Consider the following 57,671-nt stretch of genomic DNA (forward strand, 5'->3'; position numbering starts at 1 on the left):
ACCAGGGAGAATGAAATGAACGAGCGCGCGCGTGCAGGCCGCTTGGCCAAGCGTATTGCCGAGATCGTCGCCACGGCGATCGAGCACGAGATCAAGGATCCCCAGCTCGAATTCGTCACCGTCACCGATGCACGGCTGACCGCGGACCTGCGCGATGCAACCGTGTTCTACACCGTGCGCGGTCGCACCCTCGACGAAGAGCCCGACCATGAGGCCGCCGCCGCATCGCTTGAGCGCGCGAAGGGCCGCCTGCGGAGCATCGTCGGTCGTCAGACAGGAGTGAAGTTCACCCCAACCCTCGCGTTCCAAGCCGACACGGTCCCCGATGCGGCGCGGCAAATGGAAGATCTTCTCGCCAAGGCACGCCAGCAGGACGAAGAGGTTCGGCGCACGGCAGAGGGCGCGAAACCGGCCGGAGACGAAAACCCGTACAAGCTCGACGAAGACGAGCAGTAGTCGAAGTCGGCGTGCACCACGACGAAAGAACCGAGGAACACACGCGCCCGGCGTCATTCGGGAAGACCCTATTTGGTCTTGCCCTGCCGGTATTGCCGGTGCTCGCGGCGGAACCGATCTACCTTCTGGTTGACGGCGTGGTCGTTGGACGCGTCGGGTCGACCGAACTCGCGGCGCTCGGCATCGGTTCGCTACTGCTCACCCTTCTGGGCACACAAATGAACTTCCTGTCCTACGGGACGACGGCGCGTGCCGCACGTTACTTCGGCGCCGGCCGAACCGACCTCGCGGTACGCGAAGGAATACAGGCCTCCTGGATCGCCGGGGGAGTCGGGCTCGCGGTGGTTGCCGTCCTCCTCGTGCTTCTCGGCCCGATCACCGGGGCACTCACCCCGGATCCACACGTGGCGCAGTTGGCGCGGAATTGGCTGCATATCGCGGCCTGGGGCATTCCGCTCATTCTCCTCACCGCGGCCGGAAACGGCTGGTTGCGCGGAGTGCAACGCACCCGGGAGCCTCTGGCCTTCGTAGTTGGCGGTATCGCGGTGTCCACGGCCCTGTGCTTCGCCCTTGTCCTCGGTCTCGGGCCCTTCCCCGAACTTGGGCTCCAAGGCTCGGCTATCGCCAACATCGTCGGGCAGGCATGCGCTGCATTCGGCATGCTCGCAGCGCTCTTCGCACAGAAGCATCGTTACGGTCTTCCTATTCGTCCGCTGCCCGACGTCATCGTTACACAACTACGTCTCGGCGGAGATCTCATCGTCCGGACCGCAGCGTTCCAGGTCACGTTCTTCGCTGCGACCAAAACCGCCGGTGAGGCGGGAAATGCCACTCTCGGTGCCCACCACCTCGGCGGCCAGGTGTGGAACCTCATCTCCCTCGTGCTCGACTCGGTAGCGATCGCGGCTCAAGCCGTCATCGGACAGGCCCTTGGAGCTTCCGACAGCGAGCGGGTTCGCCGATTCACCAAGCTCACCGTCACATGGTCCTTGGGGCTCGGAGTCGCGCTCGCGATCGTCATCGCGGCGCTGCACGGACCGATCGTGTCGATGTTGACCTCCGACCCGGATGTAGCCGAACGGTTCCGCGTTGCAGTTTTCGCGGCGGCGCTCCTGTGCATTCCGGCCTCCGTGGTGTTCGGGCTCGACGGGGTTCTACTCGGCGCCGCCGATGCAGCCTTCCTACGCAAGCTCACCGTGGTCACCGCGCTGGGGTGCTACCTCCCGGTGCTAGTCGCGACCCACTACTTTGGATGGGGGCTGGAAGGGATCTGGGCCGGTCTCGGCGCATTTATCCTCGGCCGGCTCGTCGGCGTCGCACTTCGGGCTCGTTCCGAAACGTGGATGCGGATGGGAACGCCGCAGGGAGGGAGCATATGAGCTCGAACTCGAAAGACAACAGCGCGGATCCCGTCGTCAATCCGGCCGATCCCGAATCGGTCGCCGCCGCAGCAGATTACCTGTTGTCCGGTCGTGCTCACGCTTTTTCTGCGCCGGACGCCGGCGCCGCAAAGACGCCTGAGGCAGGCACCGATGTCGACCCCGGCCACGCCACGGTGCGGGCCATCGCCGACCTGCATGCCGCGAGTCGCGGAAATCGCTCGGTTGTCGCCGGCCTTCAACCGTCGCACCCCGGAGACTGGCTCATCGTCGCCGGCGACGTCGCCGAACGTCTCGCGGATATCGCCGACGTCCTCGCCACGCTCGCCGAGCGATTCGCGCGCGTCATCTGGGTGCCCGGCAACCACGAACTGTGGGGAGGACGCATCGGCCTCGACGGTCTTGCCGCGCCCACGCGCTACGCCGTCATGGTCGAGATCTGCCGGCAGCTGGGCATCGATACTCCCGAGGACCCGTATCCGCTCTGGGAAGGTGCCGGCGGCCCTGTACGCATCGTCCCTTTGTTCCTGCTCTACGACTACTCGTGGCGCCCGGACCCCCACGCGAGCATGTCCGAGGCGCTCGCCGCGGCGAGGGAGCGGCGGGTGGTCGCCACCGACGAGTACCTCATCGACCCGGCACCGTTCCCTTCGGTGTCGGCGTGGTGCTCCGAGCGGCTCGCGGAAGCGACGCGGACGCTCTCCAGGCTCGATCCGAGCGTTCCTACGGTACTGATCAATCACTGGCCACTGCACCGCGAACCGACCCGCATGCTTTTTCTGCAGGACTTCGCGATGTGGTGCGGTACCGAACACACCAGCCAATGGCCGCTCCGCTACAACGCGCAGACCTGCGTCTACGGGCATTTGCACATTCCACGCAGCCACATCGTCGACGGCGTCCGCTTCGAGGAGGTCTCGCTCGGGTACCCGCGCGAATGGCAACGGCGTGGCTTCCCCGAACCGTTGGCCCGCCAGATCGTTCCGGTACCGCAGGCCCCGCCGGTGCGGTGGCTGGATGACGGCGAAGGGCCTCATATCGCCGGACCGGGGGAGACCGGGCATCCGTTCCGGGAGGACATTACCGCCGATCAATGGGCAGAGGTGGCCGGAAAATGAAAAAGCCACGAGGTACCACGGGCGATGTGCTGCGCTCGGTGTTCCCCGACGGCGTGCGCGTGTCGTCCTGGGACGAGCTTCTCGCTGCGGGCCGGGACGAGGACGCCGCGATCGACAACCTGTGGCCGGCCGAGGCCGAGGCGAGCGCGACGTACGCGCCTCGGCGTCGTGCCGAATACGCGTCGGTGCGCGACTGTGCGCGCGAAGCACTGCGAGGAGAGGGGATTGCGCCGGCCGCGATCGTCAAGGGTCAACGAGGTGCCCCGGTGTTCCCGCCGAACGTGGTGGGCGCGATTACCCACACCGATGGCCTCCGGGCAGCCGCAATCGCCAGACAGGAACGGTTCCGCAGCCTCGGCGTGGACGCCGAACCCCACGAGGGGCTTCCGCCCGGAGTTCTCGACGCCGTTTCTCTTCCGTCCGAAAGGGACTGGGTTCGCGCCGTGCTCGCCGGAGAACCGGAGCTACGCGTGGACAAACTACTCTTCAGCGCGAAGGAGGCCACATACAAGGCGTGGTTCCCGCTCACAAGGCGATGGCTTGGTTTCGAGGACGCCGAGTTGACCTTCTCCACGGAGGATGTAGCTCACACCGCTGCGGGCATAAGCGCTCGAGGTACGTTTTCGTCTCGGATTCTCATTGCGCCCGACGTCATCGACGGAGGTGCCCCACTACATGCGTTGAGCGGCCGTTGGGTCATCGATACCGGATTCGTGGTGGCTGCTATAGCTGTAGAGCAGAGCGCGCCCGATAGGCTGTGAGCATGGCCGGAAAAGCGAAAGTCCAACGACCAGCACCGCCGCCGGGGATCGTCGTCGTCGACAAGCCCACCGGTCTCACCAGCCACGATGTGGTCGCGAGGTGCCGCCGGTTCTTCGGAACCCGAAAGGTCGGGCACGCCGGGACGCTTGACCCGGATGCGACCGGGGTGCTCGTCGTGGGTATCGAGCGTGCGACCAAATTGCTCGGACACCTCGCATTGACGAGCAAGTCCTATGACGCCACGATCAGGCTCGGCGCAGCCACGAGCACCGACGATGCCGAAGGAGAGGTCATCTCCGGAGCGTCTGCCGCCGGACTCGGCGAGCCCGAACTCGGTGCCGCTATCGCTGCTTTGACCGGGGAGATCATGCAACGCCCGTCGGCGGTCTCGGCGATCAAGATCGCGGGAAAACGCGCGCACGAACGCGTCCGCGAGGGGGAGAGCGTAGAGATCCCGGCTCGCCCCGTTACCGTCCACCGATTCGATGTCCTGGCGATCCGCGCAGCCGGGGATTACCTCGACGTCGACGTCAGCGTCGACTGTTCGTCGGGGACCTATATCCGTGCCCTCGCGCGGGACCTCGGCGAGGCGTTGGGGGTCGGTGGGCACCTCACCGCGCTGCGCCGGACACGGGTCGGCAATTTCGACCTGTCCGTCGCGCGCACCCTCGACGAGCTCGAGGAAGCCCCGACGCTGTCGGTACCGCTCCACGACGCCGTGCTGGCGAGCTTTCCGCATCGCGATATCTCAGCAGACGAGGCCGCGGGACTCGCGCACGGCAAATGGCTCGAGACCGTGGGCAATGCGGGAACCGTGGCCGCCGTAGACCCGGAGGGCACGCCGATTGCGTTGCTGGTCGAATCCGGCAGGCGGGCGGCCTCTGTATTCCTCGTCGACCCACAGTAGGTGCGATCGTGGCGGGTGCGCGTAACCTAGACTCCGTGCAATTGTGGCGAGAGTTCACCGATATCGACACCGAATCCGGTGTCGGCTCGCATGGCGCGAGCGTGGCCATTGGCGTGTTCGATGGCGTCCATAAGGGACACCAGAAGCTTCTGGCACACGCAGTCGGCGATGCGAAACGGCACGGCACCATGGCCGTGATGGTCACCTTCGACCCGCACCCGGTCGAGGTGATCATGCCCGGCAAGAGCCCCGAGACGCTCACCCCGTTGGTGCGTCGCGCCGAATTGGCCGCCGAGTACGGAATCGACGCCGTGTTCGCGATTCCCTTCGACAAGGAGATCGCCAGCTGGACGCCTGCCGAATTCTTCGACCGGTTGCTGGTCGAGCGTCTCCACGCGCGAAGTGTGGTCGTCGGAACGAATTTCACCTTCGGATATAAGGCTGCCGGCACCGCGGAGACCTTGAAGTCGCTGTGCGAGGCACGCGGCATCGAGTGCCATATCGAAGAGCTGGTCAGTGACGGCGAGGGAATTGTGTCCTCGACGGCGATCCGTCACGCCCTCGCCGAGGGGGACGCCCGGCGTGCAGGGCAGATGCTCGGCCGCCCGCACCGCGTCACAGGTGAAGTGATCCACGGAGAGGGACGCGGAGGCAAGGAACTCGGATATCCGACCGCAAACCTCAGCGCCGACATGCACGAATGCGTCCCAGTCGACGGTGTCTACGCCGGATGGTTCACCGTTCTCGATGACGGCGACCTCGAGGGATCCATGAAGGCAGGCACGCGCTATCCAGCTGCGATTTCAGTGGGCACCAACCCGACGTTCGACGACGAAGCCCGCACTGTCGAGGCGTTCGTCCTCGACGAGTCCAGCGATTTATACGGTCGCCACGCCGCGGTTGACTTCGTCGGGCATGTCCGCGGGATGGAGAAGTTCAACGGCATCGACGAGCTGCTCGAGGCCATGGACCGCGACGTGAAGATCGTCCGCGCGATGCTCGACGGCTGCGATGAGACGACCGGCATCTCGCGCGAGGGCCAGGGCTGATCGGTACCTCCGACGTCATACGATTAACGCCCGCGCCGAGGCGACGGGTAGAGTGATCACTCGGTCTTGCTGTGGTTCGCGGCGGCAGGACCCACTTACGTTCGCGAACTGGAACAACGGAGAACATCATGGCTTTGTCCACTGAAGAGAAGAAGAGCATCCTCGCCGAGTACGGCATCCACGAGTCCGATACGGGCTCGCCGGAGGCTCAGGTTGCGCTGCTTACCGCGCGCATTTCCTCGCTCACCGAGCACCTCAAGGACCACAAGCACGACCACCACTCCCGTCGTGGCCTGCTGCTCCTCGTCGGTCGTCGCCGTCGCCTGCTCAACTACGCGGCGAAGTCGGACATCCAGCGCTACCGTAAGCTCATCGAGCGCCTCGGCCTCCGCCGCTAGGACGCCGGGAGCGCCTCTGCGCTGACCAGCATACTTTTCTGTGCCCCTGTCGAATAGGCAGGGGCACAGTGCATTTCGATTTCCTTTCCGACCGAAGATGAACCTCGCTCCAACCGCCGAAGTGAAAGCGCTAGAAGTGCGGTAGATCACAGGCTAATGTTTGCGATGTAGGGCCCCTCTTCGTGTTTATGCAGGTGAAAGGATCGACACCATGGCCGCTGCCATGTCTCACCGCCTGTGGGCGGAATTTATCGGAACGTTCTGGCTCGTCCTCGGTGGCTGTGGTACCGCAGTCCTCGCGGCAAAGGTGGTACAGGACGGATCTATCAACATGGGCGTCGGCTTCGTCGGCGTCGCGCTAGCATTCGGCCTCACGGTTGTCACGGGCGCGTACGCCCTCGGACATATCTCCGGCGGCCACTTCAACCCGGCGGTGACATTCGGCTGCGCGGTGGCAAGGCGCGTCGAATGGTCGGCAGTCCTGCCCTACTGGATCGTCCAGATCGTCGGAGCATCCGTCGCCGGTGGCGTTCTTTTCGTCATTGCCTCGGGCAAGGACGGGTTCTCAGCGTCCGAATCGGGCTTTGCGAGCAACGGCTATGGCGAATTCTCCCCGGACGGCTACTCGTTGCTCGCGGTGATAGTCACGGAAACCGTACTCACCGCGGTGTTCGTCTGGGTCATCCTCGGGGTCACCTCGAAGAAGGCACCGAATGGATTCGGGCCGTTGGCTATCGGTCTCTCCCTCACACTGATCCACCTCATCGCCATCCCCGTGTCGAATACCTCGGTGAATCCGGCCCGTTCGCTCGGCGTCGCATGGTTCGCCGGCGGGGATCACCTCGCGCAGGTATGGGTGTTCATTCTCGCTCCGCTCGTCGGTGCCGCCATCGCCGGGATCAGCTACGCGGTGCTTACCGGCGACGAGGACGAGACGCCTGCCGAAGAGGAGGCTCGCGTCGGAGCGGAGGGCTAGAGGCTTCTTCGATTCAGCGTGTTGCAGGGGCGGGGACCTCAGTCGATGGGGTTCCGCCCCTGCGGCGCGCCGGGCTTGCGCCGCTGGTCGAACGGCAGCGATGGGTGATAGCCTGGCATTTGTCCGCGCAGGATATGGGCGCAGAGCGACCAAGGGGCTCGGTCCTCGGTAGTGGCAGCCGAACATTCGCGTAGAACGCGCAGGACTTTCCCACTCTTTCGGCTGCTTCGATCGAAGGCCGCCCACCTTACTCTGCACCCTGGCTGCTGCGTAGACGTGTGTTTGCACCATCTACAGTCAGGAAAGTTTTTCATGTCTTCACATAAGGCAACGGAAGTCGAAGAAGGAGTCTTCGAGTCCGTAGCTGTCATCAACAACGGCGCGTTCGGCACCCGCGAGGTGCGGTTCGAGACGGGCCTCCTCGCCCGCCAGGCCGCCGGTTCCGTCGCGGCGTACCTCGACGAGGAGACCATGCTTCTGTCGGCAACCGCCGCCGGCAAGCACCCGCGAGAGGGTTTCGACTTCTTCCCCCTCACGGTTGACGTCGAGGAGCGCATGTATGCGGCCGGCCGCATCCCCGGTTCCTTCTTCCGTCGCGAGGGCCGCCCCTCGACCGATGCCATCCTCACCGCACGCCTCATCGACCGGCCGCTGCGTCCGAGCTTCGTCTCGGGTCTGCGCAACGAGATCCAGGTCGTCATCACGGTGATGAGCCAGAACCCGTCCGACCTGTATGACGTCGTCGCGATCAACGCGGCGTCTGCGTCGACGCAGCTGTCCGGTCTGCCGTTCAGCGGACCGATCGGTGGCGTGCGCGTCTCCCTCATCCCGACCGCGGAGAACCCGAAGGGCCAGTGGGTCGCATTCCCGACCGTCGAGCAGACCGAGGCCTCCGTCTTCGACATGATCGTCGCCGGGCGCGTGGTCTCCGGTTCCGGAGCCGACGCCGACGTCGCGATCATGATGGTCGAGGCCGGCGCCTCGAACACGGTGGTCGACAAGGTCAACTCCGGCCTGCAGGCTCCGACCGAAGAGGTCGTCGCCGAGGGGCTGGAGGCCGCCAAGCCCTTCATCGCAGAGCTCTGCGGCGCGCAGGCCGCGCTCGCGGACGTGGCAAAGAAGGAAGCGCGCGAATTCCCGCTATTCCCCGAATACGCCGACGACGCCTTTGCCGCCGTGGAGAAGGCCGCCGGCAAGCGCATCGGCGAGGTCATGTCCATCGCCGACAAGCAGGAACGCGACATCGCGATCGCCTCGCTGCAGGAAGAAGTCCTCGACTCGCTCGCGGGCGACTTCTCCGATCGCGAGAAGGAACTCGGCAACGCGTTCCGCTCGCTCACGAAGAAGACCGTGCGTAGCCGGATCCTCACCGAGCACTTCCGCATCGACGGCCGCGGCACCACCGACATCCGCGCGCTGAGCGTCGGTGTCGACATCGTCCCGCGTGCTCACGGCTCGGCGCTGTTCGAGCGCGGCGAGACCCAGATCATGGGCGTCACCACCCTCGACATGGTGAAGATGGCCCAGCAGATCGACTCGCTCGGTCCCGTCACGTCCAAGCGATACATGCACCACTACAACTTCCCGCCGTACTCCACCGGTGAGACGGGCCGAGTCGGTTCGCCCAAGCGCCGCGAGATCGGCCACGGTGCGCTCGCGGAGCGCGCCGTCGAACCGGTTCTGCCATCGGTCGAGGAGTTCCCGTACGCGATCCGACAGGTGTCCGAGGCGCTCGGCTCCAACGGTTCGACCTCGATGGGATCGGTGTGTGCCTCGACACTGTCGCTGCTCAACGCCGGTGTTCCCCTCAAGGCGCCGGTCGCCGGCATCGCCATGGGCCTCGTGTCCGACGAGGTCGACGGTGAGACTCGCTACGTCGCGCTCACCGACATCCTCGGCGCCGAGGACGCGTTCGGCGACATGGACTTCAAGGTCGCCGGTACCGCCCAGTTCGTCACCGCCCTGCAGCTCGACACCAAGCTCGCCGGCATTCCGTCCGGCGTACTCGCCGCGGCGCTCAAGCAAGCCCGCGATGCACGCCTGACCATCCTCGAGGTCATGTCCGACGCGATCGACGAGCCTGACGAGATGAGCCCGTACGCCCCGCGCGTGCAGTCCATCAAGATCCCGCTCGACAAGATCGGCGAGGTGATCGGACCCAAGGGCAAGAACATCAACACCATCACCGAGGAGACCGGCGCGAACATCTCCATCGAGGACGATGGCACGGTGTTCATCGGCGCCACCGATGGCGAGTCGGCGCAAGCCGCAATCGATCGAATCAACTCGATCGCGAATCCGCAGCTGCCGCAGGTTGGCGAGCGATTCCTCGGAACGATGGTCAAGGCGGCCCCGTTCGGCGCGTTCATCTCGTTGCTGCCGGGCCGTGATGGCCTCCTCCACATCTCGAAGATCGGCGGCAACAAGCGCATCGCCAAGGTCGAGGATGTGCTCAACGTCGGCGACAAGATCGAGGTCGAGATTGCCGAGATCGACAACCGCGGCAAGATCAGCCTGATCCCCGTGGAGAACGAGGCCGCCGAGGAGCAGGCCGAGTCGTAGGCATTAACCTCGGGCAGGTGAACACTGCCAAGAAGGTCACCGAAGGGCCCCGGATCTCCGAGCTGTCGTCGGGCGTACGCGTCGTCAGCGAGGAAATGCCGGGGCTTTCCGGTATCACCTGCGGGGTATGGCTCGGAATGGGCTCGACCGATGAGCGCCCTGGGACCGGCGGCCACAGCAGCGAGCACGGGGGAATGCACTTCCTCGAGCACGTGCTGTTCAAAGGCACCACACGTTTCGACGCCTTCGAGATCGCCTCACGCACGGATGCCGCCGGCGCGGAGATCAACGCGTTCACTGCCAAAGAACACACCTGCTTCCACATGCAGGTTCCCACCGGGCACGAGTGGGAGGCCCTCGATGTTCTCGCTTCGGTGGTGGTCGAGGGGACGTGCACCGACGAGGCCGTGGACGTGGAGCGAGGCGTCATCGCCGACGAGATCGCCGGTCGCGATGACGACCCGGAGGACCTCGCCGGCGAGATCGGCTACTCGATGGCGTTGCCCGGCCATCCGCTCGGCCGCTCCATCCTCGGGGATTCTCGCGAACTCGACGCGCTCACCCCGGCAGCTCTGCGCCGCCTGCACTCGCGCGCAATGGACGCGGAAAACATTGTCATAGCCGCGGTCGGCCCAGTTGATCACGACGAACTGTGCGCCCGCCTCGAGGACTCGCCGTTCGCGGATCTTACGTCCGGCCGCGCGGAAGAGCGCTACGCAGAGCGCGCATTCGGCTCGCCACGCCTGCACGCCGCCCGTGGAGCGCTTGCCGCGATTCGCGTCGAAGGACAGCAGACCCACGTCGGACTCACGGTGCTCACCCCGGCGCGAGACGACCCCCGCCGCCCGGCGGTTCACGTCGCCGCGGCGGTGCTCGGTGCGGGCGTGTCGTCCCGGATGTTTCAGGGCATCCGCGAGAAATACGGCGTCGGATACAACGTCTTCGCCGGGGTCGACCAGTTCGGGCCGGCCGGGATCCTGCAGATTGGTGCAAGCGCTCCGGCGAACAGGGCACAGCACTTGATGACGGCGGTCGCAGAGGAACTCCGCGCGTTCGACGTCATGCCTCCGGACGAGGCGGAACTGCGACGAGCAACGGGCTACCTGCGCGGTGCGATCCTCCTCGGTTACGACGACCCGATGGTGCGCATGGGAAGGTTGGGCAGACACCTTCTCGAACGCGGGCGACTCACCACGGTCGAAGTGTCGATCGAGCGGTTGCGCCAGGTGAGCGCCGCCGACGTCGCCGAGGCCTGGGAACTGGTCACCGCGCGGGGCTGGCACACCGTCGTCGCCGGGCCCGGACGCGAGCGCGGGTTACGCAAGGTCGCGTCGCCACTGGCACGGCACATAAATGACGCCGGACGCGCTCGGTAGAGTGAAGCGAAGAGGAATTCGGCACCAACAACGTAGGGGAGTGACGATGAGCGAAACACTCAAGGTCGGAGTGCTCGGCGCGAAGGGACGCGTGGGGTCGACGATCTGCGACGGCGTGGAAGCGGCCGAGGACATGGAGCTCGTCGCGCGGATCGATGACGGCGATTCGCTGGAGAACCTGGTCTCCGCCGGTGCCGAGATCGTCGTCGACTTCACGCACCCGGACGTCGTTCTGGGCAATCTCGAATTCCTGGTTGGGCACGATATCCACGCGGTCGTCGGAACTACCGGGTTCACCGAGGAACGCCTCGAGAAGGTGCGCGGGTTCCTGTCCAAGCACCCGGGCACCGGCGTGCTTGTTGCGCCGAACTTCGCCATCGGTGCGATCCTTATGATGCGCTTCGCCCAGCAGGCCGCGAAGTACTACCCGTCTACCGAGATCATCGAGCTCCACCACCCGCGGAAGGCAGACGCACCCTCGGGAACTGCGCGGCTCACGGCCGAACTCGTCGGGCAGGCGCGCAAGGACGCCGGTCTCGGTGAGCAGCCCGACGCCACGTCGACGGAACTCGACGGCGCGCGCGGTGCCGAGGTCGACGGCGTGCCGGTGCATTCGATCCGCCTCACCGGACTCGTCGCCCACCAGGAAGTCTTGTTCGGCACAGAGGGGGAGACGCTCACGATCCGCCACGACTCCATGGATCGGACCTCGTTCGTGCCCGGCGTGCTGCTCGGTGTCCGGAGCATCAAGGCGCACCCGGGGCTCACGGTGGGCCTCGACAACTTCATGGACTTCTAGAAGGAATCGCTCGCTGTGCTGAAGTACGTCAAGCCCGCCTTGATGGTGTTGGTGATTCTCGGTCTGTTGCTCGCGTTCGGCCTGCTCATCGCCCAGGGAATCGCCGGGCTTCGCAGCTCGGAGGTAACCGAGAAGGGCTTCGGTATCGGGCTCATCGTCCTCGCGCTCCTGGGCGCGTGGAGCATCTGGGTGCTGGTGCGCAACGGTTTCGAGTTGCAGAACATCTCGGCTCGCGCCCGCGCCGAGGGCTTCGAGTTGGACACCTCCGGTCTGGAGCGGCGCCCATCGGGCCGCATCATGCCCGGCTCGGCGGACGCTCTGTTCGCCGAGGTGTCGAAGGAATACGAGGCGGACCCGGACAATTGGCGCGTGCAGTACCGACTTGCGCGCGCATACGACCACGCCGGGGACCGCGCCAGAGGGCGTGAATACATGAAAAAGGCGGTCGCGGGAGAGGCCGCGGAGAGAAAGGCATCGCGTGGCTAGCTATACGCTTCTGCTCGTCCATCACACCCCTTCGCCCGGAGTCGAGTCGTTGCGGGAATCCATGATCGAGGCGCTCGGGCAAGAGGGGCTTGAAGACATTTCGGTCACGTGCGTTCCCGCGCTCGGCGCCACGGCATCCCACGTACTCGAGGCCGATGCCATCTGTCTGCTCACCCCGGCGAACATCGGATACATGTCCGGAGCTCTCAAACACTTCTTCGACCAGATTTATTACCCGTGCCTGGACGCGACCAAGTCCGTGCCTTACGGGGTCGTCGTCCACGGTAACGACGACACCACCGGAGCGGTGAAATCGATCGAGAAGATCGCCGGGGCGTTGCAATGGAAGCAGGCACAGCCCGCGGTCGAGATAATCGGCGACGTCGGAGCGTCCGAAAGGGAACAGGCGGGGGAGGCTGCAGCGGGAGTCGCCGCGTCGCTCTTGCTCTAGCCGCCATCGCGCGCACTTCCCGAAGGGCCGGATGCCAATGGCGATAGCCCCGAACCACAACCATCGACTAGGAGACACACCAAGGATGAGCGAGCTACTGAGCCGGCAGGTGAAGGTGGTTGCCCACACCGAGTTCTTCCCACCGGAGGACCTCGGGTGGGACGCCGATGCCACGGGCGGCGAAGCGCTCGCCGAGTTCGCAGGTCGCGCCTGCTACCAGTCCTGGGACAAGCCCAATCCGCGCACGGCGACCAACGCGGCGTATCTGCGACACATTCTCGAGGTGGGCCACACCAGCGTCTTCGAGCACGCGAGCGTGTCGTTCTATATCACCGGCATCTCCCGGTCCTGCACCCACGAGCTGATCCGGCACCGCCATTTCTCCTATTCGCAGCTCTCTCAACGATTTGTGCCCGAGCACGATTCGAAGGTCGTGCCTCCGCCTGCCATCGAGGACGATCCGGAGCTGCTCGCCATTTTCGAGAGGGTCGCGGATTCGTCCCGCGAGGCGTACGCCGAATTGTTGACGGCGCTGGAGGCGAAATTCGCCGACGTCCCCAACCCGATGTTGCGCCGCAAGCAGGCGCGACAGGCGGCGCGCTCGGTCCTGCCGAACGCGACCGAGACTCGCATCGTGGTGTCTGGCAACTACAGGTCGTGGCGGCACTTCATCGGCATGCGCGCCACCGAACACGCGGACACGGAGATCCGCGGTCTCGCCATCGACTGCCTGCGCAAGCTCCAGGACCTCGCACCGAACGTGTTCGCAGACTTCGAGATCTCCCAAATGGACGATGGCTCCGAGATCGCCATCAGCCCGTACGTGGTCGAGGGGTAAGAGGTGCCGCCAACAGCCACGTCGATAGCGGTCGATCGCCCGTTGCAGAGTAGTATTGGCAACCATGGCTGAAAGCGTGAGGACCGAAATGCGTCGCGGCAGTGGAACACAATCCACCCGCGGCGCCGCTTTCGGCACGGTACTCACAGCCATGGTCACGCCCTTCGCTCGCGATGGCAGGGTCAGCTTGTCCGGAGCGAAGCAGGTTGCGGAGCATCTTGTTGCTTCCGGGTGCGATGGCATCGTCGTCTCAGGCACCACCGGGGAATCTCCCACCACGACGGACGACGAGAAGATCGCCGTCCTCGATGCGGTGCTCGAGGCGGTCGGCGACCGCGCGTACGTCATCGCCGGCGCGGGGACCTATGACACGGCGCATTCGGTGCATCTGGCGAAAAGAAGCGCGTACTCCGGTGCGCACGGACTGCTCGTCGTCACACCGTATTACTCCAAGCCCTCACAGGCGGGGATTGCTGCGCACTTTTCGGCGATCGCCGACGCGACCGACCGACCGCTGATGCTCTACGATATTCCGCCGCGCTCGGTTATCCCGATCAGCGCGGAAACGCTGATCCAACTCGATGCGCATCCGAATATCGTCGCGGTCAAGGACGCCAAGGGCGATTTCCACGATGCGATGCGAGTGATGAACTCGACGACGCTGCAGTACTATTCCGGCGACGACGTGCTCAATCTGCAATGGCTCGCCGCCGGCGCCGTGGGGCTGGTGTCCGTCGTCGGACACGTCGCCGCGAGCAGGCTGCGCGAGCTCTACAACGCCGTGCGGGCTAACGATCTCGCCCAGGCGCAACACATTAATAATTCGCTGCTTCCACTTTTCGACGCCCAGGCTCACCTCGGCGGCGTCTCGATGTCGAAAGCAGCCCTTGAACTTCTCGGAATCCCGGCAGGTGTGCCGCGGCTTCCACAATTGCCACCGACCGAGCAGCAGCGTGAGTACCTCACGCAATGGCTGCAGAGAGCAGGAGTAACTACATGACGGAATCCCAGAATCGCAGCCGGGGACGCAGCCGCGTGAAGCGCAATGCAGGACCCCCGAGCGAGAATCGGGAACCGCAGAACACCAACGCCGACGGCGCGCAGAATAATGCGCCCAAGAACGCGCCGACCTTCACCGAGCCCCAGGAGCCCGCCACATCCACCAAGGATTCGGGCAACCAAGGTTCGGACAAGTCGGACAAGAGCGGCGATAAGGGTGTTCGCGGCAACAACTCGAATAATTCAGGAAACGGCAACAACGGCAACAACGGGGGATCGGGCCGCAATGGCGGCAACCGCAACTCCGGTCGCGGAGGTAAGAACAACTCCGGCCGTGGCGGCAACCGCAACTCCGGTGGCCGTGGCCGCGGCGGCAACAACAATGACACCGCCACCGCGCAGCACGGAGGGATGAAGTCGATGCAGGGTGGCGACATGACCGCTACCCTGCCGCGGCCCTCGAAGCCGAAAAAGGGCGCCCTACGCATCGTCGCGCTCGGCGGCATCTCGGAGATCGGCCGCAATATGACGGTCTTCGAGTACAACCGCAAGCTACTCATCGTCGACTGCGGCGTTCTGTTCCCGAGCTCCGACGAGCCCGGCGTCGATCTGATCCTCCCGGACTTTTCGATGCTCGAGGACCGCCTCGACGACATCGAGGCGCTCGTGCTCACGCACGGCCACGAGGACCACATCGGCGCGATCCCGTTCCTTCTCAAGCTGCGCCCGGACATCCCGGTCATCGGTTCGCGCTTCACGCTTGCGCTCGTCGAGGCCAAGTGCCGCGAGCACAGGATCCGACCCAACGTCGAGGTCGTCAACGAGTCCTCGAAGACGAACCGTGGCGCTTTCAACGTCGAGTACTTCGCCGTCAACCACTCGATCCCCGATGCGCTCGGCATCGTGATCCAGGTCGGCGGAAACCGCATCATCCACACCGGCGACATCAAGCTCGACCAGCTTCCGATGGACAAGCGCCCGACCGACCTTCCCGCGATGGCCAGGTACGGCGACAAGGGAGTCGACCTGCTGCTGATGGACTCCACCAACGCGACAACGCCCGGTGTGTCCGAGTCGGAGTCCGGCATCACCAAGTCGATGGAGCGCGTCATCCGCGGCGCACGCAAGCAGGTCGTCGTGGCCTGCTTCGCCTCGAACGTCTACCGCGTCCAGCAGATCATCGACGCCGCTGCGCTGGCGGGCCGCAAGGTCGCGCTCAACGGTCGATCCATGGTCCGCAACATGGAGATCGCGATGGACCTGGGCTTCCTGAACGCCCCGGACAATGTGGTCGTCGACATGGACCATGCCGCGAAGCTTCCACCGGAGAAGCTTGTCGTCGTCACGACCGGAACTCAGGGTGAGGCAATGGCTGGTCTGTCCCGCATGGCCCGCCGCGAGCATCGCCAGGTCAATCTCAACAGCGGAGACACGGTTGTGTTCTCCTCGTCGCTCGTCCCGGGCAACGAGGAAGCGGTCTTCGGCGTGATGAACCGTCTGTCGCAGATGGGCGTCGAGGTCATCACGAGCCGCGAGGCCAACGTCCACGTCTCCGGCCACGGTTACGCCGGTGAGCTGCTGTTCATCTACAACGCGGTGCGTCCGCGCAACGTCATGCCCGTCCACGGCGAGTGGCGGCACCTGCGTGCGAACAAGGATCTCGCGATCAAGACGGGCGTGCCCGAGGCGAACACGGTTCTCGCGCAGAACGGCGTCGTCGTCGAACTGCTCGACCGCAAGGTGTCCGTGGTTGGCCAGATCCCCGTCGGCAACCTCTACGTCGACGGACTGACGACCGGTGATATCGGCGACACGGTACTCGCCGACCGTACTGTCCTCGGCGAAGGCGGTTTCATCGCCGCAACCGTGGTCGTCGATCCGCGCAATGGCCGCCCCGTCTCTCGCCCGCAGCTCGTGGGTAAGGGTTTCACCGATGACCCGGGTGCCCTGTCGCCGGCAGTCGAGCTCGTTGAGAGCGCCCTGCTCGACCTCGCTGGCGAGGGTGAGAATGACCCGTACCGAATGGCGCAGGTCGTTCGTCGTGTGATCGGCAAGTGGGTTTCCGACAAGTGGCGCCGCAAGCCGATGATCGTCCCCACTGTGATCACCTCGGCAGTGCCCGCGGAATAGCGATGCCGCCGCGCCCGCTGCGCGGCACGATCGTTCCGATGACGGCGGAGGAAGCGTCCCCTTTGCGGGGCTGCTGCCTCCGCCGTCATATATTTCGAGTTCCCCAGTCCGCGCGCCGACCCGACCTGGGTGATACTGGACACATGGCAACAGCAAGCGAACCCGGCCCATTTTCGTCCCTCCACAAGAAGATGCAGCTCAAGCCGGGAACTCAACTTTGGGTCTGGCCGGAGGCGGCAACGGCGCCTGAGCTCGCCGACACCCAGGACCTCGTCCGCGCAGGCCTCGACGAGGCAAACGCTGCGGTCCTCTTCGTCGAGGGCTCCGCGGACGTCGAGAAGATCATGGCCGACTACCGGCCGCGGCTCTCGGAACTCAAGGTTGTGTGGCTCGTATACGCAAAGGGCAATAAAGCCCCTGTGAACAGGGATACGCTGTGGACTCGATTGCTCGGACATTCGTGGCGGGCCGTGTCCAATGTGTCCTATTCGGACTCGCTTTCGGCCATCCGAATCCGGCCGTTGAAGACTGGTGAAGAGGTGCGTCAGCCATAAATCGGGCGGTACGGCCGTGCCTACTGTTACTGATGTGACTAGAGAGTTTAGAATGGGCGCATGGCACTTGGAACCCACACGTCCCCGACACGTACGCCGAGACGCGCTAGCTCCGGGTCCACGCAGACCTATAAGAATTCCGGACGCTCGGCCAGGAGCGGCCGGGGTTCAGTCGTGAGTGCACCCCGCGGCTCGAGGGCTGCCCAGCCGGAACGGACCGGCGGTGCCTTCGGGGCCGTCGGTCGAGGATTGACGACGATGTGGCGCGGAACCGCCAAGGGCGTGGGATCGGGAATGAGGGCCGTGGGGACACGCGCGCGCAACTCGATCGAGGAAACCCCGCGCGCAGATCTGACCACGCACCGCCGTGACGGCGTGGCGCTTGTCCTGTTCGCCGTCGCCATCATCGTCGCGGGTGCCGTGTGGTTCTCTGCCGCGCGGCCGGTCGGGGAGTGGGTGGAAATCGCCGCCCGCACCATCATCGGCTCCGCGGCCATTCTTCTTCCCGTCGCACTCGCCGTGTGGGGCGCCCTGCTCATGGTCCGTGAGCCGCACCCGCAGACGCATGCGCGGTGGCTCGTCGCCGTCGTGGTGATTACGACCGGTGTGCTCGGCGTGTGGCACATCGCCGCCGGTTCTCCATCGGATGCCGGTTCCGTGCAGCACGCGGGCGGCGTCCTCGGCCGCGTCGTGGGTGGCGGCCTTGCAGCAGGGCTCACCGGCTTCGTCGCCGGACTGCTGCTCGTATTGCTCGTGGCCTTCGGCGTGTTGATCCTCGTCGGTCGTCCCGCTCGGGAGATCCCGGGCCTGGTCCGTTCCTACTTCAGCGGCGACCGACAAGACGAAGACGAAGACGAAGACGATGTCGAATTCGATACGCCGGGTGCCGAGTTGGATACCAAGACGCACGCGGCGCCTTCGCCGAGTCTTCGCGGCCGCTACCCCGCCAATGCGCCCGGAGGGGCGTCCGGGCTCGCGGACGATTCCGAGACGACGATTTTCGCCGACGGTGCCGACGAGGATTTCGACGTCGAACCAGACCAGGCTCGAGTCCCGGCCTCTCGTCGCCGAGGCGCCGGTGCGCTCGGTGGTATCAAGCAGTTCTTCGGTTTGGGGATGACGGCGAGGAACGACTCCGCCGACGACGACGCGCTCGACGAGTTTTTCGACGAGACGCCGGGGGAGTTGGAGCAGACCTCGGCTGGACGCGATTACCCCGGCCGCGACAACCGGACGCGCACTCTGCCGGCGGCGGACGACCCGCGACTGCGTAGCGACCCATGGACCGACTCGCGAGCGCAGGCAGCTGAAGCCCGTCAGGGGCGGCAGCGTCCCTCGACAAGTATCGGGACTTCGGCCGCATCGGATACGGCCGGAGCCGCCGGTGCCACCGCCGCAGCGGCGGGCGCCGCAGCGGCTGCCGGGGCAGCGGGGGCCGGGGCAGCGGGGGCCGCCGGCGCATCCGCAGCGCCGACCGAAGGTGTTGCCGCTCGCGAAACGTCGCCAGCCCGCCGTCAGGCCTCGGCTCCGCAGGAGTCCGCGCCTGATCGCAAGCCCGCACGAGCCGAGCGCGTCTCGCCGTCATCGACTCCGGCGAAGCCCGCGCCTCGTCCGGCTCCGCGCCCCGCGACCATGAATTCGGGGGAGACCTACGAGCTACCGTCGCTGGACCTGCTCGAGCTCGGTGACCCGCCGAAACAGCGAAGTGCCGTCAACGATCGCATGATCGAGGCGATCGGATCAGTCTTCCGCGAGTTCAACGTCGATGCCGTGGTCACCGGGTTCACCCGTGGCCCGACGGTTACGCGTTACGAGGTCGAGCTCGGCCCGGGTGTCAAGGTCGAGAAGATCACGAACCTGGCGCGAACCATTTCGTATGCAGCGGCCACAGACAACGTCCGTCTCCTCACCCCGATTCCCGGAAAATCTGCGGTGGGTATCGAGGTGCCGAACTCCGACCGCGAAATGGTGCGTCTGGCCGACGTATTGCTGGCACCCGAGACGCAGAAGTCCACCAATTCGATGCTCATCGGGCTCGGTAAGGACATCGAGGGCGAATTCGTGTCCGCAGAACTGAACAAGATGCCGCACCTACTCGTCGCCGGTTCAACGGGCTCGGGTAAGTCGAGCTTCGTCAACTCGATGTTGGTGTCGCTGCTCGCCCGTGCGACCCCGGAAGAGGTGCGCCTCATCCTCATCGACCCGAAGATGGTCGAGCTCACCCCCTACGAGGGCATCCCGCACCTGATCACGCCGATCATTACCTCCCCGAAGAAGGCGGCTACGGCACTCACCTGGCTCGTGGAGGAGATGGAGCAGCGTTACCAGGACATGAAGGCTGCCCGCGTCCGCCATATCAACGACTTCAACAAGAAGGTTCGATCCGGTGAGATTTCCGCTCCGGCGGGTTCGCAGCGCGTGTACGAGCCGTACCCCTTCATCGTCGCGGTCGTCGACGAGCTCGCGGACCTCATGATGACCGCGCCGAAGGAGATCGAGGACGCGATCGTCCGGATCACGCAGAAGGCGCGCGCCGCGGGCATCCACCTCGTGCTCGCCACGCAGCGTCCCTCGGTGGACGTGGTTACCGGTCTGATCAAGACGAACGTGCCGTCACGTCTGGCATTCGCGACGTCCTCGCTCACGGACTCGCGAGTCATTCTCGACCAGCCGGGCGCCGAGAAACTCATTGGTATGGGTGACGCGCTGTTCATCCCGATGGGCGCGCCCCGACCATTGCGCATGCAGGGTGCTTTCGTCTCGGACGAGGAGATCCAGGCGGTCGTCGACGCCGCCAAGGACCAGGCCGAACCCGACTACAACGAGGCGGTCACCGAAGAGAAGGGCGGCAACAAGAAGGAGATCGACGGTGATATCGGTGACGATCTCGACGATCTCCTCGCGGCCGTGGAACTCGTGGTGTCCTCTCAGTTCGGTTCGACCTCGATGCTGCAGCGCAAGCTTCGCGTCGGTTTTGCGAAGGCTGGCCGACTCATGGATCTCATGGAGTCGCGCGATATCGTAGGCCCGTCCGAGGGGTCGAAGGCTCGGCAGGTGCTCGTCAAGCCCGAGGATCTCGCCGGCGTGCTCGGGGCAATCCGTGGTGACGACCCGCTGCCCTCCGGCGACGAGGACGACTACGACGACGGCGGGGTTCCCGAAGAGATCTAGTTTTCGCCGGCTTGCAGGGCGTTTCAGGACAGCTACCGGTCGTGAATGTCCGGCGAGAGCGGAACTTACCTTAGGGTAGTAGTTGTGAAATCAGCGTCCTCGACTCCTGACGTGCCCGTGGTGAATCTCGCCAACGTGCTCACGGTCCTCCGCATCCTGCTCATCCCGTTGTTCGTGTGGGTGCTGTTCCGCCACGGCGGAGAGGACACCGCATGGCGCATCGGTGCGTGGGTAGTATTCGCCGTTGCCATGGCAACCGACTGGTTCGACGGATGGTATGCGCGGTCCAGGGGACTGGTCACCGACTTCGGTAAACTCGCCGATCCCATAGCGGACAAGGCCATGATGGCCGCCGCGATGATCGGCCTTTCCCTCCTCGGCGAGCTGTTCTGGTGGATCACGATCGTCATTCTGGTCCGAGAGATCGGCATCACCATCTGGCGGCTCGTCGGGGTGGACTACGTCGTCGCCGCCAGCCCCGGCGGCAAGCTCAAGACCGCGGCACAGACGCTCGGTGTGGGCTTGCTGATCCTGCCGCTCCCGTACTGGGTGTGGCCGTTCGAGTGGCTCGTCATGGCGGTCGCTGTGGTCCTCACGGTCTATACGGGAGTCGACTATCTCGTCAAGGCTCGTCAGGCTGCGAAGCAGCAGGGAAACCCGGCGTAAGCTGTATTTGGACTCGCAACACCCAGGTATGACGTCGGAGGCACGTAATGGCCCAGGACTACACCGAGCTCCCTCTGTCCCATGATCCGACAACGAGCGTGCTGTTCGACACGGCCTCCGGTCTCGTCGCCGGTGCTACGGACGCGGGGCTCACGATTGCGACCGCCGAATCTCTGACGGCCGGGCAACTCGCCGCGACAATAGCGGACATTCCTGGCGCGAGCGCGGTTCTTCGCGGTGGCCTCGTGGTCTATGCGACCGATCTCAAAAGGACTCTTGCCGGCGTACCCGAGGACGTACTTTCCGAATTCGGCCCGGTGTCACCGGAGACTGCGGCCGCACTTGCCAGGGGCGCGTCCGATAGATGTGGAGCGGATATCGGAATCGGCCTCACCGGGGTAGCGGGTCCCGATTCGCAAGATGGAGTGGCCCCCGGCACGGTATTCCTCGGCTTGTCTCGCGGTATGTCGGTCACCGTGCATAAGCTGGAGATCAACGGAGACAGGGCACGAATTCGCGCCGCTGCCACGCTCGCCGGGCTTGATCTGGCGCGGTCGGCGCTATAGCGGTCCGTTGCGCGGTTTCGGGGAGCGTAGTTCTCTGGAACATTTCGCGGTCGGATCGCGTTGGAGTAGGTGATGCAGGAAATGACCATAAGCGTCGATACAGTCGGCCATTCGTTCTCAAGGGCTGCAGATGTACGCCCTCGGCTTTTTCGTGAAGCCCTCGGATCGGTCTTACGCGCCGTTCGCACTGAGTCCGGTCGTACACTCCGGGACGTTGCCGATGATGCACGTGTGAGCCCCGGCTATCTCTCCGAACTCGAACGCGGCCGCAAGGAGGCCTCGAGCGAGTTGCTCGCCGCGATCTCGGGCGCACTCGATATTTCGTTGGGGGAGCTTCTCATCCGGATTGTCGCGGAACTTGCCCCCGATCATCTCGGACAGGAAGCGGCCCTCGCCGGGCAACCGGGCTAAGCGACACCCTTTTCAATAGAAGTTTTTGGGCGGCACACCTTGCTGTCCGCACGCCTGTTTTCGGTAACGTAGAGTGCGACGTGATGCAGGCGGGACCGAGGCGGAAGCCACCGCCGCCCAAATGCTCATAGACCAGAAATAAGGACTGACTCCGATGGCTAACCCGTTCAGCAAGGCGTGGAACTACCTCATGGCGTTGTTCGATTCCAAGATTGAAGAACACGCTGACCCGAAGGTCCAGATCCAACAGGCCATTTCGGATGCTCAGCAACAGCATCAGCAGCTTTCTCAGCAGGCGGCTGCAGTCATTTCGAATCAGCGCCAGTTGGAGATGAAGCTCAAGCGTCAGCTTGAGGACATCGAGAAGATCCAGGGCAGTACACGTCAGGCGCTTCAGATGGCCGACCAGGCTCGTGCCAATGGGGACGAAGCCAAGGCCACGGAGTACGAGAACGCTGCCGAGGCGTTCGCGGCCCAGCTGGTCACGGCGGAGCAGAATGTCGAGGACATCAAGGTGCTCCACGACCAGTCTCTGCAGGCGGCCGCGCAGGCCAAGCGCGCGGTCGAACAGAATGCCATGCGGCTGCAGCAGAAGGTGGCCGAGCGTACGAAGCTCCTCAGCCAGCTCGAACAGGCCAAGATGCAGGAGCAGGTTAGCGCTTCCCTGCGTTCGATGACCGACATGGAAGACAACTCGTCGACGCCGAACCTTGACCAGGTACGCGACAAGATCGAAAAGCGTTACGCAGACGCGCTTGGTAGCGCGGAGCTCGCAGAGAATTCGGTCCAGGGCCGCATGGCCGAGGTGCAGCAGGCGTCGGTGCAGATGGCCGGACACTCCCGACTCGAGCAGATTCGTGCTTCGATGAAGTCGGACGCACCCGGACAGCCAACGGCCGCGCCCGCTGCGGCCAACCCCGCTGCAGCGAACCCAGCCCAAACCGGCAATAACCCGGCTCAGGGCCAGGCTCAGCCGGAATAACGCTTTCCGAGGTTTCAGTACGTTCATATGGCAATGACGCTGAGCGACTTCAATTCGCTGACGCACGAGGTGTTCGGCTCATCGCGAGCCGACCATCTGGTACGTACACACGTCCTCACCGAACTGGGTGGGCGAACCGCCGAACAGGCGATAGATGATGGTTTCGAACCCAAAGAGGTGTGGTTGACTCTCTCCGCCGAATTCGATGTGCCGGAGATCTACCGCTGAGAAATTAGCGACGTGACCGCGGGTTCGAACACGCCGAACATAGTTCTTTGAATCGAACATACATTTGGCTATCGTGGCCTTAGAACACACGGGACAAAGAAGCGTCCCCATTTTGTCGGGGTCGGTTCGTAGAGTGTGGGCACGATAGGAAATCGCACACTATTCAGCGTGGAGGACGAACAATGGCTGCAAAGTCTCAAGCAAAGCCGGCAAGCCGCGAGCAGGCTTTGGACATGGCGCTCGCACAAATCGACAAGGCGTTCGGCAAGGGCTCGGTCATGCGCCTGGGCGACGACAATCGTCCCCCGGTGGACGCAATCCCGACAGGCGCCCTGTCGTTGGACGTCGCTCTCGGCGTCGGCGGTCTACCTCGCGGTCGCGTCGTGGAAATCTACGGCCCCGAATCCTCGGGTAAAACGACTGTAGCGCTACATGCTGTTGCGAACGCACAGGCCGGCGGCGGTATCGCGGCCTTTATCGACGCCGAGCACGCTCTCGATCCCGAGTACGCGAGCAAACTCGGTGTCGATACGGAAAACTTGATCGTTTCCCAGCCCGACACTGGTGAACAAGCGCTCGAGATCGCGGACATGCTTGTTCGCTCGGGCTCTATCGACATGATCGTTATCGACTCCGTTGCAGCCCTCGTCCCTCGAGCAGAGATCGAGGGTGAGATGGGCGATAGCCATGTCGGTCTTCAGGCGCGCCTCATGAGCCAGGCTCTCCGGAAGATGACCGGTGCTCTTCACTCGACCGGAACCACCGCCATCTTCATTAACCAGCTGCGCGAGAAGATCGGTGTTATGTTCGGATCCCCCGAGACGACCACCGGCGGTAAGGCTCTCAAGTTCTACGCCTCCGTTCGTCTCGACGTCCGTCGCATCGAAACGCTCAAGGATGGTGCCGACGCGGTCGGAAACCGGACGCGAGTCAAGGTAGTAAAGAACAAGGTCGCGCCGCCCTTCAAGCAGGCTGAGTTCGACATTCTCTACGGCCAGGGGATTAGCCGGGAGGGCTCGCTTATCGACATGGGCGTCGAGCACGGGATCGTGAAGAAGTCCGGTTCCTGGTTCACGTACGACGGTGACCAGCTCGGCCAGGGCAAGGAAAACGTCCGTCGATACCTGAAGGACAACCCGTCCGTACGCGACGAGGTTCAGGAAAAGATCCTTGCCAAGCTCGGTTTCGGCGTGGAACCGGGGGAGGAGTCTCAGGCTCCGGCTGTGGAAGACGAAGACGCTCCGGTCGACGTGGTTCCGGTGGATTTCTAAGTAGATGACCGCGTCGTCTTCGGTACCGAAAAGCCTCGAGGAGCTCCAGGCTGCCATCGCGGCGATTGAGTCGCCCGCGCCGGAGCCGGAGCTACCTCCGCTTTCGGATGAAGGAAGTAAGGCCACCAAGGCTGCGTTGCGTCTGCTGAAGTTCCGTGCGCGAAGTAGGCATGAACTGCATGGCAGGCTCGTTGAAAAGGAATTTTCGGAGGCCGCCGTCGCGGAGGCAATGGAACGTATCGACGCGTGGCAACTTCTGGATGACGCAGACTTCGCGCGCCAATGGGTGGAGCAGCGTTCGGTCGGCAAAGGCGCGACTAGAACGCTGCTTCGTCGAGAACTCGAAGCAAAAGGTGTGGAATCTGCTCAGATTAGCCAGGCCCTGGAAGACGTTTCCGATGAGGATGAGCGAGCGCGTGCGCACGAGCTCGTCGCACATCGGATCGAACGGCGTGAGAATTCTGACTTGTCCACAATGGAGCAGCGCACGAAGGTTAAGCGGCGATTGGTGGAATTCTTACAGCGGCGTGGCTATTCATCGGGAGTAGCCCTGTCAGTGGTCAACAACGAGATCGCGAACGCCCGTCAATTTCTCTAGGCCCCGGTTCACGCGTAACGTTACACGGTAATACGACCACGATGAACAGGAGTGTCGGCGCAGGTGAGCGAGGTTCTTTTCGATAAACGCAGCCGCGAGGCGGAAGGGGACACCGCGGAGTCAAGTGCGGAGCCGCTTCGCTATCAGATTCGAACGTTTGGTTGCCAGATGAACGTTCATGATTCCGAGCGGCTGTCCGGAGTCTTGGACGAAGCCGGATACGTACCTTTCGAAGGCGAAGCCGACGAGGATGCTGGAGTATTGCCGGACCTTGTTGTGTTCAATACCTGCGCGGTGCGTGAAAATGCCGACAACCGTCTCTATGGCACGTTGGGCAACATGCGGCCGTGGAAGGACGCCAACCCCCGCCTTCAGATCGCTGTCGGCGGATGCCTGGCACAGAAAGATAAGGACGTCGTCGTCGATCGCGCGCCGTGGGTCGACGTTGTTTTCGGTACCCACAATCTGGGCCACTTGCCGTCGTTACTCGATCGCTCTCGGCACAACGACGAAGCAGCCGTGGAGATCGCGGAATCCTTACAGCACTTTCCGTCGAACCTCCCGGCGAAGCGTGATTCCTCGTACGCCGGATGGGTATCAGTGTCCGTCGGCTGCAACAACACCTGTACTTTCTGTATCGTCCCCTCTCTTCGTGGAAAGGAAGTCGACCGCAGGCCGGGCGAGGTCCTTGCCGAGGTGGAAGCGCTAGTGGCCGAGGGCGTACTGGAAGTCACTCTGCTCGGACAGAATGTCAACGCCTACGGCCGATCGTTCATCCACCCAGATGAGCCGGCAGACAAGGGCGCCTTTGCGGAACTCCTCCGTGCGTGTGGCTCGATCGACGGGCTTGAGCGGGTCCGATTCACGTCCCCGCATCCCGCAGAGTTCACCGACGATGTCATCGCCGCAATGGCAGATACTCCGAACGTGTGCCCGCAACTTCACATGCCTCTTCAGTCGGGATCGGACAAGGTTCTGCGTTCGATGCGGCGTTCCTATCGCCAGAAGAAGTTTCTCGGCATCATTGAGAAGGTCCGAGAGTCGATTCCGAACGCAGCCATCACTACGGACATCATCGTCGGTTTCCCTGGGGAAACCGAGGAAGACTTTCAGCAAACACTTAAGGTTGTCGAAAAGAGCCGGTTCACCAGTGCGTTTACTTTCCAGTACTCGCCTCGTCCGGGCACTCCCGCTGCCGAGATGGAAGACCAGGTTCCCAAGGCCGTCGTACAAGACCGTTACGACCGGCTACTGGAGCTTCAGGAACGTATCACCCTCGAAGAAAACCGGAAGGTCGTTGGGCGCCGCGTCGAGCTACTCATCGTTGATGACTCTGGACGAAAGAATTTCGCTACCTCACGGATGAGCGGTCGGGCGCGCGATGGAAGGCTTGTCCATTTCGACCCCAAACCAGCTTACGCAGCGGCAATCGATCGTTCACTCCGCCCGGGTGACATCATTGAAGTCGACGTGACGGCGGCGGCGCCACACCATCTTCTTGCGGACTCCGGGGTCATCACGCATCGCCGAACGAAGGCTGGAGACCACTACGAAGCCGGAATCGTGCCGACGACCGAACCGGTGGGGGTCGGGCTCGGTCTGCCCACCATCCGATCCGGCGCGGAATAAAGATCGCGTTTTTGGTCAGGACTATCAGCACAGTCAGCAGAAAGTGACGGCAAGAACCTTGAGCTACGAAGACAATCGGCAGGACCCGATCCAACAGGTTCGAACCACTCTGGAAGAGGCGAAATCGGAGTCCCGTGAAGCCGATGCGTTCTGGGCTGGACGCGTGGAGGTGGGACGTCCGTTTCTCGTTGCACTCGTACTTATCGTCCTACTCGCCGGTGTGCAACTTCTTCCGCACAGCGAGGGCGTCAGTGGACTCGACGTACTGTTCTGGACCCAGGCAGCACAGGATCAGGAATTGTCGCTGCCCTCTCGCGTATTCGTCACCTTATTTTCGGTCGGCGTCATCGTTTTCGGGGCCGTCACTATCTTCACTCAACGCTGGTGGGCCGCAGGAATTGCCTGGTGTACCTCGTGTGTGTCCGCGGTGTACGGCGTACTGGCCATTTGGCTGCGGCAAGATGGACGAGGACCAAACCCCGATTTTCAGAATTTCGGCGGGCCGGGGATCGGCTTGTACCTGTCGGAGATTCTCGTCGTCTGCTTGGCGGTGACATTCTCGATACTTCTTTGGTCGAAATCCGAGAAGCAACGGGAGGCCGAAGAGCTCGTCCGCGAGGAAAGCCGAAAGCTCAAAGAAGCAGCTGAACGTCAACGAGACGACCGCCGCACCGATGGTGATGGCGGCATCCAAGATCTGTAAATCGATGTTCGCGCCCGCTATCGCCTAGCTTTGGCGCACGAAGAAACTAATTCGGCCCCGCTGTCCGTGCATGGAGGCGGGGCCGGATTATTTCTTTGGAACGATCTAGGCTTCTAGCGGTCTTCGACAGCGGTCTCGGCTGCCTGCGCCCACTCCCGCCATTGCTCTGCCTGTGAGCGAAACTTCTCGGCGTCCTTTTTCTTGCCGGCGGCTTCGGCTTTCGCCGCCTGATCCTCGAACGCCGTTACTCGATCCCAGAACTGCCCAGCACGCGCCTTGACCTCCGGGTCATTTCGTCGCCATTGTGTCTGTTCCTCGGCATCGACGCGTTTTTCAAGGTCGCGAATTCGCGACTCGAACTCGGAAATCCGATTACGAGGGACCTTGCCGGCAGCCTCCCATCGCTCCTGAAGTTCGCGTAGCGCTCGCTTGGCGGAATCAAGTCCTTGGCCGGGATCGATTTTCGAGTCGTACTCGGCCAGCAGAGCCTCTTTAGCTTTCGCGTTCGACTCGAATTCGGCATCTCGCTCCGCAGCGGCCGCATGCCTGGCATCGAAGAAAGTGTCTTGCGCCTTCTTGAAGCGGGCCCATAGCTGATTATCGGCATCCCGCGGAGCCCTGCCGGCGGCCTTCCACTCATCCATCAGTTGCCGGAAGGCGCGAGCGGTGTCGTTCCAATCGGTGTTGTTGGCCATTTTTTCTGCTCGCACGACAAGATCTTGCTTGACGTTGCGTGCGGTGGCCCGGTTCCTATCAAGCTCGGCAAAATGAGAACCCCGTCGGCGGTTGAACGCTTCCCGAGCTTTCGAAAAGCGCTTCCACAGCTCGTCGTCGGTCTTGCGATCGATCCCGCGAATCGTTTTCCATTCGTCGAGAATCGCCTTGAGACGGTCACCCGCAACCTTCCATTGCGTGGAAGACTCGCCGATTTGCTCAGCCTCCGCGGCAAGCTCCTCCTTCCGAGCGATCGCGTTCTCACGGTGAGCGGCCTTGTCTTTTCGCGCTTGTTCCTCGACCTGAGACGAGAACTCGATGATCGCGTGGAGACGTGTTTCGAGTCCCTCCAGGTCGCCGACGACTTTGGCCTCAGGGATGGTCTCCACAAGTGCCTTCGCCGCGGACCGCGTCTTTCGTGCATCGGATGGATGTGTCTCAAGTCGCTGCTCGAGTAACACCACCTCGGTGGCGAGATCGTCGAAGCGCATTCCGAAATGCTGGAGAGCCTCGTCGGCGTTGCCGGCTTGCCAAGAGCCAACCTGGCGCTCGCCGGCGCTCGTGCGCAGCCAGACGCCTCCGTCCTCATCGACGTGTCCCCATTTCCTCGGGTCGCTCTTCGGGGCGGAGGGGGCGGGAACGTGCCCGGGTGAATTTTTCGACGCCACAACTGCAGGAGAAGGAACCCCGGGCTTCGGCGCGGCGGGCTTTGGCCGTACGTCGGCCGTAACCCTCGAAGCCTCCGAACCCTTGTCGACGTCAGACATTGCTCTCCTCGTTCCACCGCGCGAAGCGGATCTCCGACCGCAGTATGCGGCTTAGCCACCAAAATACGTGCGACCACAATCTCACGACTTTCCAGCCAATATTGCCTTGTACGACGGTGTGTTCGCAGGAGTTTGCCTAGAAGTGGGCATCGCCCAAGATCAGCATTCCGTATCCAGTCGTTCGGATACCCTTCTCAACGCGGCTAAGACCGCCCTTCAGGGCATTCCCGTGCGCGGCTAGTAATCTTGAGATGTGGCATCAAAATTCGTCCTCCTACCGGCTGCACCGGTTCTAGTACCCGAACTGTCGGGTGCGGCGTGGGCGGACGTTTCTACACTTGTCGACGCCGGTGTGCGCATTCTTCGGAACGCCGTCGCAGGATCTACGCGGGGCGTAATCGTCGTGGCCCAGGGCCCAGGCACCCATGAAATTGAGTACGGCAACCACGATCTTCGTCGATGGGGCGCGCCAACGGTCGCTGTTGGGCCCTCCGGCCCCGATCAACAGCTGGACGGCCCTTCTCCGATACCCGGTGCCGTCCTTATGGCCTGGTGGTGGATCGCACGAGCAGGCCTCGACATGGATGTGAAGACCATAACTGTCAACGGCACCGCGGGTGAGCACGCGAACTCGGTCCGTTCGGTGCAGCGGACGATCGATGCACATGACGGCGTGGTGGTATTCATGGCCGACGGGCCGGCCGCTCTTGCACCGAAGGCACCAATTCCTCTCGACGAATCTGCGGTGGAGCTGGATCGGGAGCTTTCGGCCTTCGTCGAGGGAGCAAGCAGACTTCCGGAACTGGGCGAGACAGCGGCATCTTCGATCGGTTGGTTCTCGCAGCCCATATGGACGCTTTTATCCGGCTACGTGGAGGGATTCTCGCCGCGCGCGGCGTCTCATTCCGCGCCCTTTGGGGTCGGCTATCATGCTGCAGGGTGGACGATCCCGAGTGCGAAGCAAAACGCTGCTCTGCATACAACCGGCGCAAAAGGGGCGACTTCCGACGAACACGCGCCCAGGCCAGTCGTCATCGTTGGACCCACAGGAACGGGGAAGTCGGACCTGGCGCTGAACCTTGCCGAGGAACTCGGCGGTCAGATCGTGAATCTCGACGCGATGCAGCTCTACAAAGGTATGGATATCGGCACGGCGAAAGTGCCGCAGGCAGACCGTCGAGGGATCCCGCACCACATGTTGGACGTCCTCGACGTCACCGAGACCGCGTCGGTAGCCGACTACCAGCGAGAGGCTCGTGACGTCGTTGAACGCGTCCGATCAGGCGCACAGACGCCCATAGTCGTCGGCGGTTCGATGATGTACTACCAGTCGCTCATCGACGAATGGAATTTCCCGGAGACTGATCCGGTCGTTCGGGGACGCTACGAGTCAAGACTCGATGAGATCGGTGTACAGGCGCTACATGCCGAGCTTGCCGAAAAGGATCCCGAAGCCGCTAAGACCATCCTCGACACCGATCCTCGGCGCACCGTCCGCGCGCTCGAGGTAATCGAACTCACCGGGAAGCCGTTCGCTGCATCGCGCCCGAAAATCGGGAAGCCACGTTGGGACGCGGAGATCATCGCACTCGACATGGCGACAGGCGAACTCGATGCGCGGTTGGAGCAGCGCACGAGAAAGATGTTCGATCAGGGGCTCATCGAAGAAGTCCGTTACCTGGCTCGAAACGGGCTCAGAAATGGAGTCACGGCTCAACGAGCAATCGGCTATTCGCAAGTGTTGGAGCTCTTGGACGAGTTCGAAAACAGCGAACCAACTGCGGGCGCCATAGAGGAAGCCCTCCATCGAACGTTTATCGGCACGCGCCGCTACGTTCGGCGCCAGCGCTCATGGTTCAGGCGGGACACACGGATCCGCTGGTTGGACGCCAATCGGGATGCGACGGAGCTTCTTGTGGACCAAGCTCTTCGAACAGTGAGGAAACCCTCGTGAGTACTCGGGAAACGGTGCAGTCGGTTACTCGCGCCGTTGCGATCATCGAAGCAGTTGTGTCCGAAGGCGGGATCGTCTCACTCAAGACCATCGCCGAAAAGACCGGGCTCGCCGCGGCGACCGTCCACAGGTTGGCCTCGACACTTGTAGAGACAGGACTTCTCCGTCAAGCGCCGGGGCGCGAGTACGTCCTTGCCCCGACACTCATGTGGGCCGGCGGCGCAGCGCAGTTGGTGACCAAGCGCTGGGCTGTTCCCGTCTTGCAGCAGGTTGTAGACGCAACGGGGGAAACAGCCAATCTTGCCGCCCGGGAAGGGGACAAGATCGTCTATCTCGCACAGGTGCCGAGTCCGTACTCGATGCGGATGTTTACCGAAGTCGGAAGACGAGTCGATCCCCATTGCACCGCCGTCGGTAAAGCCCTGTTGGCGAACCGGGAAGATGCCGAAGTGCGCAAACTATTGGAGCGAACCGGGATGCGGCGCTACACCTCTTCAACGATTACCTCGCCTGATGAATTCATCGCTGAACTCGATACTGTTCGAAAGAATGGGTTTGCCGGTGATGAATCCGAGCAGGAAGAAGGCGTTCGATGCGTGGCGGTGTCTCACGGCTCCGGTCGCTCGGCGATCGCAATATCGGTATCAGGCCCGGAAGCCCGCTTTACGTATGACAAGCGAGAGGGTGCCGCCCAGACGATCGCTTCGGCTATTGCGGCGAGCCCATTCCTGCCGCCGGATTAACGGGAATGTTCAGGACTGCCTAGCACGAGGAAGCGCCCCGGAGGATCGCCACATAGGACGATCACTCGCGGGGCGCTTTGGCGCTATCAGGCTCTAGCCGAGCGCAGCGGTGTTGTTCGCACCGTGCTTCGCCTTGAACTCGCGGCGACGCGCGTGCAAGATCGGCTCGGTGTAGCCGGAGGGCTGCTCTCCGCCCTTGAGGATCAGGTCACGCGCGGCATTGAAGGCCACGGAGTCCTCGAAGTTCGGGGCCATGGGGAAGTAGTTCGGGTCCCCCTCGTTCTGGCCATCGACCAGCTGAGCCATGCGCTTGAGCTCTTCGAGGAGGAACTCCTCTGTGATCACGCCGTGGCGAAGCCAGTTCGCGAGCATCTGGCTCGAGATTCGAAGCGTTGCACGGTCCTCCATGAGATTGACGTCATGGATGTCCGGCACCTTCGAGCAGCCGATGCCCTGGTCGATCCAACGAACGACGTAACCGAGGATCGATTGGCAGGAGTTGTCGACTTCCTGCTTCTTCTCTTCCTCGGTCCAATCGGTCGACGGAGCGAGAGGGAGCTCGAGAATATCCTCGGGCTTAACCCTGCGTCCTGCGGAACTCAACTGCTCCTGAACCTCGAGGACATTCACGCGGTGGTAGTGCGTGGCGTGCAGCGAGGCGCCGGTGGGTGAGGGGACCCAGGCAGTGTTGGCGCCGGCCTTCGGCTGACCGATCTTCTGCTCGAGCATCTCGGCCATGAGCTCGGTCTTCGCCCACATGCCCTTGCCGATCTGAGCGCGACCGCGGAGGCCGGCGGCGAGGCCCTCATCCACGTTGTAGTTCTCGTACGCGGACATCCACGCGGCTGAGCGCATGTCGCCCTTGCGGACCATCGGTCCGGCCTCCATCGAGGTGTGGATCTCGTCGCCAGTGCGGTCGAGGAAGCCGGTGTTGATGAACACGCAGCGGGTATCCGCAGCGGCGATGGCGCGCGAGAGGTTGGCCGAGGTGCGTCGCTCCTCGTCCATGACACCCATCTTGATGGTGTTCTCCGGCAGACCGAGAAGCTTTTCGACACGGCTGAAGATCTCCGAGGTGAACGCGACCTCGTCGGGGCCGTGCTGCTTCGGCTTCACGATGTAGATCGAGCCCGAACGGGAGTTGCGGTGCGCATTACTCTCCGCGATGCCGTGCAGTCCGCAGAGCGAGGTGACGATGGCATCCATGATGCCCTCGGGGAGCTCATTGCCTTCGGAGTCGAGGATGGCCGGGTTGGTCATGAGGTGCCCGACGTTGCGCACGAGCAGCATTGAACGCCCATGAAGGGTGAGCTCTCCGCCGTCAGGCTTGGTGTAGGTCCGGTCGTCGTTGAGAACGCGCGTGATGGTCTTGCCGCCCTTTTCGAGCTTGTGGGCGAGGTCTCCGCGCATCAGGCCGAGCCAGTTGCGGTAACCGTGGACCTTGTCCTCGCCGTCGACTGCGGCGATGGAGTCCTCGAAGTCCATGATCGTCGACACGGCGGACTCGACGACAACATCGGATATGCCGGCCGAATCCGATTCGCCGGATGGGGTGGAAGCATCGAAGACGATGTCGATGTGGAGGCCGTTGTTGACCAAAAGCACGTTGGAAGGTGCGGAGGCGTCGCCGAGGTAGCCGGCGAGTTTCTCCGGATCAGCCAGGCCTGTGGTGGAATCATCGGCAAGGGTGACCTGCAGCGCGCCATCGACGATCGCGAACGCCTTCGCGCCGACATAGCTGCCGGACGCGAGCGGGACGACGTCGTCGAGGAATTCACGAACCCAAGCGATGACCTTGTCGCCTCGGACCTTGTTGTAGCCCTTACCCTTCTCTGCGCCGCCGTCCTCGGGGATAGCGTCGGTTCCGTACAGGGCGTCGTACAGCGAGCCCCAGCGTGCGTTCGCGGCGTTCAGAGCGAAGCGGGCGTTGAGGATCGGCACGACGAGCTGAGGTCCGGCGATCGTCGCCAATTCCGCATCGACGTTCTCGGTGGTGACTTTGGCGTTGTCGTCCTGAGGAAGCAGGTAGCCGATCTCACGTAGGTAATCGAGGTACTTATCCTGGTCGACGGCCCCCGGGTATTCGCGGTGCCAATTGTCGAGCTTGGTCTGGAATTCCTCGCGTACGTCGAGCAGCTCGCGGTTGCGCGGAGCGAGGTCGGTGAAAATCTCGGATACGCCCTGCCAAAACGAGTCGGCGTCAAGGCCTGTTCCCGTGATGGCCTCGTTGTTGATGAAGTCGTAGAGGACCTTGTCGATCTGGATATTGCCGACGGTAATGCGCTCAGTCATGTGCGCTGACCTCCCTGTTAATAGTGGGTTGGATCGCGTTGTTCCTACCGCCGAGTTTAATTGGCTCGTTCTTTGGCATGGTAGGTCAGGTTCCGCATTGCGGAATTACTTTGGCCAGGCATTATCATCTCGATTATGACGAGTTTCGACCTGACAGCGACACCACCGGCAGGCGCGACGGAGCCCGCGCGCGAGATCCGCTTCCTCAAAGGACACGGGACGGAGAACGATTTCGTAGTCGTTCTCGACGAGTCGGCGTCGCTGCGGCTCTCCGAGGGGTCGATTCGCGCGATCACGAACCGCCGGTCGGGTATCGGAGGCGACGGTATCCTGCGCATCGCGCGTGCCGGCGACCTGCACTCGGTCGGTGAACTCGACGCCATTCCCGATGACGTCGACGGTGGCGATTGGTTCATGGACTACCGCAACGCCGACGGCAGCATTGCCGAAATGTGCGGAAACGGTGTCCGCGTCTTCGCGCACGCTTTGGTGGCCACCGGATTAGCCGATGCCGGTGAGATCCGCGTTGGAACGCGTGCCGGGCTGCGTCCCGCCACGGTCATCGACGCGACCGCGGAGTCGGCAACGGTGTCGGTGTCCATGGGAGTTCCCGAGGTGATCGGAGTTTCGACGGTTTCTTTCGAGGGGCACACGTTCGCAGGTCTGGCGGTGGACGTCGGTAACCCGCATGTTGCTGCGATAGTCCCACGAATGACGGCGGAGTCTCTTTCCGCCTTGCCAATCGACGTCCCACCGAGCTTCGACGAAGAGTTCTTCCCGAATGGCGTCAATGTGGAGATCTCCACCCCGTTGGTCGACGGCGAGGTGACGATGCGTGTGCACGAACGAGGAGCAGGAGAGACCCGATCATGTGGAACGGGCATCGTCGCCACCGCAATTGCGGCGCTCGCCGACGCTGAACAGAACGACGGCACGGTGCTCGTCAACGTCCCGGGCGGCCGGGTACAGGTCGAAATCCTCGACGGGCACGCGCAGATGACGGGGCCCTCGCGTCTAGTCGCCCTGGGAACTCTCGGTGAACATTTGTTGAAGGCGGATGACGTGCGAGAATAGAACTCGTATGACGAACCCTTCACATTCTGATCATGACCCATCCACGGGCGAACTCCAGCTTGAGGAACGCTCTTCGCTTCGACGCGTTGTCGGGCTGTCTACCGAACTTCAGGACATCAACGACGCGGAATATCGCCAGCTGCGCCTCGAGCGCGTCGTCCTTGTTGGCGTGTGGACCGAAGGGTCGTCCGCGGAAGCTGACTCCGCCATGGCGGAACTCGGCGCGCTCGCCGAGACTGCCGGATCGATGGTTCTCGATGCGGTGATCCAACGTAGAGACAAGCCGGACGCGGCGACGTATATCGGATCCGGAAAAGTGAAAGAACTCCGCGAGATTGTGGATTCCACTGGCGCCGATACCGTGATCTGCGATGGTGAACTTACGCCGGGACAGCTGATCGCCCTCGAAAAGGCTGTCAACGTGAAGGTGATCGATCGAACGGCGTTGATCCTGGATATCTTCGCCCAACACGCAACGTCTCGTGAAGGTAAGGCGCAGGTCTCACTCGCACAGATGGACTACATGCTTCCGAGGCTGCGTGGTTGGGGTGAGGCGCTCTCACGACAGGCAGGCGGCCGTGCAGGTTCCAACGGCGGCGTTGGGCTTCGCGGTCCTGGTGAGACCAAAATCGAAACCGATCGCCGTCGAATCCGCGAGCGCATGGCCAAGTTGCGCCGCGAAATCCGCGGAATGAAACAAGCCCGACTCACCAAGCGACACCGCCGGAGGACCACACCTGTGCCCTCCATCGCTGTTGCCGGATACACGAACGCGGGGAAATCCAGTCTCGTGAACGCGATCACCGGCGCCGGGGTATTGGTGGAAGACGCGCTCTTCGCGACCTTGGATCCCACGACGCGGCGAGCTGAACTTCCCGACGGTCGGGCCGTGGTGTTGACCGACACGGTCGGGTTCGTCCGACACCTTCCGACTCAGTTGGTGGAGGCATTCCGTTCCACCCTTGAAGAAGTCGTCGATTCGGAGCTACTCGTGCACGTCGTCGATGGCTCACACCCATTCCCGATGGCCCAGATCGATGCCGTCCGGGCGGTAATTCGCGACGTCGTAGCCGAACAGAATGCGGAACAACCTACCGAACTGCTCGTCATAAACAAGATCGATGCCGCCGACCCATTGGTCTTGGCCGAGCTGCGCGCCGTGTTCAAGGATGCCGCTTTCGTATCCGCGACAACGGGCGAGGGGATTGAGGAACTCCGCCACACCCTTGCCGAGTACATTGCGGAAACAGACGTCACGGTGACGTTGGAGATTCCCTACTCGCGGGGCGAGGTTGTCTCGCGCGTGCACTCCGAAGGAGCGGTTGTCCGGGAGGAATATTCGGACGAGGCGACAGTTGTCACCGTCCGTCTCCCGGAATCGGTGGCAGGCGAGTTGGACGAGTTTCGCCGTTAGATTCGGCGGAACACCATGATTACCTTGCCGAGAATCGTCGCGTAGTTACCCGGAATCGGCCTGAAAGCCTCGTTGGATGGCACCAGCCACACACCGCCGGATGATTTGTCCAGGGTTTTGACGGTGGCCTCGCCATCGATCATCGCGGCGACGATGTCTCCGTTCTCTGCAACCTGCTGCCTCCTGACGACGACGTAATCCCCGTCGAGGATGCCCGCGTCCCGCATCGATTCACCGACGACTTTGAGAATAAACGTTTCGCCCGAACCGACGAGCTCCTCGGGCAGGGGGAAGACCGCTTCGATCTCTTGCTCCGCAAGGATCGGCCCACCCGCAGCGATCCGACCCACGACCGGCACGAAAGCGGGCTGTGATGCACCACGCGGCAATTGTGCTCGACGCGACGGCTGGCGCGTCGAGCTGGGCGAGCGCACGTCGACCGCGCGTGGCTTGTGCGCATCTCGAATGAGATAGCCCTTCTTTTCGAGCGCGCGCAGCTGGTAAGCGACCGAAGAGGTTGACTGCAGGCCGACCGAGTCGCCGATCTCTCGAATGCTCGGCGGGTAGCCGTGCTCCTCGATCGCGTCATTGATGACGGTCATGATCATTCGCTGCCGATCGGTCAGCGATTCCTTACTGGTGCGTGCCATGCCGGGTTCCTCACTGGGTAGCTCGAGCGGGCCACTTTCGAACATTGGGCCGGTGTGCGTGTAGCTTCATTCGATAGCATACCGTTCGAATTGAAATTCCGGCATACACTTGTTCGATCCGCGTGTTGCGCGTAAACGTCGGTCGGGAATGCAGGTCAAAGATCTACGCGCGCCAATCGGGGGTAGTTTCTGCCCCTACTGCACACTCCGACAGCCGAAATTGTCGGACCCGTTTCGTAGAACTAAGACACGAACAAAAGCGGTACGTATTTTCGATACACCGCATCAGACGAAGTGTGGTCCGAAAGGAATGAGAAATGACTACTCACATGGAACGGCTGAGTGTCCCCGAAAAGGCAACCTCCGAACGCGAGATCATTCAGGAGTCGGGCTTCGGCGCCGAACGCTTCGAGCAGGTTAACGGGAATCGCCCTCGGATTGGTAAGCAGCGCGTCGCGACGCTTCGCGACTATGGCCAAAGGAGCCGGGAGGTCGGCAAGGAGGAGAGGTTCGAACGACTTAGTGCAGGTCGCGATGAAGTTCGCCGGTTCGATACCTTATCGCCCGTGGAGACGCGTCTGGCTTCTCAGCGGGATCCCCTCTCCAGCGTCAGCTTCGATCGTCGCACCCGAGGCGCCTGCATGCCTACGAGCGCACGCGGCATCGACAAAGTCCAGCGTGGAACCTTTGAGAACGCCGCGCCGGCGCAACGGTCGATCGAGCGCATGCAGACTATTACGGCTGCGGCACTGGGGATCATCGTTGGCTTCATCCTCTTCCTTTTTCTCCTGTACGCGGGTTAGTCAAAGCTTCCGCCCAAGTGATGGAGGAGTGGGGCGGTTGCCGCGTAAAGCGAATAGAGAGGATCGAAGTTACTCGAGTAATCTCGACCCAACATCTAGTGGTGAGTATCGAACTAGGGGACCCGCGCGTACCATAGGTTGTAGCCGAGACGGCAACAAGCGTCGTCGTGGAGCTACGAGGAGTCCCGAGATGTTTTGCCCCATGTGTCACAAGGCCGATTCGCGAGTCATCGACTCACGAACCGCCGACGAAGGCCTTGCGATTCGGCGGCGACGAGAGTGCACGTCCTGCGGCCATCGATACACCACGATGGAAGCCCCTGTACTCATGGTGAGCAAACGAAGCGGCGTCACAGAACCGTTCAGTCGGGACAAAGTTATCCGCGGAGTCCGTCGTGCATGTCAGGGACGAGACATCACTTCCGACGATCTACATATGCTGGCGCATAGGGTCGAACTTGCCGTTCGTGCCCAGGGCGTATCGGAGGTGCCAGCGCACGAGGTGGGCCTGGCCATTCTGGAGCCGCTGCGTGATCTCGACGAGGTCGGATACCTGCGGTTCGCTTCCGTCTACAAGTCGTTCGATTCGGCCGATGACTTCGAAAAAGAGATTTCACTCCTGCGCCAGAACCGTCCCGTGTGAGCCATTCGGCCTGCTCCCGACTTGCTCGTGACGTCAAGGCCTTCCGGAGCTAGGTGAAAGAAGCGCACGGATGGTCTGCCTGATCTTCTTCTCTGATATCGACCCCGCTGTACCAAGTTGCTGCGTATAAACGCTTACCCGATATTCAGCAAGCAACCAGCGCAGTTCCCTTGACTGTCGGGCGCCACCCTTTCGCCGCGTTAAGGCGCTGCACGCCTCTTCGACCTCATCTTCGATGCCGACTACGCGGGCCCGAAGGCTATCGTATTTCGGCGGATTGTCGACCGCTAGCTTGATCCGTGCCGCGATGGACGTCATGTGGCGCTCGAGGTGCTCCAGCCGGCCACGGGCATGGCGAGCCAGGAATCCACGGCCGACGAGAAAGTCGATCTCGGCACGCAGCTCGTCGGCCAACTCATTATCTCGCATTGACATGAGGGAACGCTGTACGTCGAGAAGGATCACCAGCGCAGGCAATACCTGTGCAATCATGCGGGCCACACCACCCGGAACTTCGGCCTTCGCGGAGTCCCGCACTTTAGCGAAACCCGAGGCAGTCAGCGGCGCGCCTCCACTGGAAGACAGGACCCTGCCGATCATGACGACGACGGCGTCTGCGACTAGCGCATCCATCCCGCCGTACGGGTATTGCGTCAGCGCCAACCGTTGTGCCGGGGGACGGCCCTTGAGCAACTGTGATGTCGACACCAACCCTGGGCGAAGCATTTCGATAACAGCCCGAGACATCGCTGCCGAACGCTTTTGCGGCGTTGCACACACCGTCTTGTGGATCCCGTCCGATTCGACGACCAGCGCCGGGTACGCGACGGCCCGGACCCCACCGATGTCCCGAGACACCTCTTCGGGAAGGTCGCCGATGGTCTCGGCCGTCCACTCGCGGAACGGCCCGTCGTCGTCAACAAGCGAATTGATGAGTTGATCCTGCGAGCGGGCCGAGAGTTCCTGCTGCAACTCGGTGAGAGAATAGCCGGAGGACACAAGGGAGCCGTCGGCGCCGATAACTTCGAAACGCATCCGGAGATGGTTGGGTAGCGCTTCCGGGTGGAACTCCGAGGCGGGAATCGTAGTCCCCACTCGGGCCGAAAGCGCCTCGCTGACCGATACAGCGAGCGGAGCCTTTCGGGGCGTGATGTCGTCAACGAGGAGATCGGCGAACGAGGCCGCCGGAGTGGCGAGGCGGCGGTACATCTTCGGCAATGTGCGAATGAGCTCGGTGTATAGCTCGGCGCGAAGCCCCGGAACGAGCCATTCGAACCCCGCGGGTCGCACACGAGCGAGCTGTGCGAGCGAGATCTTCACGACGACACCGTCGGCCTCGGAGCGGGGATCATATGTGTACTCGAGATCGAAGGTGAGGTCACCCTGCTTCCACTGCGGCGGGAAATCGGCTTCCGAGGGCACTGCCCCCTCGCCACGGACATCGCTGTCCGAAAGCGTGAGGGCGGCTTTCTCGGCTTTGCTCGCGGACTTGATCCACGAGTCGAAATGCCGGCCCGACACGACGGATTCGGGAATACGTTCGAGATACCAGCTGACAAGCTGCTCGTCGTCGATGACGACGTCGGCGCGACGCGCACGCGTCTGCAGCTCACGGGCACGTTCCACGAGTTCCCTGTTCGCATGAACTTCGACCGACCTGCTGGTCCAATCCCCATCGACGAGCCCGTGCCTGACGAAAAGTTCCCGCGCCAGCTGCGGATCTACTCGCGAAAGCAGAATCCGGCGACCCTCCACGACCGGCAGGCCCAGCAGTGTGACCTTTTCGTATGCCATCGCAGACCCTTGTTTCGAGGACCAGTGAGGCTCGGAATAGTTTCGCTTCACCATGTGCTCGGCCAACGGCTCGACCCACATCGGATCGATGCGGGCAACATCCCGGGCGAACAGGCGGGAGGTCTCCACGAGCTCGGAGGCCATGATCCATTTCGGCGGCTTCTTCGCTACCGCCGACGAAGGGTGGATGAGGAATGTGATGCCTCGAGGTCCGGCAAACTCCCTGGTGTCCTCCTTCCTCGCACCGATCGACGACAACAGCCCGGCAAGAAGAGACCGATGGACGTCGTCATCGGAAGCGGTGAGCGAGCCGGCATGCCAGCCGTGCTCGCGGCACACCGTGGTGAGTTGGCGATTGAGATCCTGCCACTCCCGGATCCGGAGCCAGTGCAAATACTCGGCCTTGCACATTTTCCGAAATGCGCTTCCGGATAGTTCGGCCCTCTGCTCGGCAACATAACGCCAGACGTTGAGATATCCGAGGAAGTCGGAGGTCTTGTCCCTGAAGCGACTATGCATCGCCGCCGCTTTGTCGCGTTCTTCGGCAGGCCGCTCGCGCACGTCCCCGACGGTCAGCGCCGAGACGATAACGATGACCTCTGCGAGTGCGCCATTGTCGCGACCAGCCAGCAGCATCCGTGCCAGGCGAGGATCGAGCGGAAGTGCGGCGATTTCCCGGCCCCGCTTGGTGAGCGTCGGCGCACCATTGGTGGACGTGCGCAGCGCGCCGAGTTCGTCAAGAAGCGACAGTCCGTCCTTTATTGCCTTGGAATCGGGCGGGTCGACGAAGGGGAACGAAGCAACCTCGCCGAGCCCGAGATCAGCCATCTGCAAGATGACCGAAGCGAGGTTTGTGCGCAGAATCTCCGGGTCTGTGAACTCGGGTCTGGAATCGAAATCTTCTTCCGAGTAGAGCCGGATGCATATGCCCTCGGTCACGCGGCCGGAACGGCCCTTACGCTGATTCGCCGAGGCTTGCGACACGGGCTCGATCGGCAGGCGCTGCACCTTCGTGCGCGTCGAGTATCGAGAAATGCGTGCTAATCCCGTGTCGATCACATAATGGATCCCCGGGACGGTAACCGAGGTTTCGGCGATATTCGTGGCCAGTACCACGCGGCGCTTCGAATGCTTGCGAAAAGCCTTGTTCTGCTCGGCCGCGCTGAGGCGAGAGAATAAAGGGAATACCTCGAGATCGCGGAATCGCCGCCCCTTGATGGCTTCTTCTGCGTCTCGAATCTCCTGTTCACCCGAGAGGAACACGAGGATGTCGCCCGATCCCTCGGTGAGGAGCTCTGCCACCGCTGCACATAGTCCGTCCATCGGGTCGACCTCGACCGTGCGGTCGTCGAGTTCCTGGACTAGAGGTCGGTAGCGGACCTCGACCGGGAATGTGCGCCCGGAGACCTCGATAATCGGCGCCGGGGCATCGTCTGTGCCGGCGAAATGTTCGGCGAAACGCTCGGGATCGATGGTGGCGGACGTGATGATGAGCTTGAGATCGGGGCGCTTGGGCAAGATTGACGCGAGGTAGCCGAGGAGAAAGTCGATGTTGAGGCTACGTTCGTGCGCCTCGTCGATGATGATCGTGTCGTAGGCGCGCAGGAGACGGTCGCGCCTGATCTCATTGAGCAGAAGTCCGTCAGTGAGCAGCTTGATCGCGGTTGTGCTTCCGGCGCGGTTATCGAAACGAACGGCGTAACCTACCTCATCCCCGAGCTCGACCTCGAGCTCCTCGGCGATTCGCGCGGCCACCGAACGCGCGGCGAGCCTGCGCGGTTGCGTGTGCCCGATAGCGCCGCGGACACCGCGACCAAGTTCCAAACAGATCTTGGGAATCTGAGTTGTCTTACCCGAACCCGTTTCGCCGGCGATGATGACGACCTGATTGTTGCTGATCGCGTCAGCGATATCTTCGCGCCGAGCTGATACGGGCAACGACTCAGGGTACGAGACCGTTGGAAGCGTCTCCCTGCGCTGGCTGAGCTTGTCCGAGGCCGCAGCGATCTCGCCTGCAATGGCGTCCAACTCGCCGGGGTCGGTGGACTTACTGATACGTCGCGAAAACCGGTGCTCTTCGAGCAGCGTTACCCCGGACAGCTCCGCCAGCAGCGCGGAGCGCTTGGAATTGAGTTCAGGGTTGCGTTGGGCGTTGCGAGCGGGTGAGCGGCGTTGGGACGAGCGGGGAGATTTTGCGGGCATGACCTCGCAAGCTTAACGCGAACCGGGCGGACTGCAGATATCGAGCAGGTGCTCGCGCAGCTTGTCGAGCGCATCGACTTGCACGACGAAGAGCATCTCGTCGCCGGGCTCGAGCGGGACATCGTCGTCGGGAACGATGACCCTGCCGCCACGAAGAATCGACACCAGCGCCGAATCGGTGGGCAAACGGAGCTTAGCCACAGCGCGGCCGCCGAAGGCGGTGTGGTCGGGAAGGGTGTAGGAGACCAGCCGGTTGTGTCCGCCCCTCAACGTGAGCAGTTCAACGACGTCTCCGACGGCGACGGCCTCCTCTACGGCGGCAGCGATGAGCCGCGGGGTCGACACCGCAACGTCCACGCCCCAACGCTCACCGAACAGCCACTCGTTGCGTGGCTCGTTGACGCGTGCAACGACGCGGGTGACAGCGAACTCCGTCTTCGCGAGGAGGCTGAGAACGAGATTGGCCTTGTCGTCGCCGGTCGCCGCGACGACAACGTCGTATTGCGACAGGCCGATATCCTCGAGAGAGCCCAGCTCGCACGCATCGGCGGTGGCCCAGCCGGCGCCGGGGACCGGATCGTTGTTGGCCACGTCGACGCGGCGATCGATGAGGAGCACCTCGTGGCCATTGGCGAGAAGCTCTCGGCCGATGGAGCGGCCGACGGCGCCGGCACCCGCGATCGCGACCTTCATCGCGCCGGTGGCGGAGCTCAAGTACGCATCAGTCATCGAATAGTCCTTCTCGGTCGAGAAGCCGTGGGCCGTGGAGGTCTACTGCGTCCGCCGTCACTGCCAGGTGTAAAAGGTCTTCGGCCTGGACCAATACGGTCGCTCCGGGAAGGAAACAATCCCCGTACCGGGTGATGGCGACAACCCTGCAAGAAGCAGCCTGCTCGATATCGCGGACACTCCGGCCGACGATCCGGGCCGTGGCCTCGCGAACGGCGAGGACGACCGAGCCGGTCGGATCGGCCCACGGCTCGGCTTCGGGGGCCCCGGTGAGAAAACGATAGAAGCGTCGGGTGGTCCACGGCGTCGTGGCGATCGTGGGGATGCCCAGTCGTTCGAAGACCTCGGCGCGGCGCGAATCGTAGATGCGGGCGATGACCCGTTCGACGCCGAAGGACTCGCGAACCACACGCGCGGCAATGATGTTCGAATTGTCTCCCGAGGACACAGCGGCGAAGGCATCGGCATCGGCGGCGCCGGCACGCTCGAGAACCGCCCGGTCGAACCCCATGCCGGTGATGGTCTTTCCGGGAAATGCGGGGCCGAGTCGGAGGAACGAGGACTGGTCTTTGTCGATGACGGTGACATCGATGTCCGCTGCCGCGAGGTCGCCGGCGAGGCCCGCGCCCACACGGCCACACCCCATGATGATTACGTGCACGCGTACACCGTACCCCTACGTGCGGCGCGCCCACGCCCCTCTGGCCCACGCGCGCGGTAGGGCATAGTCTTCTACTTTGATGAGCAGGCTCAGTTCGGTCGCGACAGCAGGCAAGCGCCTGGTGTTCGGACGACCCTTCCGTACCGACCGCATGGGCAAGACGATGCTGCCCAAGCGTCTGGCGCTCCCAGTTTTCGCCTCCGACGCGATCTCCTCGGTCGCCTACGCGCCCGAGGCGATTTTCATCATGCTCTCGCTCGCCGGTGGGGCGGCCGTGGGTCTCGCGCCCTGGCTCGCCGTCGTCGTGGTGGCGGTGCTGCTCATCGTCGTCGCCTCGTATCGACAGGTAATTTACGCCTATCCCGGCGGAGGCGGGGACTACGAGGTGGCCAGGCGCAACCTGGGGCCATTGGCCGGGCAGATCACCGGAGCCGCGCTGTTGGTGGACTACGTGCTCACCGTCGCGGTCTCGATTTCCGCGGCTGTGGCCAATCTAGGTTCGGTCGTACCGTTCGTGTCTCGGTACTCAGTGGTCTTCGCGGTCGCCGCGATCGTCATTCTCACCGCCGTCAACCTGCGGGGTGTTCGGGATTCCGGGCGTACATTCGCCGGCCCGATCTACTTCTTCATCGCCTCGATCGCGGTGATGATCGTGTGGGGGCTCGTCCAGTGGGCGTTCCTCGGGGTGGACCTTCAGGCCGAATCCTCCGGACTGAGGTTCGATTCCGGCGCCGCCGAGCAGAGCGGTTTTGCCCTCGCATTCCTCGTGCTCCGTGCATTCGCGTCCGGATCGGCGGCGATGTCGGGAGTGGAGGCGGTCGGACACGGCGTGCCCATGTTCCGCAAGCCGCGCGCGCGAAACGCCGCGTTGACGCTGTCGCTGATCGGCGCGATGACCGCAGCGTTGTTCCTCGGCCTCGTCGCGCTCGCCGAGATCACAGGGGTGACGATGTCCGACACCCCCACGTTGCTGATAGGTGCCGAGGAGAACTACCACCAGAAGACGTTGATCGTGCAACTTGCCGACGCCGTTTTCGCGGGAATGCCGTGGATCACCGGCGTCATCGTCGCGGGAACGGGACTTATCCTCGTGCTCGCTGCGAACACGGCGTTCAACGGTTCGCCGATTCTGGCTTCAGTACTCGCGCGGGATAAGTATCTGCCAAATCAGCTGTCCAACCGCGGCGACCGGCTCACGTATTCGAACGGGATCATCGGGCTCGCCGTGTTCTCGGTACTTGTCACGGTCCTGGTACATGCCCAGGTGTCGACGCTGATCCAGCTATACGTGGTCGGGGTGTTCACCTCGTTCACCCTTGGGCAGTGGGGCATGGTCCGACACTGGACCGGCGAACTGGCCGAGATCACCGTGCACCGGCGTCGCAGGAGGATCTATCGCGCGCGCGGAATCAACGCGCTCGGCTTCGCATGCACGTCGGTGGTTCTGGTCATCGTCATCATCACGAAGTTCACCGCCGGAGCCTGGCTCGTTCTCGTGATCATGGGCATCCTCGTGTTCGTCATGCGGGCGGTATCCAGGCATTATTCACAGATGGCGGCTCGCCTACGCGAATCAGAAAAGCGTCCGGTGCTGCCGTCTCGCATCCACTGCATAGTGCTCGTGTCGAATGCCTCGCTGCCGACGTTGCGCGCTATCGCGTACGCGCGAGCGACGCGCCCCGACTACCTTGAGGCGGTGACGGTGAGTGTCGACGTCGCCGCGACCAAGGCGCTCGTCACCGCGTGGGAGGAGAAGCGGCCGAAGATTCCGCTCAAGGTGATCGAGGCGCCCTACCGCGACATCAACACCCCGGTAATCGACTACATTCGTAGAGTCCGGGCGGATAATCCGCGGGACATCGTCGCGCTGTACATCCCCGAGTATGTCGAGGACAACTGGTGGGAGCGCGCCCTGCACAATCAGTCCGCCAGGCGATTGAGCCGCAAACTGCTCCACGAACCCGGTGTGATGATCACGTCGGTCCCGTGGCGGATGAGCGGACTCGAGGAACCCGAACGCTCCGGCGCTTCCGAGGACGGCCGGGCCTCGACTTCGCAATCCTCGACAGGCAAGGAGAACCCGTGAGCGAAGGCATTATCACCGTCACCGCGGACGGGATCGCCCACGGTGGGGAAGCCATCTGCCGCCACGAAGGCTTGGTCGTCTTCGTTGGGGGCCTGCTTCCAGGCGAAACTGCCGCCGTGCGCATCACGTCGGCAAAGAAGTCCTTCGCCCGAGCAGAGATCGTCGATCTCGTCTCCGTCTCGCCCGAGCGACGCCCCGTCGTGTGTCCTGCGGCCGCCGCAGGCGCCGGTTGCTGCGACCTGACCTATACGACGTCGGCGCACGCACGGACGCTGAAAACCGAGATTCTCCGGGATCAACTGCGTAGACTCGGCGGTTTTTCTTCCGCGGATCGGCAACCACTTCTGGATGACGTCGGGGTCCGCGAAATCGGGGCCTCCCCACACGCGGGTGAACAGGACGCGATGACACGGTGGCGCACGGTCGCCAGGTGGCACTCGGACTCCTCCGGCCGAATCGGGGTACGGCAGGCGGGCGGGAATCGTGTCGTCACCGAGGCGCGCTGCTCACAGGTCGTCCCGGAAATCGCCGCAGCAGTGGATCGTCTCGAGGACGTGGGCGCGCCGAGAGGCGCCGAGATCGTCTTCGCCGCCGGTGTAGATGGAGAGGTTGCCGCGCAGTGGCGGCCCGCCGAAGACAGCGGCGCCCGGAGGCGGGGTGGGCAGCGTGGGCGGACACAGCGAAGGCGTGCGCGTTCGGCCGTCGCCGGGTGGAAGCCGCTCGACGAGAGGGCCGGCATGCCGACGGCAGTAGGCCGCGCTCTTGGGCACGAGCTCATGCCTTCGTGGATCTGGCATCTCGGGGCCTCGGCATTCTGGCAGGCGCACCGCCGCGCCCTGCCGGCGTATGCAGATGTAGTGCGCGAGGCTGCGGCGGCGCTCGTTCGCGGTGGCCAGGAGGAACTTCGCGTCTGGGACCTCTACGGAGGTGTAGGCGCGCTCGGATCGGCGGCGCTAGACTCCGCCACGACCGCCGGTGGACGGGCGCGGATTACCGCCGTGGAGACAGCCGACTCCGCCGTCATCGCCGGCAGGGACACCGCGCGTCGCATCGGTGCAGACCTGGACATCGTCGCGTCCGATGTCGGCGCGTGGCTCGCAGGCAGCGCGGACGTGATGCCGGACCTCGTGATCACGGACCCGCCGCGCGCGGGCCTCGGCGCCGACGTCATCGGCGAGCTGTCCCGCTCCAACCCGAGCACGATCGTCCACATCGGCTGCGATATCGCCTCCTTCGCCCGCGATATCGGGCTCTTCGCCGACGCCGGTTTCGGAATCGAATCCATTCAGGGCATCGACGCATTCCCCGGCACCCACCACCTGGAAGCGGTTGCGGTGTTGTCGACTCGCATCTGATAGGTCCGCCATTACCCGCCGACGTAGACTCGGACACCGACGGCAACGACACGCGAGGAGCGGGGAAAGGGGAGCATTCCGGGCCCATGGGTGCACTCGAACGCATGACCTCCCCGGCCGACCTTCGCGCGCTTCGCCCGCAAGAACTCTCCGCGCTCGCCGCCGAGATCCGCCGATTCCTCGTTGAGCGTGTCTCCGCGACCGGAGGCCACCTCGGCCCGAACCTCGGGGTCGTCGAACTCACGATCGCGGTGCACCGTGTGTTCGCCTCGCCGCGCGATCCGATCATCTTCGATACCGGGCACCAGGCGTATGTGCACAAGATCCTCACCGGCCGCGCCGACGCTTTTGGGACGTTGCGCACCGGTGGGGGGCTGTCCGGCTACCCTTCGCGGGCCGAAAGCGAGCACGACGTTACCGAGTCCTCCCACGCCTCGGCCTCGCTTTCCATCGCCGACGGTCTGGCCAAGGCCTTCGAGCTGCGCGGCGAGAACGATCGCAGCGTCGTCGCAATCATCGGCGACGGCGCTCTCACCGGGGGCATGGCGGCGGAGGCACTGAACAATTTCGCGGTCGCCCCGCACCGTCCGGTAGTCATCATCGTCAACGACAACGGCCGCTCGTACTCGCCGACCATAGGTGGGCTCGGCGCACGGATTGCGGCGCATGGCGTGGAATCCGTCGCCAGCGAGCTCGGCATCGATTGCATCGGCCCGGTGGACGGCCATTCTCTTCCCGACCTTGAGGACGCGTTGCGCACCGCCAAGGACTCCGGCCGCACGGTGCTGGTTCACGCGCGCACGCTCAAAGGTCACGGATTCGCGCTCGCGGAGGGCGACACCGCCGAGCTCATGCATTCCACGTCCGCGATCGACCCGGAATCCGGAACCCCACTACATGGCGCGCCCGGCATGACCTTCACCGACGTTTTCGGGGACGAGCTCTGCGCGCTCGCCGAGCGTCGCAGCGATATCGTCGCCGTCACTGCCGCGATGGCGGGTCCGACGGGGCTCACAGAGTTCGCAGAGAGATTCCCGGACCGCTTCTTCGACGTCGGAATCGCCGAACAGCACGCCGTCGCGTCCGCGTCGGGCCTCGCGCTCGGCGGTATGCACCCGGTCGTCGCGATGTACTCGACGTTCCTCGGGCGTGCATTCGACCAGCTGTTGCTCGATGTTGCGCTGCTCGGTCAAGCCGTCACCTTCACTCTCGACCGCGCCGGAATTACCGGTCCGGACGGGCCCAGCCATCACGGAATGTGGGATCTCGCCCTCGCCGGGATCGTCCCGGGACTTCGCGTCGCCGCTCCGCGCGACGAAGAAACGTTGCGCCGTGCGCTGCGCGAGGCCACGAATTATTCCGACGGTCCGACCCTGGTTCGGTATCCCAAGGGCGAGGTCCCGGCACCGGCCTCAGCCGTTGGAGCCCTCCCGGGAGGCGTAGAGGTGTTTCGCCGGGACGATACCGCCGCCTCTACATCTGTCATGCAAAGCCCTTCGAGTATGACGCCGGAGGAAGCGATCCCCGAGCCCGCCGTACTTATCGTCGGTATCGGAACGATGGCCGAACAGGCGCTCGACTGCGCGCATGCTCTCGGTGAACAAGGAATCGAGGCGGTCGTGGCCTGGGCGCTGTGGGTGCTTCCGGTGCAAGACTCACTCGTCGATCTCGCAAGCAGGGCAAGCATTGTCGCGGTGATCGAGGATGGTGCCGGGCACGGCGGTGTTGGTGGCGCGATCGACGCGGCGCTATCTGCGCGCGGCCTGGATACTCCGCTACGTCGCTTCGCGTTGCCTCAGGAATTCGTCGCACACGGCTCGCGCGCGGAGATCCTCCACGATGCGGGTCTTGACGGCGCCGATATCGCCGAACGCCTGGCGCGCGAACTGCGGCGACGCCAGGAGTAGCCGCCAGACATGCCGGTCTGAGCGCCGGCTTCCGGCCCCGCCGGTCCGGCACGAGTCGCTAGGCTGTGGCGTCCCGGGCTGCGAGCAACGCCGGCGTCACCAAGCGAATCTGGCATGGCGCCGCGCCCGCGCCTGCGAGCGCCGATTCGATGACGTCGACGGGATCTTTGCCTCGACGCCCACGCACATTCGTTCCTGCCTCGGCCCACACCCATTCGCGCAACATCGTCGACGGCAACAGGGTCTGCATTTCGATTTGCGCGACCTCGGACAATTCGGTGAGCTCCTCCCGCGCCTGCGAGAGGAGAGCGTTGGCGCCCGGCGCCTTGACCTTCCACTGACGGTGCGAAGGGCGTTCCTGTGTGTCGTCTCGCGCGGCGCGCTTGGCGGGCAGCTTCTTCGGCGGGATCGCATCCGCCTCCTTGATGGCCGCGGCGAACGTCGGGATCACGCCGTCGACGTCGGAGTCCGCGAAGCCGCCGATCTTTTCGAAGGCATCGAACGATCGGGCGTCGGTACGCGCGGCCTGAATGATCGACCTATCGCGCACGATGCGATGCACCGACACATCGTTGCGGAAGGCGACCTCCTCCCGCACCTCCCACAGCGCTCGGGCGCGTGCGTATTCACGGGTGGAGCGCAGGCTCGAGAGCTTGGACAGTTTCCGCCAAGGCTCGTCCGGCGGGGGAGCGGGGGACCATACCTCCATCTGGCTCATCGCCGCGTCATACCACTCGGCACGGCTCTCGTGCGCCAGCGAACGCGGGTAATGGTCCGGAATCGAAATCGGGACGGTCTCGGTGTCCTCGAGGAGCATGGACAGCAGCTCGGGCATGTACAGCACGTCGCCGAGAGCGTACTCCAGCCATTGCGCGGGAAGCGGTCGCCGCGACCAGTCTGCGCGGGAATACTCCTTGGCCAGATGAACCCCGAGGTAGGACTCGACCAGCCAGCCCAGGCTGAAACCGGTGGTCGACAGCACCTTCGCGGCGATCTCGGTGTCGTGCAGACGCGTCGGCTCGACCCCGAGGGCACGGAGCGAAGGGAGATCGGCACGGCAGGCGTGCAGGCACATGGGCCTCGCAGAGAGCGCGCTCGAGAGCTCGCCGATGTCCTGGCCGGTGGATTCGGGATCGATGAGCATCGGATCGAGGCCGTCGATAACGAGCTGGATGAGAAACGCGCGCTCACCGTATCGATACGATGACGCACGCTCGACGTCGGCGAAGACGATAGTGTCAGCCGGGCGTGCGGAGATCTTCGCGGCCGAGTCCGCGAAGGTGGTCAAATCGGCCTGAACGGGCGGGATGGACGAAGGTTGTCTCACGACCACAGGGCGGAAACCGGCGATCAGGCCGGACCGGAGGGCCTGGTCGAGGCCTCGACCACGCCTTCGGGAAGCATCCCGGCCGCGGCCGCCAATACGCCGGCGAGGGCCTCGACGTGGTCGGAGATTCCCGAATGCAGCGGCGTCCATGACGCACGAAGCTCAAGTTGATGAGTCTCGGGCGGGCCGGAGATGTCGCCGTAGCGCACGGAGGTCGTGCTCGTTACGGTTCCGCCCAGCGCGGTGTATCCGGTTGCTGCGCCGTCGAGCGCCTCGGTCAACCAGGACCAGGCGGCCTTCGGGAGCGCCGGGTCGGACGCCATGTCGTTGTCGATGTCGGCCTGGATGTAGGCGACCAGTCGCAGCGCGCCCTGCCACGCCTCGTCCCCGGCGGGATCGTGGAGCAGGATGAGGCGACCGAATGCATCGCCTTCGGAGAACTCGGGTACATCTCCCTGTTCGGGGTCGCCGTGGAGTACTTCCAGGCCCACTGCGTAGCTGTGCGCGGCGAGCCGCTGCGGCGGCCGAATGGGCGCCACAGACAGTTCTTTGCGCACCTGTGCCGCAGACATCGCCTCGACGGCGTCGCGAAACAGTTCGGGTGCGTCCGAGATTGGCATCGAAGTCACGCCGCTGACGGTACGGCGCACGACTCCGGCTCCGGTGGAGGCGCGCCGTTGCGATAGGAGAGGTCGCCGCGGACGGGCCACCGGTGAGACAATGGCGGGCGATGACTACCTCAGACATAGATCCCGCGTCCTCCCTTACCGCCACCCGTCCTTACATGGTCGAATCCACCGTGGGCGGAGCTGACCGTGTTCCTATCTGGTTCATGAGACAGGCCGGGCGTTCGTTGCCTGAATACATGCGTGCCCGAGAGGGAACGACGATGCTCGAGTCGTGCCTCATGCCCGATCTCGCTGCCGAGATCACCATGCAGCCGGTGCGCCGCTACGGCGTCGATGCAGCGATCTTCTTCTCCGACATCGTCGTTCCCCTGTACGCGGCGGGAGTCGGCGTCGACATCAAGCCCGGAATCGGCCCGGTCATGGACGCGCCCATCCGCTCGCTCGAGGCCGTGCGCGCGCTTCCCGTGCTCGAGGCAGAGCAGATTGAGCCCGTTGCGAAGGCGGTGTCCAAGGTGCGCGCCGAACTCGACGACAGTGTCTCGCTCATCGGGTTCGCCGGCGCTCCGTTTACCCTCGCGTCGTATCTCGTCGAGGGAGGCCCGAGCCGGAACCACGAGCACACGAAGGCGCTGATGTACTCGGAACCCGAGGTGTGGGACCAGCTCATGACCTCTCTCGCGAATATGACGACGCACGTGCTGAAAACTCAGATCGCAGCCGGTGCCGACGCGATTCAGCTATTCGACTCGTGGGTCGGCGCGCTCGACCGCGCAGATTTCGAGCGTTTCGTCGCGCCGTATTCGCGCCAAGTGCTTGCGACCCTGGAAATCGCCGCTGTGCCGCGCACTTACTTCGGCGTCGGCACCGGTGAACTGCTTTCCTCCATTTCCCAGCTCGGCGTGAGCACGGTCGGCGTCGATTGGCGTGTTCCGCTTGACGTCGCGCACACCCGTGTCGAAGGCGGAAAGGTGCTTCAGGGGAACCTCGACCCCGCCTTGCTTCTCGCCGATCCCGAGGTACTCACCTCGAAGGTCACCGAAATTCTCGATGCCGGGCAGCGCGCGATCAACGCAGGGGCTACCGGTCACGTGTTCAACCTCGGCCATGGGGTGCTGCCCGACACGAATCCCGACGCGCTCGCCCGCGTCGTCGATACCGTGCACGCCTTCCGGGCCGGCCGTGCCTACTGACGCCGTGGCCGCTCCTCGTTTGGCAGTAATCGGGGGCGGAATCTCCGGGCTCGTCTCCGCCCTGCGTCTGGCGCAGGCGTTGCCGGAGGCGCGGATCGACATTTTCGAGGCCGCCGGTCAGGCAGGCGGCAAGCTGCGCACCATCGACCTGGACTCCGGTCCCGCGGATGTCGGCGCCGAAGCGTTCGTCGTCCGTCGCCCCGAGGCACTTGACCTGGTGTCCGAGCTCGGCCTGGACGCCGCGGTCCGCAAACCCGCGGGCAGGTCTCCCGCACTTTTTTCCGGCGGGCGGTTGCTGCCTCTGCCTCGTAATCAAGTGTTCGGCGTTCCCGGCGGCACCGACGGCCTGGAGGAACTTCTGGACTCCGACGTCATACGCACCATTGCAGCCGAACCCTGCAATCCGGCGCCCTGGCAGATCGGACAGGACGTTTCGGTGGGCGCGATGGTCGCGGAGCGTCTCGGCCGCCCCGTGGTTGATCGCCTGGTCGACCCCATGCTCGGCGGGGTTTACGCGGCCACTGCCGACGCTCTCGGGGTTCGCGCGGTCGCGCCCGCGCTCGCTGCTCAGCTCGATGCGCAGGCCCATGATGCGGTGCGCACCGGGAAAGAAGGGCGGGCGAGCATCGTCGAGGCCGTTCGCGCAATCAAATCGACGAATGTGGGCGGTCAGGTGTTCGCGGCGCTCGAGGGTGGCTATCGGCGATTGGTCGATGCGCTGGTCACCCGCATTTCCGTATCGGGGAACACGGTGCTCCATCTTGGCGTGCGGGTTGACTCGATCACGCCGGAGGGTAGTGCCGCGAGGTTGGCGTTCTCCGGACAGGTGGCCGGCTCGCCGCAGGTCTACGACGGACTCGTGTGTGCCCTGCCCTTTAGGGCGGCGCTGCCGCTGCTCAACGAGCTTTCGAAGGACGCGACGGAGCCGTTGCGGGAGATTCCATATTCGTCGAGTGCAGTGGTCAGCGTCGCTCTCGCTCCAGGAGTCGAGGTTCCCGACCTGTCCGGAATTCTCGTTGCCGCGGACGCCGGACGGTCTGCCAAGGCGATTACGCTGTCTTCACGAAAGTGGGACCATCTCGACCGTTCCGCATCGGGCCACGGGCACATGTTGCGCGTGTCTTTCGGGCGGTTGGGCGACGAATCGAGCCTGGATCTCGAGGACGAAGAGCTCAGTGCGCAGACACGGATCGAGCTCGCCGAGATCGCAGGAATCGACGCCGCAGGCGCCGAAGTGCGCCCGACGCGGTGGACGCACGGTCTGCCCGTTCCCGGAGTCGAACATCAGCGGCTAGTTGACGGCGCACGGCGCAGCCTCGCGGAGCAGCCTGTGCCCGTCGTTCTCGCGAATTCCGCGATAGCCGGTGTCGGCGTGCCCGCCTGCATATCGGTGGCCCAGACCGCCGCGGCGGAGCTTGCCGCCAAGTGGCAGGATGAGAGTCATGGCACGCCTCGACTATAAGAAACTCAATTCCACACTTCGCTACCTGATGTTCTCGGTCTTCACGATCCGCGCCGGGGAACTCGGCCCCGATCGCGAAAGGGTGACCAAGGATCTCGACGAGTTTCTCGCCCGCTGGGAAGATTCCGATGTCGTCGTGCGAGGTCTCTACAATGTTTCGGGCCTGCGCGCCGAAGCCGACTTCATGTTCTGGACCCACGCCGAACACATCGAGGACCTGCAGAAGTTCTATAACGATTTCCGGCGCACGACGCTGCTCGGTGCTGTGTCGGATCCGTACTGGTCCAACGCGGCACTGCATCGCCCTGCGGAGTTCAACAAGTCCCACATCCCGGCGTTTCTTGCAGACGAAGCGCCAGGCAAGTACATCAGCGTGTACCCGTTCGTCAGGTCCTACGACTGGTATCTGCTCCCGGACGAGGATCGTCGCCGGATCCTCGCCGAGCACGGCAAGACCGCGCGTGAGTACCCGGACGTGCGCGCGAACACCGTCCCGGCTTTCGCGCTCGGCGACTACGAATGGATCCTCGCGTTCGAGGGGCCGGAGCTGGACCGGATCGTCGACCTCATGCGCATCATGCGCGGAACCGAGGCCCGGCTCCACGTCCGTGAGGAGATTCCGTTCTTCTCCGGTCCCCGCGTCGAGCCGTCAGAGTTGATCCGTACTCTTCCCTGACGTAGGCGGAGCCGAGAATCCCGGCCTGCACCTCGCCAAGACGTCCTCGTAAACGACTACGCCGCTCTCCGTAATCACGGGGAGCGGCGTAGTCGTATTTCGAAGGGCGCGTCGCTTTTAGGCCTCTTCGAGGTTGAGCGAGATGCTATTGATGCAGTACCGCAGATCGGTAGGGGTGTCATAGCCCTCCCCGGCGAAGACGTGGCCGAGATGGGAGTGGCAGTTGGCGCAGAGCACCTCGGTGCGGGTCATGCCGAGGGAGGTGTCGCTACGCTCGATAATCGTGTCCCCGGCAAGCGGCGAGAAGAAAGACGGCCACCCGCAATGTGAGTGGAACTTTTCGGTGCTGCGGAACAGTTCCGCGTTGCATGCGCGGCACCGGTAGACGCCTTCGGTTTCGGTGTCGGTGTATTCGCCGGTAAACGGGGCTTCGGTTCCAGCCTCTCGGAGTACGCGGTATTCGTCCGGGCTGAGACGCTCCCGCCATTGCGCGTCGGACAGTGCGACCGAGGCAGCGGATTCGGGTGTAAGTGAAAGATCGTTGTCGCTCATGGCGCCGAGACTACGCTCGCGGGCGGCGGTAGCGCTATGTTGTCGCAGGCGCCTTCACCGATGGGGTGATGAGTTGGCGTCTTTCGGGGTCGAAGTATCGCCATAGCAGCACCACAAGGATTGTCACGATGATGAGCAGCCAGCCGGCGGTCGGGTGGAGAAACTCGACGATCCGACCATGGAAGGGCCATCGCTCGGACTCCCACATGTCCATGGTGAAGAATCCGTAGGCCGCGATCCACGCAGCGGCATTCCGAACGAGGGATTCGCGCAGTACGACCGTGAGCATCAGTGGGATGAGAACCATCGAGTAGTACATCTGCCCGAGAGAACTCACGAGGAATACGGCAGCCATGACGACGCCGGACGTGGTCGACAGCCAGAGGACCTCGTGATTGTGGCGATACTCCATGAGCAGGTACACGGCGACCGCCGCCATCAAGATAACGAGGATCCGCAACGCGAGGATCAGTGGTTCCGGCACACCGAAGTAGAGCCCGGCCCCGGCGAGCGAGGAGTTGTAGTAGTCACGCACCTCGCCCATGTATGGGGTGATGATGTCGAAGTACGACTTTCCGTCGGACGTGAGCCGCCAGCCGGCAGCAAAGGTCACCAGCGGAATGACGACCGCTCCGACGAACGGCTGCCATTGCCGACGCAGCAGCGGGAGGATCAGCAGGGGAGCGAGCATCGGCTTGATGGCCAGCGAAAGCCCCATCGGAATGCCCGCCGCCCAGAGTCGCCGCTCGTGCAGGAGCACGAAGAATGCGGCCTGGCAGAGGAAGATCAAACCGTTGATGTTCGTGAACACGAGCGTGTTCGTCACCGACTCCGTGCAGAACACGGCAAGGAAGACTGCAGGTGTCGCGTAGCTCGAATACGAGATCTTGAACAGGCGCAACAGCAACAGGAGTGCGCCGATGATGCACAGCGCGTTGAAGCCGATGAAGAGCCACCGGGCATAGGTGTACATGTCGATCATGCCGAACGGCGACAGCAGTACGGTAGCGCTGGGCGCGTACAGATAGTGCGGATCGACAACCTGGAGATTTTCCACGTACACGGGACCGCCGTCGAGGAAGCGCCTGGTGGCGGCGTACACCGTTCCGAAGTCGTTTGTCACCGAACCGTTGACGGCGCGAATGACGACGCGGTGGATCATCGTCAGGATGGCGAGCGGCCACAGAATCGTTCTGAGGGTCCGCTGCCACGGCGGAGTGGCTGTTATTGCTGTGGACACGGGGAGTAATTTACCGCTACCGGTGCACTATTGGCCGTGGGCATAGCGGCGCGCCGCTATGCCGGGCAGGCTGTAGGTTCGGTGGCTGCCGGATCGACAAGGAATGCGTTGATCCCCTCGGCGATGCACTCGCCCGTGCCTGCGGCCGCGGACCCGAACCCGCCGTAGCGCAATGGGATCGCCCCCGCGGCTCCCGCCGCGGTGAGAGCCGCCGAGCCGGTGCCGGCCGGGTCCCGACCGGCGAGCGGGTCGCCGCCAGTCGTGCCGAGAACGAGCGCGGGGATCTGGGGCAGCGTGAGCGGCTCGGCGTCGACCACCGGCCAGTCATTGCACAGGCCCGTCCGGATCGCCATGGACCGCCCGAAGGTGGGGAATCGCTCGCCGAGGTCGTCAGTCATCGCTCCACGGTCCTCGGTCGACGCGCGCACGGGAAAATCCGTGCATGTGGAAAATAGCTCGCGGGTACCGATATCTGAGGTCGGCACTGCTCCGCGGGGTGGGTTCCCGCTTGCTGCACCAGCGAACAGTTCGAACATCCTCTTGCGATCATCGGGTTCGGAATTCTGGACCCCGGACAGCGCGCTCGCACCGTATCGAAGCGCAGCTGCCCCGGCAGGGCTCGACTCGAAGTTTTCGAAAGGGGTGGTCGAGGAGGGAACGGGTCCCGAGAGGCAATCTGTGGCCTCGCACTGTCCCGCCCAGCTGCCGAGCGCCATCTGCGCGCCTTCGGCCTGTGCGGAAACCTGTTCGGTGAGGTCCCCGCCGAAGTTCGTGGGGGAGTCGGCCACCATCGCCGCCACCGAGTCTGGGTTGTCGGCAGCGTAACGAAGTGCCGGGCGGATGCCCGAGCCCGCTCCGCCGAGAACGAAATTTTCCAAACCGAGGCGATCGGCGACGATGTCGATGTCGGCCGCAGACCCGCGGGCCCCGAACTCCAGCGCGAGCTCGCCGGTGGCGTCCTGACAACCCCTGGCCACCTCGGTGGCCGTGCGGCGAGTCTCCGGATCCGTCGGCGCTGCGTCCGCGGCGACGAGTTCGTCCCCGGCGACATCCACGGGTGGCTGGCACGTGTCGTGCCCGATGAGCTGTGTTCGGGACTCGATCACGACCACCGGCCACGACAGACCGTCTGCAAGCGCGCGGGCCCAAGTGTCGACCACTGCCGAGAATGACCTGTCCGCCCCCGATGCGATGACAAGTGGCGGCTTGGTGCGATCTGCTTCCGGCGACGTCACCAACGCGGCATATAGCTCCTTGCCCTCGCTCGCCAAGGCACCGCCTGGAGAGAACGACAGGCACTCGCGTGTGACGTCGGCGGGAAGGTCGGAATCGAGATACCGGC

49 protein-coding genes and 1 pseudogene (1 of these 50 running past the window's edge) are annotated in these 57,671 nt (G+C 63.7%); 39 read left to right on the plus strand and 11 right to left on the minus strand.

Annotated elements, in window-relative coordinates; translation table 11 throughout:
- The first annotated feature begins 15 nt into the window (after positions 1–15).
- The 27 genes and pseudogenes from rbfA to K8V11_RS10830 all read left to right on the plus strand — a co-directional run bounded on the left by rbfA (position 16) and on the right by K8V11_RS10830 (position 27,465).
- Positions 16–456 (plus strand): 30S ribosome-binding factor RbfA, encoded by a 441-nt coding sequence (gene rbfA / locus K8V11_RS10700; RefSeq protein WP_303913980.1) that lies wholly within the window; start codon positions 16–18, stop codon positions 454–456.
- 98 nt (positions 457–554) lie between these two features.
- Entirely contained in the window at positions 555–1,835 is a 1,281-nt protein-coding gene (locus K8V11_RS10705; protein WP_303913982.1) for an MATE family efflux transporter, read from the plus strand.
- A complete protein-coding gene (locus K8V11_RS10710) occupies positions 1,832–2,953 on the plus strand; it encodes a metallophosphoesterase (RefSeq protein ID WP_303913857.1) in 1,122 nt (373 codons plus the stop codon). The genes K8V11_RS10705 and K8V11_RS10710 overlap by 4 nt, the downstream gene beginning before the upstream one ends.
- Positions 2,950–3,714: a 4'-phosphopantetheinyl transferase gene (locus K8V11_RS10715; RefSeq protein WP_303913860.1), complete on the plus strand. Its 765-nt coding sequence runs from the start codon at positions 2,950–2,952 to the stop codon at positions 3,712–3,714. The genes K8V11_RS10710 and K8V11_RS10715 overlap by 4 nt, the downstream gene beginning before the upstream one ends.
- A gap of 2 nt (positions 3,715–3,716) precedes the next feature.
- On the plus strand, positions 3,717–4,622 hold the full coding sequence (gene truB / locus K8V11_RS10720; protein WP_303913862.1) for a tRNA pseudouridine(55) synthase TruB: 906 nt from the start codon (positions 3,717–3,719) through the stop codon (positions 4,620–4,622).
- 41 nt (positions 4,623–4,663) lie between these two features.
- Entirely contained in the window at positions 4,664–5,671 is a 1,008-nt protein-coding gene (locus K8V11_RS10725; protein ID WP_303913985.1) for a bifunctional riboflavin kinase/FAD synthetase, read from the plus strand.
- A gap of 128 nt (positions 5,672–5,799) precedes the next feature.
- Positions 5,800–6,069, plus strand: coding sequence for a 30S ribosomal protein S15 (gene rpsO, locus K8V11_RS10730; protein ID WP_303913865.1), 270 nt, complete (start codon positions 5,800–5,802; stop codon positions 6,067–6,069).
- A gap of 211 nt (positions 6,070–6,280) precedes the next feature.
- A complete protein-coding gene (gene aqpZ, locus K8V11_RS10735) occupies positions 6,281–7,045 on the plus strand; it encodes an aquaporin Z (protein ID WP_303913867.1) in 765 nt (254 codons plus the stop codon).
- Between the two features lie 312 nt (positions 7,046–7,357).
- Positions 7,358–9,607 carry a polyribonucleotide nucleotidyltransferase gene (locus tag K8V11_RS10740; RefSeq protein WP_303913869.1) on the plus strand — a complete coding sequence of 750 codons (2,250 nt, stop codon included), beginning with the start codon at positions 7,358–7,360 and terminating at the stop codon, positions 9,605–9,607.
- Positions 9,608–9,624: 17 nt separating this feature from the next.
- Positions 9,625–10,983, plus strand: coding sequence for a pitrilysin family protein (locus K8V11_RS10745; RefSeq protein WP_303913872.1), 1,359 nt, complete (start codon positions 9,625–9,627; stop codon positions 10,981–10,983).
- A gap of 46 nt (positions 10,984–11,029) precedes the next feature.
- Positions 11,030–11,782: a 4-hydroxy-tetrahydrodipicolinate reductase gene (gene dapB / locus K8V11_RS10750; protein ID WP_303913877.1), complete on the plus strand. Its 753-nt coding sequence runs from the start codon at positions 11,030–11,032 to the stop codon at positions 11,780–11,782.
- Positions 11,783–11,797: 15 nt separating this feature from the next.
- Positions 11,798–12,268: a hypothetical protein gene (locus K8V11_RS10755; protein ID WP_303913879.1), complete on the plus strand. Its 471-nt coding sequence runs from the start codon at positions 11,798–11,800 to the stop codon at positions 12,266–12,268.
- Complete coding sequence (locus K8V11_RS10760) at positions 12,261–12,719, plus strand: flavodoxin (protein ID WP_303913882.1); 459 nt, start codon at positions 12,261–12,263, stop codon at positions 12,717–12,719. Before K8V11_RS10755 ends, K8V11_RS10760 begins: the two co-directional genes overlap by 8 nt.
- Before the next feature lie 85 nt (positions 12,720–12,804).
- Positions 12,805–13,557, plus strand: a complete 753-nt coding sequence (thyX, locus tag K8V11_RS10765) for an FAD-dependent thymidylate synthase (protein ID WP_303913884.1) — start codon at positions 12,805–12,807, stop codon at positions 13,555–13,557.
- A gap of 88 nt (positions 13,558–13,645) precedes the next feature.
- Positions 13,646–14,557: a 4-hydroxy-tetrahydrodipicolinate synthase gene (dapA, locus tag K8V11_RS10770; protein WP_303913988.1), complete on the plus strand. Its 912-nt coding sequence runs from the start codon at positions 13,646–13,648 to the stop codon at positions 14,555–14,557.
- On the plus strand, positions 14,554–16,686 hold the full coding sequence (locus K8V11_RS10775; protein ID WP_303913887.1) for a ribonuclease J: 2,133 nt from the start codon (positions 14,554–14,556) through the stop codon (positions 16,684–16,686). Before dapA ends, K8V11_RS10775 begins: the two co-directional genes overlap by 4 nt.
- A gap of 143 nt (positions 16,687–16,829) precedes the next feature.
- Positions 16,830–17,240, plus strand: a complete 411-nt coding sequence (locus K8V11_RS10780) for a hypothetical protein (protein WP_303913890.1) — start codon at positions 16,830–16,832, stop codon at positions 17,238–17,240.
- 174 nt (positions 17,241–17,414) lie between these two features.
- Positions 17,415–20,411: a DNA translocase FtsK gene (locus tag K8V11_RS10785; protein WP_303913892.1), complete on the plus strand. Its 2,997-nt coding sequence runs from the start codon at positions 17,415–17,417 to the stop codon at positions 20,409–20,411.
- Positions 20,412–20,495: 84 nt separating this feature from the next.
- Positions 20,496–21,077 carry a CDP-diacylglycerol--glycerol-3-phosphate 3-phosphatidyltransferase gene (pgsA, locus tag K8V11_RS10790; RefSeq protein WP_303913894.1) on the plus strand — a complete coding sequence of 194 codons (582 nt, stop codon included), beginning with the start codon at positions 20,496–20,498 and terminating at the stop codon, positions 21,075–21,077.
- A 47-nt stretch (positions 21,078–21,124) separates the two neighbouring features.
- Positions 21,125–21,643, plus strand: coding sequence for a CinA family protein (locus tag K8V11_RS10795; RefSeq protein ID WP_303913896.1), 519 nt, complete (start codon positions 21,125–21,127; stop codon positions 21,641–21,643).
- An 87-nt stretch (positions 21,644–21,730) separates the two neighbouring features.
- Positions 21,731–22,054, plus strand: a complete 324-nt coding sequence (locus K8V11_RS10800; RefSeq protein ID WP_303913991.1) for a helix-turn-helix domain-containing protein — start codon at positions 21,731–21,733, stop codon at positions 22,052–22,054.
- Positions 22,055–22,208: 154 nt separating this feature from the next.
- Positions 22,209–22,934 (plus strand): annotated as a pseudogene (locus K8V11_RS10805) (PspA/IM30 family protein); the annotation flags it as partial.
- A gap of 135 nt (positions 22,935–23,069) precedes the next feature.
- Entirely contained in the window at positions 23,070–23,264 is a 195-nt protein-coding gene (locus tag K8V11_RS10810; protein ID WP_303913899.1) for a DUF3046 domain-containing protein, read from the plus strand.
- Positions 23,265–23,446: 182 nt separating this feature from the next.
- Positions 23,447–24,535 (plus strand): recombinase RecA, encoded by a 1,089-nt coding sequence (gene recA / locus K8V11_RS10815; RefSeq protein ID WP_303913901.1) that lies wholly within the window; start codon positions 23,447–23,449, stop codon positions 24,533–24,535.
- Between the two features lie 4 nt (positions 24,536–24,539).
- The gene (locus tag K8V11_RS10820; protein WP_303913904.1) at positions 24,540–25,133 is read left to right on the plus strand and encodes a regulatory protein RecX; all 594 of its coding nucleotides are present in this window, start codon (positions 24,540–24,542) and stop codon (positions 25,131–25,133) included.
- A gap of 51 nt (positions 25,134–25,184) precedes the next feature.
- Entirely contained in the window at positions 25,185–26,762 is a 1,578-nt protein-coding gene (miaB, locus tag K8V11_RS10825; protein WP_303913907.1) for a tRNA (N6-isopentenyl adenosine(37)-C2)-methylthiotransferase MiaB, read from the plus strand.
- 58 nt (positions 26,763–26,820) lie between these two features.
- Positions 26,821–27,465, plus strand: a complete 645-nt coding sequence (locus K8V11_RS10830) for a hypothetical protein (RefSeq protein ID WP_303913910.1) — start codon at positions 26,821–26,823, stop codon at positions 27,463–27,465.
- 113 nt (positions 27,466–27,578) lie between these two features.
- Here the strand turns inward: K8V11_RS10830 and K8V11_RS10835 are convergent, their stop codons facing one another.
- The gene (locus tag K8V11_RS10835; RefSeq protein WP_303913913.1) at positions 27,579–28,946 is read right to left on the minus strand and encodes a DUF349 domain-containing protein; all 1,368 of its coding nucleotides are present in this window, start codon (positions 28,944–28,946) and stop codon (positions 27,579–27,581) included.
- A 973-nt stretch (positions 28,947–29,919) separates the two neighbouring features.
- On the opposite strand from K8V11_RS10835, the gene miaA reads away from it, so the two are divergent.
- Together miaA and K8V11_RS10845 are read left to right on the plus strand one after the other, a co-directional pair.
- The gene (gene miaA / locus K8V11_RS10840) at positions 29,920–30,900 is read left to right on the plus strand and encodes a tRNA (adenosine(37)-N6)-dimethylallyltransferase MiaA (protein ID WP_303913994.1); all 981 of its coding nucleotides are present in this window, start codon (positions 29,920–29,922) and stop codon (positions 30,898–30,900) included.
- Positions 30,897–31,643, plus strand: a complete 747-nt coding sequence (locus K8V11_RS10845) for an IclR family transcriptional regulator (RefSeq protein WP_303913916.1) — start codon at positions 30,897–30,899, stop codon at positions 31,641–31,643. The genes miaA and K8V11_RS10845 overlap by 4 nt, the downstream gene beginning before the upstream one ends.
- 93 nt (positions 31,644–31,736) lie before the next feature.
- On the opposite strand, the gene K8V11_RS10850 is transcribed toward K8V11_RS10845, so the two are convergent.
- Positions 31,737–33,935, minus strand: coding sequence for a malate synthase G (locus K8V11_RS10850; protein ID WP_303913919.1), 2,199 nt, complete (start codon positions 33,933–33,935; stop codon positions 31,737–31,739).
- A 135-nt stretch (positions 33,936–34,070) separates the two neighbouring features.
- Between K8V11_RS10850 and dapF the strand changes: the two genes are divergently transcribed.
- Together dapF and hflX are read left to right on the plus strand one after the other, a co-directional pair.
- Entirely contained in the window at positions 34,071–35,009 is a 939-nt protein-coding gene (dapF, locus tag K8V11_RS10855) for a diaminopimelate epimerase (protein ID WP_303913923.1), read from the plus strand.
- Positions 35,010–35,016: 7 nt separating this feature from the next.
- The gene (gene hflX, locus K8V11_RS10860) at positions 35,017–36,423 is read left to right on the plus strand and encodes a GTPase HflX (RefSeq protein ID WP_303913926.1); all 1,407 of its coding nucleotides are present in this window, start codon (positions 35,017–35,019) and stop codon (positions 36,421–36,423) included.
- Here the strand turns inward: hflX and lexA are convergent.
- Positions 36,420–37,073 carry a transcriptional repressor LexA gene (gene lexA / locus K8V11_RS10865; protein WP_303913929.1) on the minus strand — a complete coding sequence of 218 codons (654 nt, stop codon included), beginning with the start codon at positions 37,071–37,073 and terminating at the stop codon, positions 36,420–36,422. The genes hflX and lexA overlap by 4 nt on opposite strands.
- Before the next feature lie 317 nt (positions 37,074–37,390).
- On the opposite strand from lexA, the gene K8V11_RS10870 reads away from it, so the two are divergent.
- Both K8V11_RS10870 and nrdR read left to right on the plus strand, forming a co-directional pair.
- Positions 37,391–37,876, plus strand: coding sequence for a hypothetical protein (locus K8V11_RS10870; RefSeq protein WP_303913932.1), 486 nt, complete (start codon positions 37,391–37,393; stop codon positions 37,874–37,876).
- A gap of 190 nt (positions 37,877–38,066) precedes the next feature.
- Positions 38,067–38,519 (plus strand): transcriptional regulator NrdR, encoded by a 453-nt coding sequence (gene nrdR / locus K8V11_RS10875; RefSeq protein ID WP_303913933.1) that lies wholly within the window; start codon positions 38,067–38,069, stop codon positions 38,517–38,519.
- Positions 38,520–38,552: 33 nt separating this feature from the next.
- Here nrdR and hrpA read toward each other — a convergent pair whose 3' ends face one another.
- From hrpA to K8V11_RS10890, 3 genes are read right to left on the minus strand one after another with little or no spacing between them, the layout of a single operon-like run.
- A complete protein-coding gene (gene hrpA / locus K8V11_RS10880; RefSeq protein ID WP_303913936.1) occupies positions 38,553–42,515 on the minus strand; it encodes an ATP-dependent RNA helicase HrpA in 3,963 nt (1,320 codons plus the stop codon).
- Positions 42,516–42,527: 12 nt separating this feature from the next.
- Entirely contained in the window at positions 42,528–43,208 is a 681-nt protein-coding gene (locus tag K8V11_RS10885; RefSeq protein ID WP_303913997.1) for a TrkA family potassium uptake protein, read from the minus strand.
- 28 nt (positions 43,209–43,236) lie between these two features.
- On the minus strand, positions 43,237–43,905 hold the full coding sequence (locus K8V11_RS10890) for a TrkA family potassium uptake protein (protein WP_303913938.1): 669 nt from the start codon (positions 43,903–43,905) through the stop codon (positions 43,237–43,239).
- A gap of 79 nt (positions 43,906–43,984) precedes the next feature.
- Here K8V11_RS10890 and K8V11_RS10895 point away from each other — a divergent pair, with 79 nt between their 5' ends.
- The 3 genes from K8V11_RS10895 (at position 43,985) to K8V11_RS10905 (ending at position 49,253) form a co-directional block, all read left to right on the plus strand.
- The gene (locus K8V11_RS10895) at positions 43,985–45,991 is read left to right on the plus strand and encodes an APC family permease (RefSeq protein ID WP_303913941.1); all 2,007 of its coding nucleotides are present in this window, start codon (positions 43,985–43,987) and stop codon (positions 45,989–45,991) included.
- Entirely contained in the window at positions 45,988–47,346 is a 1,359-nt protein-coding gene (locus K8V11_RS10900; protein WP_303913943.1) for a class I SAM-dependent RNA methyltransferase, read from the plus strand. Before K8V11_RS10895 ends, K8V11_RS10900 begins: the two co-directional genes overlap by 4 nt.
- 86 nt (positions 47,347–47,432) lie before the next feature.
- Complete coding sequence (locus tag K8V11_RS10905; protein WP_303913947.1) at positions 47,433–49,253, plus strand: 1-deoxy-D-xylulose-5-phosphate synthase; 1,821 nt, start codon at positions 47,433–47,435, stop codon at positions 49,251–49,253.
- Between the two features lie 58 nt (positions 49,254–49,311).
- On the opposite strand, the gene K8V11_RS10910 is transcribed toward K8V11_RS10905, so the two are convergent.
- Entirely contained in the window at positions 49,312–50,580 is a 1,269-nt protein-coding gene (locus K8V11_RS10910; protein WP_303913950.1) for an HRDC domain-containing protein, read from the minus strand.
- A 23-nt stretch (positions 50,581–50,603) separates the two neighbouring features.
- Complete coding sequence (locus K8V11_RS10915; RefSeq protein WP_303914000.1) at positions 50,604–51,200, minus strand: DUF3000 domain-containing protein; 597 nt, start codon at positions 51,198–51,200, stop codon at positions 50,604–50,606.
- A gap of 164 nt (positions 51,201–51,364) precedes the next feature.
- On the opposite strand from K8V11_RS10915, the gene hemE reads away from it, so the two are divergent.
- From hemE to hemQ, 3 genes are read left to right on the plus strand one after another with little or no spacing between them, the layout of a single operon-like run.
- Positions 51,365–52,399, plus strand: coding sequence for a uroporphyrinogen decarboxylase (hemE, locus tag K8V11_RS10920; RefSeq protein WP_303914003.1), 1,035 nt, complete (start codon positions 51,365–51,367; stop codon positions 52,397–52,399).
- Positions 52,400–52,418: 19 nt separating this feature from the next.
- Positions 52,419–53,861 (plus strand): protoporphyrinogen oxidase, encoded by a 1,443-nt coding sequence (hemG, locus tag K8V11_RS10925; protein WP_303913952.1) that lies wholly within the window; start codon positions 52,419–52,421, stop codon positions 53,859–53,861.
- Positions 53,842–54,537 carry a hydrogen peroxide-dependent heme synthase gene (gene hemQ / locus K8V11_RS10930; RefSeq protein ID WP_303913955.1) on the plus strand — a complete coding sequence of 232 codons (696 nt, stop codon included), beginning with the start codon at positions 53,842–53,844 and terminating at the stop codon, positions 54,535–54,537. The genes hemG and hemQ overlap by 20 nt, the downstream gene beginning before the upstream one ends.
- 117 nt (positions 54,538–54,654) lie before the next feature.
- On the opposite strand, the gene msrB is transcribed toward hemQ, so the two are convergent.
- The 3 genes in view from msrB to K8V11_RS10945 are tightly spaced (at most 56 nt apart) and all read right to left on the minus strand, a layout consistent with a single transcriptional unit that may run on beyond the window.
- A complete protein-coding gene (gene msrB / locus K8V11_RS10935) occupies positions 54,655–55,089 on the minus strand; it encodes a peptide-methionine (R)-S-oxide reductase MsrB (RefSeq protein ID WP_303913958.1) in 435 nt (144 codons plus the stop codon).
- Positions 55,090–55,123: 34 nt separating this feature from the next.
- The gene (locus tag K8V11_RS10940; protein WP_303913961.1) at positions 55,124–56,329 is read right to left on the minus strand and encodes a glycosyltransferase family 87 protein; all 1,206 of its coding nucleotides are present in this window, start codon (positions 56,327–56,329) and stop codon (positions 55,124–55,126) included.
- Between the two features lie 56 nt (positions 56,330–56,385).
- A protein-coding gene (locus K8V11_RS10945) for a hypothetical protein (protein ID WP_303913963.1) crosses the window boundary here: on the minus strand, positions 56,386–57,671 show its 3' portion. It continues 220 nt past the right edge of the window; 1,286 of the gene's 1,506 nt are visible here — the last part of the coding sequence; its start codon lies beyond the right edge, outside the window — the gene reads right to left on this strand; its stop codon occupies positions 56,386–56,388.

Source organism: Dietzia timorensis (genome assembly GCF_020742175.1).
GTDB classification, from domain to species: domain Bacteria; phylum Actinomycetota; class Actinomycetes; order Mycobacteriales; family Mycobacteriaceae; genus Dietzia; species Dietzia timorensis_A.

Coding starts and splice junctions, on each gene's coding strand:
- rbfA (WP_303913980.1), top strand. CDS start 16: ATGAACGAGCGCGCGCGTGCAGGCCGCTTGGCCAAGCGTATTGCCGAG.
- K8V11_RS10710 (WP_303913857.1), top strand. CDS start 1,832: ATGAGCTCGAACTCGAAAGACAACAGCGCGGATCCCGTCGTCAATCCG.
- K8V11_RS10715 (WP_303913860.1), top strand. CDS start 2,950: ATGAAAAAGCCACGAGGTACCACGGGCGATGTGCTGCGCTCGGTGTTC.
- truB (WP_303913862.1), top strand. CDS start 3,717: ATGGCCGGAAAAGCGAAAGTCCAACGACCAGCACCGCCGCCGGGGATC.
- rpsO (WP_303913865.1), top strand. CDS start 5,800: ATGGCTTTGTCCACTGAAGAGAAGAAGAGCATCCTCGCCGAGTACGGC.
- aqpZ (WP_303913867.1), top strand. CDS start 6,281: ATGGCCGCTGCCATGTCTCACCGCCTGTGGGCGGAATTTATCGGAACG.
- K8V11_RS10740 (WP_303913869.1), top strand. CDS start 7,358: ATGTCTTCACATAAGGCAACGGAAGTCGAAGAAGGAGTCTTCGAGTCC.
- dapB (WP_303913877.1), top strand. CDS start 11,030: ATGAGCGAAACACTCAAGGTCGGAGTGCTCGGCGCGAAGGGACGCGTG.
- thyX (WP_303913884.1), top strand. CDS start 12,805: ATGAGCGAGCTACTGAGCCGGCAGGTGAAGGTGGTTGCCCACACCGAG.
- dapA (WP_303913988.1), top strand. CDS start 13,646: ATGCGTCGCGGCAGTGGAACACAATCCACCCGCGGCGCCGCTTTCGGC.
- K8V11_RS10775 (WP_303913887.1), top strand. CDS start 14,554: ATGACGGAATCCCAGAATCGCAGCCGGGGACGCAGCCGCGTGAAGCGC.
- K8V11_RS10780 (WP_303913890.1), top strand. CDS start 16,830: ATGGCAACAGCAAGCGAACCCGGCCCATTTTCGTCCCTCCACAAGAAG.
- K8V11_RS10795 (WP_303913896.1), top strand. CDS start 21,125: ATGGCCCAGGACTACACCGAGCTCCCTCTGTCCCATGATCCGACAACG.
- K8V11_RS10810 (WP_303913899.1), top strand. CDS start 23,070: ATGACGCTGAGCGACTTCAATTCGCTGACGCACGAGGTGTTCGGCTCA.
- recA (WP_303913901.1), top strand. CDS start 23,447: ATGGCTGCAAAGTCTCAAGCAAAGCCGGCAAGCCGCGAGCAGGCTTTG.
- K8V11_RS10820 (WP_303913904.1), top strand. CDS start 24,540: ATGACCGCGTCGTCTTCGGTACCGAAAAGCCTCGAGGAGCTCCAGGCT.
- K8V11_RS10835 (WP_303913913.1), bottom strand. CDS start 28,946: ATGTCTGACGTCGACAAGGGTTCGGAGGCTTCGAGGGTTACGGCCGAC.
- K8V11_RS10850 (WP_303913919.1), bottom strand. CDS start 33,935: ATGACTGAGCGCATTACCGTCGGCAATATCCAGATCGACAAGGTCCTC.
- dapF (WP_303913923.1), top strand. CDS start 34,071: ATGACGAGTTTCGACCTGACAGCGACACCACCGGCAGGCGCGACGGAG.
- hflX (WP_303913926.1), top strand. CDS start 35,017: ATGACGAACCCTTCACATTCTGATCATGACCCATCCACGGGCGAACTC.
- lexA (WP_303913929.1), bottom strand. CDS start 37,073: ATGGCACGCACCAGTAAGGAATCGCTGACCGATCGGCAGCGAATGATC.
- K8V11_RS10870 (WP_303913932.1), top strand. CDS start 37,391: ATGACTACTCACATGGAACGGCTGAGTGTCCCCGAAAAGGCAACCTCC.
- nrdR (WP_303913933.1), top strand. CDS start 38,067: ATGTTTTGCCCCATGTGTCACAAGGCCGATTCGCGAGTCATCGACTCA.
- hrpA (WP_303913936.1), bottom strand. CDS start 42,515: ATGCCCGCAAAATCTCCCCGCTCGTCCCAACGCCGCTCACCCGCTCGC.
- K8V11_RS10885 (WP_303913997.1), bottom strand. CDS start 43,208: ATGAAGGTCGCGATCGCGGGTGCCGGCGCCGTCGGCCGCTCCATCGGC.
- K8V11_RS10895 (WP_303913941.1), top strand. CDS start 43,985: ATGAGCAGGCTCAGTTCGGTCGCGACAGCAGGCAAGCGCCTGGTGTTC.
- K8V11_RS10905 (WP_303913947.1), top strand. CDS start 47,433: ATGGGTGCACTCGAACGCATGACCTCCCCGGCCGACCTTCGCGCGCTT.
- K8V11_RS10915 (WP_303914000.1), bottom strand. CDS start 51,200: ATGCCAATCTCGGACGCACCCGAACTGTTTCGCGACGCCGTCGAGGCG.
- hemE (WP_303914003.1), top strand. CDS start 51,365: ATGGTCGAATCCACCGTGGGCGGAGCTGACCGTGTTCCTATCTGGTTC.
- hemQ (WP_303913955.1), top strand. CDS start 53,842: ATGGCACGCCTCGACTATAAGAAACTCAATTCCACACTTCGCTACCTG.
- msrB (WP_303913958.1), bottom strand. CDS start 55,089: ATGAGCGACAACGATCTTTCACTTACACCCGAATCCGCTGCCTCGGTC.